This window comes from Bacillus sp. EB106-08-02-XG196, from assembly GCF_013396335.1.
GTDB lineage: Bacteria > Bacillota > Bacilli > Bacillales > Cytobacillaceae > Neobacillus.
Genome location: NZ_JABWSY010000016.1, coordinates 115,343 through 172,012, shown reverse-complemented (window position 1 = coordinate 172,012; position 56,670 = coordinate 115,343). Strand labels below are relative to the sequence as shown.

Here is a 56,670-nt window from a genome sequence, read left to right as displayed (position 1 = left end):
GCGAAGTGGCTAAACGCGGCGGACTGTAAATCCGCTCCCTCCGGGTTCGGCGGTTCGAATCCGTCCCCCTCCACCAAGTTTTTTCACAGAAGTGAAAATAACCAATGTTTTTTCACTTTAGTAAAAATAACTTTCCATTTTCCATTCTAGGGGTATAGTTTAAAGGTAGAACGAAGGTCTCCAAAACCTTTGGTGTGGGTTCAATTCCTACTACCCCTGCCAACGATTTGCCGGTGTGGCGGAATTGGCAGACGCGCACGACTCAAAATCGTGTTCCTCTGGAGTGTCGGTTCGACCCCGACCACCGGTATCTTAGAACAAATCGAATTTATAAAAAAAACACTCACGAATGTTGTTAAATCAACATTTGTGAGTGTTTTTTTTGTAGAAAATATTGGGGTTTGGCTTTGCTATATGATTAATTTTTCTTGTTTACTCAGGATTTTTTTATACGCCAGATTTGCAGAGGAGAGTACCACAAGACCTAATATGCTTACGCTGAAAAAGAATCCAATTCCAGATAAATAGGTAACGGCAAAGTATACGGCAGCAAATCCAAAAATAATAAATAGGCTAGGTATCGGATTGGAAATCGTAATGAGAAGTGCATTTTTTATATGAACTCCTAAAGGTTGATCAACTTCAACATAGGAAGCTAGTGTATAACAAATGATGAGAAAATAAATACAACTCATAATAATGCTTGAATAAAAAAGAAAAGAGGACATGTTATTGGATGTTGATTGTAAAAACCTGATATTCACAAATAAAATAAAACCGATTGCTGCGATAATTAGTCCTAATTTATTACTATTAAGGAATTCCTTTTTATAGTAGTGCCAAAAAGTTTGGAACACAGGTGGATGATTTTTTCGGATAAACTGTCTTAACGTAGCTAACATCGCAATTGTTGCTGGGAAAAATCCAAATACCACGAATCCACTTAAAGTAAAAAGAATCCATAATAGATTGATATATGCTAGTCTTGATACCCAATCACAAAAGGTATAAACCGCATTTGAAAATGAACCTAATTGCATGTTATCCCCCCTTATCCATAAATATATCATGCACAGAGGGAGTAATTTTCCTTTTTTGTAATGAAGTAAAAATTTTATCTAATAAGTAAAAATAAAGCATTAAATAGATAGAATGTATAGCCATATTGAACGTGAAATTAGAAATGTAAACAAAAGTAGTAAAAATTTTCTCAATTATGTAAAAATTCAACATTGTTGAAAGCGATTTCAAAAATTATACTAAAGCTACAATAAGGTCGAAGGAGTGAAAATTGTGAATAGCGATGTGAGGGTTGAAACAAAAGTTGTCCAAACAACAAAAAATAAAGTACGCAAAAGAACAAAAAAAAGTTCCCCTTTTAGTGGCTGGAAGGAAAATCTAGCAGGATATGCCTTTATAGGACCAATGTTTATTGGGACTTCTATATTAGTATTATTTCCTATTCTCTCCTCATTTGTTTTAAGTTTTACTGATTGGAATTTTGTATCTGGCTATGAAAATGCTAAATTTGTAGGATTTGAAAATTTCTCGAAATTACTTACCAATGCATTATTCCTTAAAGGATTATTAAATAATATTCTCTTAATTTTAGCGGTACCCATTACTTTACTTTTATCTCTTTCATTAGCTGTTATCATTAACAAATATGTTTATTTGAAAGATCTATTTAAAGTGATTTATTTTATGCCGTTTATTTCAAGTGTTGTAGCGGTTGCGGTTGTCTTTCAAGTGCTTTTTCATCCAACGAAAGGTCCTATAAACCAATTACTGTTAAAGCTTGGGGTTGATAATCCACCTGGTTGGATAGCCGATGTTACCTTTGCGTTACCATCTGTTATGTTAATTATGGTTTGGACCGGAATAGGCTTTAATTTAATCATTTACTTGGCGGGTTTGCAGAATATACCAAAGGAATTATATGAAGCAGCACAAATCGATGGTGCATCTGTCTGGTCTCAATTTACGAACATTACGATTCCGTTAGTGTCACCTACAACTTTCTTATTGTTTGTTACAGGTGTTATTTCAAGCTTTAAAGTATTTGATTTAATCATTGTTTTAACAAATGGTGGACCAGCAAATTCGACAATAACCCCAGTTGTTTATTTGTATCAGCAGGCATTTGTTGAATTAAAGACAGGCTATGCTTCTGCCATTTCGTTGGTTATGTTTGTTATTATTTTGATCATTACCTATATTCAATTTATTGGTCAGAAAAAATGGGTGAATTATTAAAAGGAAAGGAGCGGGACAGATGGTAGAAAAATTGGATATGAGAAAATTGATCATGACCGTCATAATGATTCTAATCGGAATTGCTTTTCTAATGCCATTCTTGTGGATGATATCTGCTTCTTTAAAAGTGGAAAAGGATGTATTAACTTTTCCAATTCAATGGATTCCTGAAACATGGAATGCGGTTGAAAATTATAAAGAGGTTTGGACAGGCTCTATGCCATTCCTTCTGTTATATTGGAATTCAATCAAGGTAACGGTTCTAACCACATTGGTATCATGTACAATTTCATGTTTAGCTGCCTATGGATTTGCGAAAATAAATTTTAAAGGTAGAGATTTCATCTTTCTAATCGTATTGGCAACATTCATGATTCCGCCTCAAACATTGTTAGTTACACAATTTCTACTCTATAGATGGCTAGGTCTTTATGACACACACACAGGTCTTATTCTGTTAAATAGCTTCAGTGTATTTGGAACTTTTATGCTGCGCCAATTCTATCTCGGAATTAGTAATGAAATCATAGAATCAGCGAGAATGGATGGAGCAGGTCATTTTAGAATTTTCACTTCGATTGCTCTGCCATTAGTAAGACCTGCGATCGCAACGTATGCAATATTGCGTTTTATTTGGACCTGGAATGACTTTCAAAATCCATTAATCTTCCTAAGATCAAAAGAATTATATACGATTCAACTTGGTGTTCAGAGTTTCTCGGATCAACATGGAAGCGTTTACTCATTAATGATGGCAGCATCTGTATCCGCCATTTTACCTTTACTGATCATCTTTATAATCGGACAGAAAAACGTTATTGAAGGTATACAACTTGGTGGAGTGAAAGGTTAAAAGTGGTATTTACTCTCAAAATTTATCCTTGAGAGAGTTAATATACAAACTATATATAAGGGGGAGAGTACTTGATTATGAAAAAATGGGGTTCATTGTTACTAGTTGGACTATTTGCAATGTTAATGTTAGCTGCCTGTTCTGGAAACGAAAAATCTTCATCTGATAAAGGTAAATCTGATTCATCTGATGAAGAAATTACCTTAAAATTTGTCCATTGGATCAATGAGGATGTTGGAAAATGGGAAAGTGTCATTGCAAAATATGAAGCAGAGAATCCTGGAATAAAAGTGGAATCCATCCCACTTGTAGAAAACATGAACTCTCAGGATTATTTCAAACAGTTAGATTTAATGGCCTCTGCAGGTGATGAGATGGATTTGATTATGTTCAGCAATGGTCAAGATTTAGCAAAACGAATCGATGCAGGACTGGTTGAACCAATCACTGAATTTACTGAAGCAGAAGGCATTGATATTAATGAGGTATATAATAATGGCTATCCAGCTTTTGATGGTGAATACTATGGATTGCCAATGAAAAATGTTACACCGCTTATTATGATAAATAAAGCACATCTTGACGAAGCTGGCTTAGATATTCCGACTGAATGGACCTGGGATGAATATACGGAATACGCTAAAAAGCTAACTACAGACGAACACTATGGTTCTTATTTACACACATGGCATAATTTCCATTCTGTATTAAAATTAGCAGGTAAGGCAGAAGATAATCTGATTCTAAATGAGGATGGGACATCTAATGCAGATGACCCTACGGTACGCGCTTCACTGGAACTACGAAATCAATTAGAAAATGTTGATAAATCATCTGTTCCATTTACTGAAATTTTATCGCAAAAAATGGATTATCGTCAGCAATTCTTTAGTCAATCCGCATCTATGGTTCCTACTGCTAGCTATATGATTTCAGAATGGGGTCAATTTACACCAGAATTTGAAATCGCTTGGGCACCATATCCGAAAAATAATGAAAATGATGAAGGACTTGTACAAATAAGTGGGGATTTGATTTCAATCGCAAAGAGCTCAAAACAAAAGGAAGAGGCTTATGATTTCATGCGTTGGTTGACTACAGAAGGTATTGTAGAACAAGGAATCTGGACACCGGCATGGAAGGAAGCTGATATGAACAAAGTATTAGATACAGTGGTTAATGGAACTCCAAAACCTGAGGCAGTTCATATGGACTCATTGAAGCATACACTTACCTCAGCTAAGGCTAGTAAAGTAATTGCACCACCTTCATATATTAATGAAGCATACACAGAATTTGGTGCTGAGGTAGAATTATATCTTCTTGGCGAGCAAAACCTTGATAAAACGATGAAAAATATCGAAGAAAAGGTCCAAGCGGTAGTAGATGCCAATAAGTAATAAGAATAATTAGAATATTTATGTTAAAATAGAGAGAAAACACATGTTTTCTCTCTATTTTTATTTCCTTATTTTTTCGAAGTGGTGATCATCATGAATTTTTTATGGGGGAAAATTACTCAAATGTCGCTAAGGATGAGATTAATCATTTCAGTCATTCTTTGTATTTTATTACCCTGGGTTAGTACATATATCGTCTCAAACTATTTCACAAAAGATGTATTAGAACAACGTGCAGCAAAGCAGTCAGATGATGATTTAAGGATGATTGAATTAGGAATAAAGAATATGTTCGATGATATTATGTATACCTCAAATTACATTCAATTTGATACAAACATGAATCAGTTACTAAAATCGCATAAGTTAATCGAAGCAGATTCACCCAACGTAAAACAAGAATTGGCGCTTAATTATAATAAAATATCGAATGAATTGTCTGGAATTACTGATTTATTAATGCCTCTGTATATTACCATCTTGTTTAATGATGACTTATATTATACCAATTATTCTCAAATAGAATTCCATCCGTTACACTTCAAACAAAAACCATGGTTTGAAAAATTAGATCACTTAAGTTTTTATGAATCCTATTGGCTTGGTGCACACCCCACCTACATTAAATCTGATAGAGAAACTTACCCATATCTCATTACCATTGGCAGAAGGATTCAAAGCGCTAATTCCTTAAATTCCTATTTAATTATTAGTCTAAAAGAAAATGAGATTAAGAAGCTTTTTAGTCAATTTCAAAGCGAAAAGAGAACAAAATTTTATTTGACCAATAAGACAGGGGAAATTTATTCAAGTTTGAAAACTGATGAGGTAGGAACGATTTTACCTTATGACGTAACAAAATCTGAATATCAAATTGTATACTTTGAAAAAGAAAAGCATTTATTGGTTTCCTATCCAGTGTCCTATTCGAATTGGAGATTGGTCAGCCTTGTGCCATATAACGACACAATTGGATCTATTAATAGGGTAACGAGAACGACTATTTTAATTCAAGGTGGTTTTTTAGTTTTATTTTTAATAGGACTGATCATGCTTGTGAGAGAATTTACGAAACCAATTTCGAGATTGCACCATGTTACAACAGCAATAAAACATGGTGACTTAACGGCTAGGATACATCTATCTGGAAGTAATGATGTCGCACAATTAGGCCACTCCTTTAATCATATGCTGGATACTATAGAGGAAATGATTGAAGAGATTAAAATTAAGGAAGAAGCAAAACGAAATGCAGAATTAGAAATGCTACAGGCACAAATTAATCCGCATTTTTTATTTAACGTATTAAATGCTATTCGCTTGAAAATTAAAATGGACGGTAATACTGGCAGTGCTTCACTTATCTATTCTTTGTCAGCACTCCTCCGAATGACAATCAATCGTAATAATGCATTTATTTCCTTAGAAGAAGAGTTAACGATTGTAAAGCATTACGTGGGTTTAATGAATTTTCGTCACCAACATGATGTAGAATTGGAGATTGATGTGAACGAAGCCGCATCTCGTTTCGAGGTACCTAGATTTTTCATGCAGCCAATAATTGAGAACGCTATCATTCATGGGATTAATAATAGAAAGCAAACCATTAAAATAACCGCATATGAAAAAATTAACACCTTCCTGAAATTGGGTATTATTGACAATGGTAAAGGTATGGACCAGCTCACATTAGAAAGATTGCAAGAGAAGGTTTTTCAGACAAATAGTAATGACTATGTAAAAAGTAACAAATCGTTTAACGGAATAGGAGTGCAAAATGTCTACCAAAGGATGAAATTAATTTATGGAGAAGCATTTCAAATGACGATAAACAGTATTGAAGGGGAAGGAACGACTATAACATTTCATATTCCAGTAGATAAGGGGGAGTAGGATGTATGATGTAGTTTTGGTAGATGATGATGTGATTGTTATTGAGTTTTTGAAGAAAGTGATTCCATGGCACGACTATGGATTCCAAGTAGTCGCAAACTTTCAAGATAGTGGTGATGCTTTAGTATTTATGCTAGAAAATCCTTATGATGTACTAATCACTGATATTGGAATGCCAAAACTAAATGGAATTGAATTAATTGAGAAACTGAAAAGCTCTAAAATCAATTCCTATAATGTTATCCTTTCCTGCCATGATGAGTTTACCTTTGCACAACAAGCTATTAAATTAGAAGCTTATGATTATATTTTAAAAGAATCGATGGAAGAAACAAGCATTATTGCTTTGCTTGAAAGATTGAAGATTAGGATAGACCAAGAACGATTTACAAGTAATCAGCACTTAAAAGTCACCAAATTTTTAGAAATGACGACAAGAAATGAAGATGTTATAAAGGCACAAAAGTATGTACTAGCCCATCTTGGCGAAAAGATTTCTTTGACAGAAGTAGCGGACCATTTACATTTAAATTCTAGTTACTTCAGCAGGATGTACAAGAAAGAAACAGGAGAAGGTTTTATTGAATATGTAACGAAAGTTAAAATGGAAAAAGCATTAGAATTACTAGAACAATCGATTCAGTCAGTAGAACAGATAGCATATGAGTTAGGATTCGAGAGTAAAAGTTATTTCTTAAAAACGTTTAAAAAGTATTATGGGTTATCCCCAAAATCGTTTAAATATAAAGATAAATTATCTTTATGAATGTTCACCTAAATATTTTTTAATTACATGAAGAACTTGATAGAGAAACTAGAAATAGTTTACAAAGGAGGAATACTCTACTATAATGGCTTTTATAACAAAAAAATGAATACTAGACAAATAGGTTTCTTAAATGATTAAAGCAAGTTTCATTTAAGACTAAGAGGGAAGTTGGTGAAAGTCCAACACGGTCCCGCCACTGTAAGCGAGAAGGAAGGTTATATTTATCCACTGTGTTTTTAACATGGGAAGGGATAACCAACCAGTGATTCGCAAGTCAGGAGACCTGCCTATTATGTTTTTTAAGCTTCCTCGAGGAAAGGAATGTTTAAAGTGCAGGTAATCGATTACGTAAATATTTATTATTTATTATGAAGATTGCAAGTTATTATGCTGTCTACAAGACTAAGTATAATAAATCTGCCTTTATACACGCTTTCCATAGGAAAAGCGTTTTTTTGTTGTCAAAAAAAGAAGGAGGAGAAAGTGATGAAAGATTTTATGAAAAAGTGGGGTCTATTCGGTGTTGTTCTTCTGTTAAGCATGGGTATTATTGCAGGTTGTGGTACACAGGGAGATAGCTCTCAAGATAAAGCCGTTGCTACTCAAAACGACAAGACTAAGGACAGTGGTGATCAATTTCCACTAACAATCACAGACGATGCGAATCAAGAGGTAACGATTGAGGAGGAACCTGAAACCATCGTTTCCATTCAGGCTAGTAATACAGAAATAGCCTTTGCACTTGGATTAGGAGAAAAAATCATTGGTGTATCGGATTACGATAACTATCCAAAGGAAGCACTTGAAATAGAGAAGGTGGGTGCACAGGATATCAATGCAGAACTAGTTCTTTCTCTTCTTCCAGATATTGCTCTTGTAACGGATTATCATTTCAAAACACACCCTGATGTTTTACAAAAGTTTGAAGAGGCTGGAATTGATGTCATTGTGGTTGGAGGAGCCACATCCTTTGAGGATACATATAGCAATATTGAAATGATTGGTGCGGCTACCGGAAGCAAGACGGAGGCAGAGGAAATCATTACAGATATGAAAGAGCGTCTTCAAGCGATTAAAGACAAAGCTGCAGCAGCGAAGGTGGATAAAAAGAAAGTTTGGGTGGAAGTTTCACCGGCTCCTGATATTTTTACGACAGGCCAAAACACTTTTATGCATGAGATGCTGGAGTCCATTCAAGCCACGAACGCTGCAGAAGGTCAAGATGGCTGGGTAAAGATGACTGAGGAAGAAATAGTAAAATTAAACCCAGATGTGATTATCACAACGTATGGCTACTATGTAGAAAATCCAACAGCTGGGGTGCTAAAACGCGAAGGATGGGCAGAAGTCCCAGCTATAAAAAGTGGAAACGTATTTGATGTGGATAGCGATACGGTTACTAGACCTGGTCCTCGTTTAATTGAAGGAGTCGAGACACTTGCGGAACTTATCTATCCTGAAGTTTTTAAACAATAGAATAGGTTGGTTGTATGTGATAAGCGGAGGGCTTTTACTTGGTATAAGCCTTCTGGGCTTATTTTATAGTAGTGTAACCGTTACTGTTCCTACAATTTTACACATCATACTGGATAAAACGTTAAATATGGGCTGGCTTACCGATGTAGCAAAAAATGAAGAAATGATTATATGGAATATCCGTCTGCCAAGAGTTCTATTAGCATTTTGCATTGGAGCATCACTAGCATTAGCAGGTGCTGCTTTTCAAGGACTATTACGAAATCCATTAGCAGACCCATATACCATAGGAGTATCCTCTGGTGCCTCTCTTGGCGCCGTTTTGGTATTGTTTTTCCAAGTAAGTATTGTAGGGTTGGGAAGTTTTACGCTTCCAGTTGTTGCCATTTTATTTGGTTTAATTTCTTTATTGATTGTTTTCGGACTCGTTCGATTAAGCAGCAAAAGTTTAGCGATTGAAACCATTATTCTGGCTGGGATTATTATAAGTGCCTTTATTGGTGCGCTTGTTTCTCTCATTATTTCATTAAGTGATAGAGAATCTATGACACAAATTATTTATTGGCTCTATGGAAGTGTTGGAATGAGAGGATGGAGTCATATTCAACTAATCCTTCCGTTTATGTTTATCGGTTCATTTATATTAATCTATCACTATCGTGAATTAAATGCTTTGGCACTGGGAGAGGATGCAGCAGATCATATTGGAGTTGATGTTAAAAAGGGAAAGACATTCGTTCTAATTGGTGCATCGTTATTAACGGGGGCTGCAGTAGCTGTTTCAGGGTCGATTGGATTTGTTGGACTTGTGATTCCTCACCTAGTCCGCCTTGTTACGGGTCCGAATCATCGCCATGTCCTTCCACTATCATTGTTTATTGGAGGAGCTTTTCTGATTTTAGCTGATTTAATGGCAAGAACGATCATTGCGCCCAAAGAACTGCCAATTGGTGTTATCACGGCCTTAATTGGTGCGCCAGTATTTGCCCTATTATTGATTAGAGAACGATTTGGGAAGGGGGGCAATAAATGATACGTGTTCAAAACTTAGTTGGCGGCTATGCCCATTCCCCCATTATTAAGGGGCTGGATTTAGAAGTGAAAAAAGGAGAGTTTTTTGCCCTTCTAGGACCAAATGGAAGTGGAAAGACAACCCTTTTTAAGCTCATTACAGGGCAGTTACCAATAAAGAGCGGGAAAGTTTCAATCTGTGGAAAAGAAATTTCAACTCTATCAAAACTAGATAAAGCAAAAAAAATGGCTGTTTTAACACAGGAAGTTCAAGTATCTTTCGATTATACTGTTGAAGAAATCATTAGCCTTGGGCGTTATCCTCATCAAAAGGGGATCTTAAAGCAACTATCGAAGAAGGACCGGAAAGTCATTGAAGAGGTTATGGAAATAACCCAAATAAGTGAGTTTCGGAAAACACAATTTCGACTGATTAGTGGTGGTGAAAAGCAAAGAGTCTTATTGGCCAAAGCCTTAGCACAGGAGCCTGAAATCTTACTTTTGGATGAGCCTACCAATCATCTGGATATTAAACATACATTTCAAATGCTAAATCTGCTGAAAGAACGACAACAAACTACAGGGCTAACCATTTTTGCGATTCTTCATGATTTGAATGTTGCTTCACTTTATGCAGATACAGTAGCCTTACTACATAATGGGAAATTTTTAGAAGTAGGAGATGTAGATATATTAAGGAAAGAAGATCAATTAAAGAAGGTTTACGAGGTGAAAGTGAAATCCCAATCACATCCAACTGTTCCTAAACCACAGCTCCTGATGACACCAAACCATTTTTCATCAAGTCGATTATTTAACTTTGAGGATTCCTATAAAATAAAACAAAGTGACGACTATCTTCATGTTCAATTTGATCAGCCACTGCGCACCATATCCAATACCGCCGTCGGTGCTGGTATCCAATGGGTAAAATATTTTTGTCAGTTTCAAGGTCCACATTCAGATATACTGCAGTTGATGGAAAAATACTCGATGCCACATGAACAATCAGCCGGAATCATGACAGCCGTAAAACTCGAGGATATGGCCATGGTTACGAAAGAAATAGAAGGTATTCACATGATGATAATCGTGACAGAAGGGACAGGAAAAACCATCAACATCATGTTATTTATAGATGCCCATTTTACGGATGGTGCCCTTGTTGATGGATATATGTCTGCTGTTGAAGCAAAAGTGAAAGCCATACATGATCTTCGTTTTTCCCAAATGAGTGGGAATGTTGCATCATCAGACACCATGCTGCTTGCCTTTACACAGCAAGGGGAAAAAATAGCCAGCGCCGGTTCAGGAACAGTTGTCGGCAAAGCAATCGGACAAATGGTTTATGGTTCCATAAAGGAAAGTTTCTGCAAATATCTAGAGAAGGTCCACTAAAATCTTAGATCCATTAAAAAGGGGAATGGCAGATGACAAAACGACGAATGGTAATTGCCGGTACTGGAAGCGGTGTGGGGAAAACAACATTAACTATTGGGTTAATGGCAGCTTTAATGAAAAAAGGTTTAACCGTCCAGGGTTTTAAATGTGGACCTGATTATATTGATCCTTCCTATCATACCGCTGTAACGAAACGCGAGTCACGAAATTTAGACAGCTGGATGCTCACAAAAGATCTTGTGCTGGATATTTTCACTCATGGCAGTAAGGGTTCAGATATTTCAATCATCGAAGGGGTTATGGGCTTTTTTGATGGGAAAAGTCCAGTAACCAATGAGGGAAGTACGGCTGAAATAAGTCTGATTACGAAAAGTCCAGTTCTTCTTGTTGTTAATTGTGAAAGTATGGCGAGAAGTGCTGCTGCGATTGTGAAAGGTTTTCAATTGTTTGCTGAAGGTCCTAATATTGCAGCCGTCATTGCAAATAAAGTGGGAAGTGAAGGTCACTTTCAGCTTGTCAAAAAAGCGATTGAGCAGGAATGTCACGTTCCTGTTATCGGTTATTTGAAACGAGAACTTGATATTGAAATTCCTGAGAGACATCTTGGACTCATTCCTTCTATGGAAAGAGGGGAACTGGATTCGTTTTTTGATAAATTAGGTACGCTAATCAGCGAAACTGTCGATATAGATAGATTTTTTGAATTAGCCGTTGCTGAACCGTTAGAAGAAAGCCGCGGGTCTTCCATTTTTGAAAAGCAGAGGGAATATCTAGTGAAAGTTGCGGTAGCAAAAGATAGCGCCTTTAATTTCTATTACCCTGAGAATTTAGAAATCATGGAAGCAAAAGGGATTGAAATTGTATATTTCTCGCCGCTTGCGGATGAGGAGGTACCTGATGATGTTGATGGACTTTATATAGGCGGCGGATTCCCTGAAGAGTTTGCACAAGACCTAGCTTGTAATCTAAATGCAAAGCGATCAGTAAAGCATGCGATTGAAAGTGGATTGCCTACACTTGCCGAATGTGGAGGTTTCATGTATTTAACTGAGTTCATAGAAACAACGGATAAGAAAAAAGTTGAAATGGCGGGTGTTATTCCAGGCAGTGTACATATGCAAACTAAATTAGCGGCATTAGGTTATCGAGAGATTAGTGGACAAAATAATAATTTTATACTTAACGATAGGAGTGCCAGGGGACATGAATTTCATTACTCGACCTTCCAAGCACTTGAAGAGGATGTACCTTATGCGTATGAAACGATAGGCATGAGAGGTGTAAGTAAAGAAGGGTATTTACTACATAATTTAGCAGCGGGGTACACTCATTTTCATTTTGCCTCTTGTCCAGAAATGGTAGAGAATTGGATAAGAAAATGTCTGGAGAATAGGGGGAAAGACAAATGAATAAATCAATCAATCGAAATGGGTTAACACTTGTTTATACAGGAAATGGAAAAGGAAAAACGACATCCTCTTTAGGGTTAGCCCTTCGAGGAATTGGTCGTGGATTTAGAGTGAAAATCTATCAGTTTATCAAATCACCTGAACGCACCTATGGTGAACAAATTGCACTGAAGAAGTTAGGAGTAGAGATGGTTCAACTGGGAATTGGGTTCACTTGGACAAAAACACCCGAGGAACATAGAGAAGCCTTAAAGCAAGGATGGCCGAAAGCAAAGGAAGCGGTAATGAGCGGTGAGTACGATTTGGTCATTTTAGACGAACTCAATAATGCATTAGCCATAAATAAGTTTCCAATTGATGATGTTTTGCCTCTACATGAAGTGATAGATGTAGTAAAAAATAAACCTTCACATGTTCATTTGGTGATTACCGGAAGAGATGCCAAGCAAGAAATTAAAGACATAGCTGATCTCGTTTCAGTTATTGATTCAGAAAAACATTATTACGATGAAGGCATCCCTGCTGTGAAGGGAATAGAATTTTAAATTCTTGAAGGGGGTTGTAACGGCTTAAATAAATCTATAAGAAACTACAAAATAGTATTAAAATCTGACAAAAGAAAAGGGACTAATTTTTGACTTTCTTCCAATAAAATCCTATAATTAATATAGAACATTTGTTCTTGTTAGGAGGGGTGGAATGAAGGTAACGAAAATTTGCCAAATAGCCGATGGTAGTGCCGCCGAGTTTGAAGAACTAAATCGATTAATGACAGTTTTTTGTTCTGCTTTGCGGTATTCCTTTAATCGCTTGGTAGAGGGTGAACAGTCAAACAATTTAATTAAATCGATAAGTGCTCTCTTTCATTTGAACAAAAGATATGCTGAAGATGCTGTCATGCAAGCCCAAACCACGATCTCAAGTCAAAAAAAACTATTACCCTTAAGAATCCAGGAAGTACAAGGGAAAATTAATAAGACCTCCATGAAATTAGAATATTATCAGACAGGTAGGAAAAGGCCGAAAAAAGTTCCTCTTGAGACCTGTTTAAAAGGGTTGAGTGCCCGCTTAGAAAAACTTCAAGTAAAGGAATCCATTTTATTAAAACACCAGGAAGACCAGACAATTCCAACCGTCATCTTTGGTGGAAAACAGAATTTTTATGAGCGTTTAAAAGGGAAAATATCAAGAAATGAATGGAAAGGTCTACGTTCTAATACCCTTTATTCTCGCGGTGATAAGTCAAAAATGGGTAATTTGAACATCCGAATCGTATTCGACGAGGTGGAACAGCAGTTTTTTATAGAAGTGGCCAATCCACTACTCGTTGAGGGTAGAAAAAGGAGTCCTAGATTACGATTCAAACTACATGTACCGGATAAATATTTCGATGATGTTGTTGGGGTAGTATTACCCAATGAAGTTGGTGTTACCTCAAAGAACAAACCTATGGAAGTATATATCCCCTATTCCATTGAGTTAAAACGGAAAAATAGTAAGATCTTTGTCCACATCACTTATGAAGAGGTTGTCCATGGTTCTATGCTGAATTGGACTGAAACGATTCAGTCTGATTTACTTGCGGGAATTGATGTGAACATTGATCGCATAGCGGTTTCTATTTTAACCAAACAAGGAAATTTAGTAGAATCTAAAACCCTTTATTGTCATGAAATGGAATATGTAAAAAGCAACCGCAGGTCCAATATTTCAGGAGAAATCGCAAAAGAAATCGTTCAGTATCTTTTGACTTGGAACGTGGGAGCTATCGTCATAGAAGATATCAAACTAAAACAAGATCATGATACGAATAAACGATTCAACCGTCTTGTCCATTCGTTTGCAAAAACAAAATTACAAAAGGCGATTATCACTAGGGGAATTAGATTTGGTTTTAAAATAAAAAAAGTAAATCCCGCTTATACAACCGTTATCGGACGGTTTAAATATAGTAAAAAGTACGGCTTATCCGTTCATGAAGCAGCTGCTTTTGTGATTGGGAGAAGAGGGATTGGTCGTGATGAAAAAATACCACAAGAAATCCTAAACCAGTTACGCACGCTAGTAAAGCCAAAGTTGATTTCTATTCTAGGGTCAATGGAAGAATCCGAGAAAAAGTCAAAAAACGGTAAGAAAAGGCGGAAGTATATGGGGATGTTGTTAAAAAATATAGAAATTTTCAAAGAAAACCATAGTTGGAAACTATGGAATGTGATTCATAAAACATTAATGAGTAAGAACCAGGAATTACAACTGAAGGAGGTGTAATCCTGGTACTAAAATCCATTCTTTGTGGTAGGCTGACCAATGGAAGGAATGGTCTGCTGCAAATCACCGGCTCTAACAGAGCAACGCGGGCTGTCTTGAACAATAGGTTCATGACAAGGGTGCAAATCCCTTCCTGATGGAATGACGTGGGAACCGTCACGGTATGTCTCCTTTTCTTGGTTCGGAGGCGAAATGTAGAATTTGATAGATTTTAGTAACCAGGTTTATTTATGAGATTAATATCTATATGTCCAAGTAATACAGAATTAGTAGCATACTTAGGATTAACATCTTCGTTAGTAGGAGTGGATAACTACTCGGATTGGCCGGAGTGTATTCAATCATTGCCAAGATTAGGTTCGGACTTGAATATTGATATGGACAAAGTGGAAGCATTACAGCCTGACTTAGTATTAGCCTCTCTTTCGGTACCTGGAATGGAACGCAATATTGAAGAGTTGAAAAAACGAAAGATCCCGTTTGTCATTGTCCCTAATCCTAAGACGTTGACGGAGGTAGGAGAAAGTATATTATTTGTTGGAGAAGTAACGAATACCTCTGACAAGGCAAATCAATTATTTAAAAAATACAATACGATACTCGAAAAATATCAATCTTTATCTAATTTAGTGCAAAAGCCTGCAACCCTTTATTGGGAATGGTGGGCAAAACCTATTTTTACTCCTGGAGCAACCAACTGGTTAACTGAAATTAGTAAACTTGCAGGGGGAAGAAATATATTTGAAGATATGGCACAGTCAAGTGTAAAAACGGAGTGGGAAGAGATCTTACAAAGAAATCCCGATGTTATATGCCTTATTTGGGTGGGGGTACAAAAAGAAAAAGTTAATCCAAAGGTTATCCTAAAACGTCCTGGGGTGGAACAGATGTCGGCTATTAAAAACAATCAATTGTATATATTGGATGAGCCATTATTTTGCAGACCATCCCCTAGATTGTTACTTGGTTTATTTAAAATAGCGAGTATCCTTCACCCTGCTATTTACCCGCCATTTAACGAAAATAACGATCCTTTATTAGATGAGGAAGTTTAATTTCTTTTATGATAGTTATCGAAAGACTCTGAATATATCCCTGTTAGAGCGATTTAAATATTTGCTAGTCATAAAAAAAGCACTCATTATGTTGTTAAATCAACATTTATGAGTGCTTTCTATTAAAAAGGGAGAAAATCATCCATTTTTAACAAATATCTTGAATAGCTGTTTTATTGTTAATGCGTAACATGCTTTTTATCTTTTCGAAAATAGCTTCTGGAGAAGTATTGAGTGAGATGGCTAATTCTTTAAACAAGATATTTTGTATGGTACTTAAAATTCTACTATCTTGTTCGTAAAACTTCCTACTAGCCATTTCAATTTCATGCTTTTTCCGCAGCAAGGTATTGGCAACTTTAGCAATATCCATTCGATTTCCAGTATACACAATATCTTTAAAAACTTGGCCACGCAATTGCGGTTTTTCAATCCAATTAATTCCAGCAGAATTAAAAGATTCTAAAATGTTTTCTGCTTCCTCTTTATTCATTAATTTCAATATTACGGTTTTATCATTATCTACAGGGGTACTAATCGTTAATTTCTGACTATTTTCAATGGGATGTATTACGTAGTAAGCTTTAGTAATCCCGGTATATGTCTTTTCAGAGATTTCATCTACTCTGCATATACCATGTCCTGAATAGACGATCAAATCACCAATCTTAAACACAGTGCTACCTCCTTAAAAACAAATAGTCAACCAGGTTGACTAAAATCATTTTACACTATTTCTGATTTAATTGTCAATCTAATTGACGATATTTATCTATGTAATACATAAGAGTGAAGTAAAATATATTAATTTTGCAATTAATAGAATGAACAGGATTATTGAATTATTTGGAGAATACATTTACAAGACTTAAGTTTTCGAAACATAGATCACCTTTAAAAAATTGGTGATAAGGCGTAATCCCTTAGACATCTATAAATTATGTTATACATATTAATTATTTTTTTAAAAGAGAGGTAGTTTCAGATGATGAACGGAAAAACCCTGTTTATTGCTGGGCATGCAAAGTTACCCCAAGGGATAGCAGCTAAAAGTGTATTTGAAACATTGACGATTACAGCAGAAATTGATAGAAAATATGGGGTCATACTCGAGGCATCCTGTACATTGGCAACGGAACATGCCCGTGAATTTGTTGGTCAGGTGTTAAGGGGGATCAGTTTAAACGATGGGATTGATGAAGCAATCGCAGCACTTCAAACCTATTATCGAGGTAAAGCTACGAATGCATTGGTGGCTGCATTAAAAGATCTAGATCTCCATTATCAACAAATAAAATCTACTGAAAAAAGTAAGTAATTGGTTTTCATAGAGTTAGAAGAAAAAAAAATATATTTCTTTACAATTATTATTGAAAAATTCTAACTATTGTTATATTATTTTATATAACAACTGGGTGACAGCAATACCCTTGCTGCACGACCGGATTGACAGTAAAGAAAAATGATTAAAATAAAATTGACTATATTCACTTGATCTTCCTTTGTCGGAAGACGAGCTAAGAGTAGGAGTCAGTAGAGCAATCAATGAGGAACTTCATTGTTTGTTTTGCTGGCTCCTTTTTGTATTTCAAATAGTCGGAAAGTGGTGATTAGCGTGAAGGGGGCACTTGATGGAATCCGCATTTTGGATGCTTCGCGGGTATTGGCGGGACCATTTTGCTCAATGATTCTAGGGGATCTGGGAGCAGAAGTAATAAAGATTGAACACTTTGAATCGGGCGATGAAACGAGAGGCTGGGGGCCACCTTTTGTAAATGGAGAAAGTGCTTACTATTTATGTGCAAATCGGAATAAACAGAGTATGACACTTAATCTTAAATCAGAAGAAGGAAAAGAGATTTTTTCCAAACTGGCAGCAACAAGTGATATCGTTGTTCAAAATTTTAAGTCTGGGACACTTGAAAAAATGGGTCTAGGCTATCCGCAGCTAAAAGCAAATAACCCTGGGTTGATTTTCGCTTCCATTACAGGTTTTGGGTCAACTGGCCCATATAAGGATTTACCTGGCTATGATTTTATCATTCAAGCAATGAGTGGTCTGATGAGTATCACTGGCGAGCCTGATGGGAATCCAGTAAAAGTGGGAGTGGCGATTGCGGATGTGTTAACAGGATTATATACCTGCATAGGAATATTAGGTGCCTTGCAGCATAGAAATACGACCGGGCAAGGACAGGAGATTGATATTTCCTTGATGGATTGTCAGGTTTCTTCATTAATTAACGTCGCGAGCAATTATTTATGCAGCGGAGTGGTTCCAAAACGAATGGGGAATCGGCACCCAAATATTACCCCGTATCAGGTGTTTAAGGTAAAGGACGGTGATCTTGTCATTGCCGTAGGAAACGATCAGCAGTTTAAGAGATTTGCTGCTGCTCTGGGTAGACCTGAATTAGCGGAAATGGAAGAATTTATTCATAATGAACAGCGTTTACAGAATACGGATATACTGATTGCCATTTGTGAAGAACTGCTTTCAAAAAAGACGAAAAAAGAATGGAAAGAAGTATTAGATGCAGCTGGGATACCGAATGGTCCAATCAATACAGTTGCTGAAATGTTTGAAGATCCACAGATAAAAGCTAGAGAGATGATTGTGGGGATGGAACATCCATTAATTGATAATCTTCAATTAACAGGTTCGCCGTTAAAGTTATCCGCAACGCCGGTAACCATGAGGCGTCATCCACCGTTGTTTGGCGAGCACACTGAAGCGCTGTTAGAGAGCATTGGATACAATTCCGATGAAATATCAAACTTAAAACAAAATAAAATTATATAGGGAGGAAAAATAATATGATGAATTTTGAATTAACAGATGAGCAGCAAAGTGTAAAGGATATGGTTAGAAAGTTTGTTGATAAGGAAATCATTCCAAACATTCAGGAGTGGGACCGTCAAGGTCATTTTGAACCAGCAATTTTGAAAAAATTGGCGGATTTGCAAGTTATGGGAGTCTGTATCCCTGAAGAGTATGGCGGGGCTGGCATGGATTATAATACACTGGCCATTGTATGTGAAGAATTAGAACGGGGAGATACTGCCTATCGTACAGCCGTTTCTGTTCATACAGGGCTAAATAGCATGACCATTTTGCAATGGGGAAATGAGGAACAAAAACAAAAGTATTTAGTTCCTCAAGCAGAGGGTCGTAAAATTGGTGCCTTCGGATTAACAGAACCCAATGCGGGATCTGACGTTGCTGCGATGAATACAACTGCTGCTAGACATGAAGATTACTATCTTCTGAATGGATCTAAAACATGGATTTCTCTTTGTGATGTTGCCGACCATTTCTTGATTTTTGCCAAGACAGATCATGATATTGGGCATAAAGGAATCACTGCATTTATAGTAGAACGCAGTTTTGCAGGAGTAGAAACGAAGGCTATCAAAGGAAAGTTGGGGATTCGCGCAGGAAATACTGGAGAAGTATTTTTAACGGATGTCAAAGTTCCTGTTGAGAACAGATTGGGTGAAGAAGGGGAAGGGTTTAAAATTGCCATGGCTGCCCTAGATAACGGCCGATTTACTGTTGCTGCAGGAGCAGTAGGCTTAATAGAAGCTAGCCTTGAAGCAAGTCTTAAGTATTGCCACGAACGGAAAACATTTGGCAAAGAGATTGGAAAACACCAGCTTGTTCAGCAAATGATTGCAAAGATGAGCGCCAACCTTGAAATTTCTAGACTGCTAGTTTTTAAAGCAGGCTGGTTAAAGAATCAGGGAAAACGAAATACGAAGGAGACGTCTCTTGCTAAATGGATTTCATGTAATGCTGCATTTGATGCTGCAAATGATGCTGTTCAAATCCATGGGGCTTATGGTTATTCCGATGAATATCCAGTAGAGCGCTTTTTGCGGAACTCGAAAGCTCCAGTAATCTATGAAGGTACGAGGGAAATCCATACGATTATGCAGGGTGAGTATGCTTTAGGATATAGGGAAGACAAGAATCTTCGTAAACAATTGCCTGCATGGCCATTTGAGCAGGTTTCCGTCACAAAATAATTGCGAGAATAATATAAAATAAGGAAAAATCGGTCATTTGATCGGTTTTTTTGTTTATTCTCTTACCTCCCTGCCTGCAACAAAACCAATTACCAATTTACTGAGTAGTGGGAATTTGTTAGAATGAAAAAGAAAAAAATGATGCAAAGTAATCATGGAATATTTTGATAATTCACAAAGAGGAGAAGAATGATCATAGTCCAATTTCCTGAGCTTTGTCCTCCTATTTATACTTTACATCTAGAAAATCATTTTAATAAGTAACATGGCTAGTAATCAAATTAGTAATTGAATCTAGTAGATAGGAGCTTATATGAGTTTAAAGATATATGATATTTTAAAATTAGATATTTTGAAGGACGCGAAGATCATAGCTGGAGAAAATTTAGTTATGGACAGAGTGGTTCAGTGGGTTTCAGCAATGGAAATGCCGGTTGAGAGCTTTGTCCGTAAGAATGAATTGGTTTTAACTACTGCTATTGGTTGTGGCCAAAACCTTAAGGAATTCGAGAAATTTGTTCAGGATGTTATGGATTCAGAGGCAACTGCTCTAGCAGTGGCACTAGGAAGTCATGTTTTTGAGATTCCGCATGAGATCATGGAACTGGCGAATAAGAATCAATTTATTCTTATTGAAATTCCATGGGAAGTTCGTTTTTCGGAAATCATTGAAGCGGTAATGCTGCAATTAAATGATATCAATCATAAAGAGAGTCGCAGGTCAGAAAAAGTGCAGCAGGAGCTTCTAAATTTAATTCTTAAAGAAACAGAGCTTACCTGTATTGCAAACTATTTATTTCAGAATGTTGGTTACCCCGTTATTATTACGGATCAAATGGGGGCTATTCAGGCTCAAAGTGAAGAGATCCCTAATTTTCTAGATAACTGGCGGGAATATGCAGTAAAAGGAATAATCCCAGCTAGAAAACAAATATCATTATCTTCACATGACCCAATGATCCAAAAAATACAAACCATTAAAATCGAAGGTTATTGTATCATGCAGCTTCCTGTTATTCAGGTTTCAGGGAATACTCAAGACTATTTATTTGTTATCCTTCCTTCTGATATATCGTTGGATCAGTTTTTAACACAGTATACCGTCAATGTATTAGAACACTCAGTGACAACAATAGCACTTTGGTTTTCAAGGAAAAATGCGGTTGAAGAGGCAAAGTTACTGCTTCACGCTTCATTTATAAGAGAGCTGATAAATGGGGAATTTACTTCCTTGGAGCAGGCAGATTCAAGGGCCGAAATCGTGGGTTATAATCTTAAATTACCGTATATTTGCATTATTGGTGCACCTGAAAACTTGAAAACGCTTTTTCAAACAAGAAATATAGATGAAGGCGCTTATCAGCAATGGACGGAAAGCATGATTCATTATCTAAAGGAAGAAATCTACTATGCCGCAAAGTCACTAAATAAAGAAGTGATGATTACATATCAGGAACAGCAGTTGTTGGTTTTTCTTGAAATTTCATTAGAAAATAAAAAAGAAGGCGTAACCAACTTTTTAGATCTTGTTGACCGTCGTTTGCGAAGTTTACTGCCGAAAGTTGTCATTTCTTGGGGGATAGGAAATTATAATGAGGATATTTTAGGTTTTAAGGAAAGCTATCAAAATGCCAAAGTTGCCTTAAATATATGCAGGAATAAAAAAGGGATTGGAAATCGGGTAATGTATGAAAATACCCGAGTTGACCGTGTGCTTTTAAATCTTTTTCAAAACCCAGAGATGAAAGAAATTATTATGACTACAGTTGAGCCGCTATTAGAATATAATAATCAACGGAATCTTGATTTAATCGAGACAATCAGTACATATAATCATTATCAAGGAAATGTAAGTAAGACAGCAAAAGCATTGTTTCTGCATCGGCAATCCCTACTTTACCGTTTAAGAAAAATTGAAGAATTAACAGGGCTTTCACTAGTAGATCCCGATGATTTGTTCTTATTAGATTTAAGTATCAAAACTTGGAAAATGGGAAATTAACACAATACTTTACACTATGAACTAAATAGAATGAAACCAGCTAAAGGGATATCGTTTATCTTCTAAGCTGGTTTTTTTTGTAGATTGAGATAAATATCATCAAATTATAAAAAAAATGTATGAAAAGAAACGTTTCTTATCGTCAATTTTGACAATTGATATCTCAGATAGAAGAGCTTAGTATTTATAAACATATAGTAACTATCAAGGAGGGGAAAGTTCCATGACTTCTACTAAAGTGAAAAAGAATTTGAAAATAAACGATGTATGGGATGCAAGAAAACGAATTAGTCAGATTATCAATCGGACACCACTCATTCAATCAACTATCTTATCAGAAAAAGTCAATCGTAATGTCTATCTAAAACTAGAAAATGTTCATGAAGTGGGAGCATTTAAGGTAAGAGGGGCGGCTAATAAAATTCTGAGCTTAAGTCAAGAAGAAAGAAAACGAGGAGTGGCAACGTACTCAACAGGAAACCATGGCATGGCGGTTGCCTATGTTGCTAAAAAGCTTGGGATTGATGCCGTTGTCTGTATTTCTAATCGAGTGCCAAAAGCAAAAGTGGACTCATTAAAAAGGCTCGGGGCTCAAATTGAGATTGTTGGTGACAGCCAAGATGAAGCGGGTGTTCGCTGTTATGAGCTTGAAAATGAGAAAGGGTTAACCGTGATTGAGCCGTTTGATGATCCACATGTTATTGCTGGACAAGGTACGATTGGATTGGAATTATTGGAGGATCTTCCTTATATAAAAGATGTGATTGTTCCGCTTTCAGGGGGGGGACTGCTTTCAGGAATCGGTTTGGCATTGAAATCCAATAATCGTGATATAAGAGTAACTGGTGTTTCTATGGAACGTTCGGCAGTCATGTATGAAAGTTTAAAAGCTGGGAAACCAATTATTTTAGAGGAAAGTGAGACACTCGCTGATAGTTTACTAGGCGGAATAGGACTTGATAATCAATACACTTTTCAAATGGTCCAGCAATATATGGACAATGTAGTTCTTATTCCTGAAGAGGAAATTGCTTATAGTATGGCGTTTATGATGGACAAACATAGGATGATTATGGAAGGTGCAGCAGCGACAGGGATTGCTGCTGTTTTAGGCAGCAAAATCCCGCATCAAGAGGGTGATATAGCTGTAATTATTAGCGGTCAGAATGTCGATCTATCCATCCTGCTTACGTTAATTCAAACTTACACTGGTAAACTAAAATGAAAGACCGTCAAAAGAATCCGCCACTTAAGGATTTTTATGGCGGTTTTTTTATGCAAGAAACAGTTTATTTGAGCTGATAAATTTGACTAGAAATCTCGAAAATCTTTCATACAAAATGTCAGATGAAATAATGGAATCCATTTTCGTATAATACAAACAAATAGAAATATTCAAAAAAATCAAACACAAACCTTAGGAGAACGGAGTGCAGAGAAAATATGTCTTTCTTAATAGCGGAATATAAAGAGAGAATTCGCAAAACAAAAGAACGGATGATGCAAAAAGGAATCGACGTTTTGCTTATCACAGACCCTGCTAACCTTAATTATCTATCCGGTTATGATGGCTGGTCATTTTATGTACATCAGATGCTCGTTTTAATGATTGATGAAGAACAGCCAAAATGGATTGGGCGCGGGCAGGATGCCAATGGGGCAAAAGCAACCACATGGCTCTCCCATGAAAATATCATTTCTTACCCAGATGATTATGTTCAATCAGAGGTCAAGCATCCGATGGATTTTGTCGCTGATCGATTAAAAGAATTTGGCAAAGCACACGGCACTATTGGAGTAGAAATGGAAAACTATTATTTTACAGCCCAATGCTATGAGCAGCTAAAAAAAGGACTGCAAAATGCCAGCTTCCAAGATGCTAGTTTGCTAGTTAATTGGGTACGGTTGATAAAGTCAGATGCAGAAATTGGGTACATGAAACGTGCTGCTAAGATAGTAGAAAAGGCGATGCAGGCAGGAATTGATTTAATTGAAGCCGGAGTCAGGGAATGTGATGTAGCGGCAAAGATTTTTTACACTCAGATTACTGGAACTGAAGAATTTGGCGGAGATTACCCATCCATTGTTCCATTGCTGCCATCCGGAGAAAAAACTTCTACACCACATTTAACCTGGACAGATGACCGCTATAAAGATGGAGACGCCGTTATTTTAGAAGTGGCAGGCTGCTATAAAAGATATCATTCACCACTGGCAAGGACGGTACAGATAGGAAAACCAAAAGATGAAATGAAAACCCTTTCAGGTGTAGCTGTAGAAGGCATTAATGCCTGCTTGGATATGATTCGTCCAGGCATTGCTTGTGAAGAGATTGAAGAAACATGGAGAAAAACAATTGAAAAAAGTGGATTTGTAAAAGAATCTCGGTTGGGCTACTCAATGGGATGTAATTATCCGCCGGATTGGGGAGAGCACACTGTGAGCATAAGAAAAGGCGACAAAACAATCCTGCAGCCTAACATGACCTTCCACCTCATTCCGGGATTGTGGCTTGACGATTATGGCTTTGAGGTGAGCGAGTCCATTCGAATTACGGACACAGGTTGTGAAACCTTTGCTAGGCTCCCAAGGGACCTAACTTTAAAGGGATTTCAGTATTCAAATTAGACATAGATTGGTGGTGAAATAAACATTGCTTATTTTTACAGAACAAGATTTAAAGGAATATGTGCAACTGAATTCTGAGGCTGTGAAGCTAGTAGAAGATGCATTTACGAAGCTATCAAATAATGAGGCATCGATGCCGCCGATTATGAGAGTGGATATTGAGGATCGAGACGGTGAAGTAGATGTAAAAACAGCTTATATCAAGGGAAAAGATATGTTTGCCATCAAAATTTCTTCCGGTTTTTTTAATAATTATCAGCTTGGACTGACAACTGGAAATGGAATGATGGTCTTAATCAGCACTCAAACTGGAGTTCCGGAAGCAATACTCTTAGATAATGGATATCTAACGGATGTTCGTACTGCTGCTGCAGGTGCGGTTGCGGCTGCCTTTCTTTCGAAGAAATCGATTGAAACCGTTGGTGTTATTGGAGCGGGCAGCCAGGCAAAATATCAGCTTAGGGCACTAAATATTGTGAGAAGTTTTAATAAAGTCCTTGTATATGCCAGGTCATTGGAAAGGGCCCAAAAATTTGCTGAAGAAATGACAGCTGAATTAGGGGTAGAAGTGATTGCGGTCGGAAGTGCAGAAGAAGTGGTAAGAAACAGTGAAACAGTGATTTCGACCACCCCTGCAAAAGAGCCGATTATAAAAGCAGATTGGCTGCATCCAGGTCTTCATATTACTGCGATGGGATCGGATGCAGAGCATAAACAAGAATTAGAGCCGGAAGTATTGGCGAAAGCAGACATCCTTGTCTGTGATACAAAAGCCCAATGTGCTCGTTTAGGAGAACTCCACCATGCCCTTACAGCTGGTGTACTCACTGAGGAGTCACAGGTTGTTGAATTAGGTGACCTGACATCCTTAAAAGCTGCAGGACGGGTAAATGAAGAACAAATTACCGTTTGTGATTTAACAGGTACGGGTGTACAGGATACAGCCATTGCCCTGTTTGCATATCAAGAAATGACCAAGAGGAATAAAGGGATAAGAATTGAAAACAAAAAAATCTTACTAAAAAATTAAAGAGGAGTGGTTTTAATGAAAAACGCAAAAATGGGAACGAAAGCAGTATGGGCAGGAGAAAAGGATTATTTAGTACATGGAGCAACACAAGTACCAGTAGTGTTAAGTGTAGCTTACGGTTATGACGATATGGATGAATGGTATGATGTAGCAATTGGAAAAAAGAAAGGACATATCTATGGACGTAATACAAATCCAACAGTTCAGGCTTTTGAAGATAAAATCAAAATCCTTGAAGGAGCAGAAGCAGCAACAAGCTTTTCAACAGGGATGGCAGCAATCAGTAATACACTTTCTACCTTCTTAGTACCTGGTGACCGAATTGTTTCTATTAAAGATACATATGGCGGAACAAATAAAATCTTTACTGAGTTCTTGCCTCGTCAGGAAATTGAAGTAGCATTATGTGAAACTGGAAATCATGAACAAATTGAACGTGAAGTGGAAAAAGGCTGCAAAATTTTATACTTAGAAACACCAACAAACCCGACTGTTAAAATTACCGATATCGAACGTATGGCAAAAGCAGGTAAAGCTGCAGGTGCACTCGTCATCGTTGATAATACATTTGCTACTCCAATGAATCAAAATCCACTTTCATTAGGTGTTGATTTAGTTATCCATAGTGCAACAAAGTTTTTGGGTGGACACGCAGATGCATTAGGCGGCGTGGTTTGTGGTTCTGAAGAACTGGTTGAAAAGATTTATCACTTCCGTGAAATTAATGGAGCTACAATGGATCCAATGGCTGCTTACCTTATTTTACGCGGGATGAAAACTCTTTATTTACGAGTTCGTCAGCAATGTGAAAGTGCAATGACTCTAGCAAAATATTTGCAGACAAAAGAAATGGTAGAAGCTGTTTATTACCCTGGTCTTGAAACACATCCGCACCATGATATTGCGAAAAAACAAATGAAGGACTTTGGCGGCATGCTCAGCTTTGCGGTTAAGGGCGGTGTTGATACAGTACGTGATCTTCTTCCTAAACTGCAATATGCAAACCGTGCAGCTAACTTAGGTGCAGTCGAAACAACAGTTGGACCAGCTCGTACAACAAGTCATGTGGAATGTACACCAGAAGAACGTGCTGCAGTGGGAATTCCAGAAGGACTTATCCGAATCTCATGCGGAATTGAAGAAATCGAAGATATCATTGCTGATTTTGAACAAGCATTCAACCATGTTGAAAGTATGTTAAAAGTAAAATAATCTTCCATTCAAATACCAGGGGGAAATGAACAGATGGCAGATCATGCTAATCATCCTTTAGTCATTCAGGCAAATGGATTATCAGATCAACTTATTGAATGGAGACGTAAATTTCATCAGCATCCCGAACTCAGTTTTCAAGAGTTCGGGACCTCCCAATTCGTTGCTGAAGTCCTTAAAAAGATTAAGGGTTTTCATGTTGAAACAGGAATAGGAGTAGAAACAAGTGTAGTCGGTACATTAACTTCAGGAGAAGGACCTGTAATTGCAATTCGGGCTGATATGGATGCACTGCCGATCAAGGAAGAAAATACATTCGAATATAAATCAAAAAATGAAGGGGTTATGCATGCCTGCGGACACGATGCCCATACGACAATCTTACTTGGAGCAGCCCATCTTCTTGCTCAAAAGTTTGAAAGAGAAGAGCTGAAGGGAACAGTCAAATTTATTTTCCAGCCAGCAGAAGAGAGTACAGATGAAAAGGGACTTTCAGGTTCGCCATACATGGTACAAGCTGGTGCGTATGATGGTGTTGATGCTGCCATTGCCCTTCATATGTGCCCATGGCTTCCTGTAGGAGCAGCTCAAGTGAATGATGGGTACAGTATGGCAAATGTTGATGTGTTTACTGCTAAAATTTTCGGAATCGGCGGCCATGGTGCATATCCTGAACTTGGGACGGACCCGATTTGGATGCTTGGAGTTGTCATGCAGGCCTTACATGGGATTGTTGCCCGAAAATTACCGGCTTTAGAAGCGGGTGTGATTAGTATAGGTCAGATTCATGCCGGAACCGCAAGCAATATTATTCCAAATGAAGTAGTGATAAACGGCACGATTCGCAGCTATACTCCTGAAGCCCGTGATTTATTGAGTTCGGAGTTAATGAAGGCTCTGTCAATAGTCGAACCAATGGGAGGCAGCTATTCGCTCGATGTAGAAAGAGGAGAACCGGCTTTATATAATGATGCTCATATTAACAACTTATTTTTAAAGTCGATTGAAGAATTGTATCCGGATTTTGAGATTGTCAAACGTCCTTTTGGTATGGGCGGAGAAGATTTTGGATATGTGACTCAAAAAATACCAGGTGCTTTATTTTTCCTTGGAAGTGGAACGCAGGATGGAATTCAAAGGGATTTGCACACCCCTGTCTATGATCTAGATGAGAGCAGCTTGGCAAAAGGTGCTGCGATTCTTACACAGACAGCCTTGAATTTTTTGAAAGAAGAATCCCATTCTCCCATTAACATAAAAACGGAGGTTCAGATACATGTCTCATAAATTAGCTTTTATCGGATTCGGTGTAGTTGGTCAGGGGTTAGCAGAAATATTGCTGGAGAAAAAAGAAGAATTAAAGCTAAAAGAGGGATTTGAGGCAAAAGTTGTTGCAATTTCTGATTTTATCAAAGGTTCTATCTATAATCCAATCGGTCTTGATATAGAAATAGTTTTAAAGACATTAAAAGAAACAGGGAATTTAGAAAATTATCCACAAACACCTGGATTAATTAAAGGATGGGATAGTTTTAAAACCATTGTTGACACAAATGCTGATACGATAATTGAAGTGTCCTATACGGATGTAAAAACAGGGCAGCCTGCGATTGACCATTGTAAAGCAGCATTTGAAAGCGGAAAAAACGTGGTGATGACGAATAAAGGTCCCGTTGCCCTTGCCTATAAAGAGCTATCAGATATGGCTAAAAAGCACGGTGTTTCATGGGGCTTTGAAGGTACTGTCATGAGTGGTACTCCATCATTAAGAATGCCGATTGTTACATTAGCAGGGAATGAAATAAAGGAAATTCGCGGAATATTGAATGGAACAACCAATTACATTTTAACGAAAATGGAACAGGAAGGCGTCTCCTATGAAGCTGCATTAAAGGAAGCACAGGAGCTTGGGTATGCTGAGGCAGATCCTGCTAGTGATGTAGAGGGCTATGATGCAAGATATAAGATTGTTATTCTTGCAAATTATATTATGGGCATTCCATTAAAAGTAGAAGACGTTTCCTGCAAAGGGATTACAGATATTTCGCTAACAGACATTGAAACCGCTAAGTCTGAAGGAAAACGTTGGAAGTTACTTGCTAAGGTTAACAAGGAAAACGGCAATGTGACTGCCTCAATTGCACCTGAAAAAGTAGACATTATGGATTCTTTGGCTTCTATCGGAGGCGCTGTCAATGCGATTACCTATGAATGTGATTTACTAGGTCCAGTCACATTAAGCGGGGCAGGAGCAGGTAAAACTGAAACAGGATTTTCTCTTTTAATAGACTTGATTAATATCAACCGTGAACGTAAACCGGTGATGGTTTAAGTAAGAAAGGGAAGGGTGGGAATTTGATGACAGTTCAAATTAGAGGTCAGAAGATGTTGATTGGTGGATCATGGGTAGGACGTAACGAGATCATTGAAGTTCGTGACCCTCAAGATAATAGTATAATTGATACTGTACCTGCTGCCAGTAATGAAGACATGATTCAATGTATTGAAGACGCAAAAGAAGGTGCGAAGATTGCTGCCGCCATGCCTGTGCATGAAAGAATCAGAGTAATCAATGCCGCTGCTGATTATATTGAAGAACATAAACAAAGATTTGCTTTTATCATTAGTAAAGAAGGCAGTAAAACCATTAGGGAAGCGCTGAAAGAGGCAGCGAGATGCGTTCAAACGTTACGCATTAGTGCCGAAGAAGCAAGAAGAATCACGGGCGAAACACTATCCTTTGACCAAATGCCTGGGAGTGAGAATCGGGTTGGTTATTATTACCGTTTCCCGATTGGCATTATTGCAGCGATTACCCCATTTAATGATCCGTTAAACCTTGTCGCCCACAAAGTAGGACCAGCCATTGCGTCTGGAAATGCGATTATTGTGAAACCAGCAAGTGTTACACCCCTAAGTGCACTTTTGCTTGCTGAGGCTTTCTCACATGCAGGACTCGCGCCTAAAGTGTTATCTGTTATAACAGGCCATGGTCGTGAAATTGGAGATATCCTTGTCACCCATCCAGCTATACGAATGATTAGTTTCACAGGAGGCTTGGAAGCGGGAGAAGATATTGTTCGTAAAGCAGGTTTAAAAAAGATAAGTATGGAACTTGGTTCGAATTCTCCGGTTATTGTGCTAGAAGATGCAGATATGTTGGAAGCGGTTGAATCATCTGTATCAGGTGCATTTTGGGCAGCGGGTCAAAATTGTTTAGGTGTACAGCGAGTGTATATCCAAGAGAGCATTATGACAGCATTCCAACAAGCATTTATTTCCCGTACCGAGCTATACAATGTAGGGGATAAACAATCTACCTTAACGGATATGGGACCACTGATTACGGAAAAAGAAGCAATCCGGGTTGAAAAAATGGTTGAGGAAGCAATTGAAAAAGGTGCTCAATTGCTCACTGGCGGACAGCGAAACGGAGCATTTTATTCTCCGACTGTTCTGACAAATGTTCCGGAGAATTGTAAAATTGCAAAGGAAGAAATTTTTGGTCCAGTTGTTCTCCTTTACCCTGTAGCGGATTTGGATGAGGCAATCCAAAAATCAAACAGTGTGGACTATGGTTTGCAGGCCGGTATTTTTACAAAAGACATTGAAAAAGCTCATAAGGCGATTGCTCAATTGGACGTTGGCGGAATTATGATTAATGACAGCAGCGACTATCGAATTGATGCAATGCCATTTGGCGGGGTTAAAAAATCCGGATTAGGCAGAGAAGGGATCAAGTTCACCCTTCAAGAAATGACCGAACCAAAAGTGGTGTGCTTTAAATTAAATTAGACTAATGGGAATTCCAGTCATAGGAGGGAACTTGGCATGTCATTTGCAACGTATGAGTATAAAGAGAGAATTCGCAAAACAAAAGAACGAATGCAGCAAAAAGGAATCGATGTTCTGCTGATTACCGATCCGGCTAATATAAATTATCTATCCGGTTACGATGGCTGGTCGTTTTACGTGCATCAGATGTTAGTCGTCATTATTGACGAAGATCAGCCGATGTGGATTGGCAGAGAAATGGATGCCAATGCTGCAAAGGTCACCACATGGCTTTATCGCGATAACATTATTCCTTATCCAGATGATTATATTCATTCCGACATCAAGCACCCGATGGATTTCGTGGCCGGGATTTTAAAGGAAATAGGTCAGGATAACCGTTCGATAGGTGTGGAAATGGAAAACTATTATTTCACAGCCAAGAGTTATATGCAGCTAAATAAAGGATTACCGAATGCGTCCTTTCACGATGCAACCTTATTAGTAAACTGGGTACGGTTAATCAAATCTGATGCCGAAATCGAGTATATGAAACGCGCAGCAATCATCGCCGAAAAAGCGATGAAGGCGGGGATTGAATTAATTCAAGAAGGCGTCAGAGAATGTGACGTTGCTGCCAAGATATTTCACACGCAAATCACAGGAACAGAGGAATTTGGCGGAGATTACCCGGCAATTGTACCGCTCTTGCCATCTGGTGAAAAAACCTCCACTCCGCATTTAACTTGGACAGATGATCGTTATAAGGACGGAGATGCCGTAATTATCGAATTAGCGGGCTGCTATAAAAGATATCATTCACCTTTAGCACGAACCGTTCAAATTGGTAAGCCAAACGAAAACTTGAAAACCCTTTCAGAGGTGGCGGTAGAGGGCATAAATGCTTGTTTGGAAATGGTGAGACCTGGAATTGCCTGTGAGGAAATTGAAGAAACATGGAGAAAAACTATCGAAAAAAGTGGGTTTGTAAAAGAATCACGACTCGGCTACTCCATGGGATTGAACTACCCGCCGGATTGGGGTGAGCACACGGTAAGCATTAGAAAAGGCGATAAAACGATTTTGCAGCCGAATATGACCTTCCATTTGATTCCGGGATTGTGGCTTGACAATTATGGCTTTGAGGTCAGTGAGTCGATTCGAATCACAGAAAACGGTTGTGAAACATTCGCTAAAATGCCAAGAAACCTAGCGTTGAAGGAATTTGTATAACGGTATTTAAATTTTAATATCGTTGTAAAATAAAAGGGGATGATGCATGAATGAAGAAAGCTACAACTGCTACTGCAATAGGAAATCTAGTCGAATGGTATGAATACGGTATCTATAGTTATACTGCTGCAATTATCGGAGCACAGTTTTTTCCAGAAGAAAGTAGTTCAGTAGCTTTATTATATGGTTTTGCGGTGTTTGCGATTTCGTTCTTCTTTAGACCGCTTGGAGGTATCATTTTTGGCTCGATTGGAGACCGGCTGGGACGAAAAAAGATATTAGTTGTAACGATTATGATGATGTCATTGGCTACAGCAATCATCGGGGTGATTCCAAATTATGAGTCTATAGGATTTATTGCTCCACTTTTATTAATTATCATGCGGATGATTCAGGGATTAGCAGCTGGAGGAGAATATACAGGTGCATCTGTATTTATGAATGAATCAGCACCGAATTCCCGCAGAGGTTTATTTACTAGTTTACTTGAATCAGGTTCATTGCTCGGCTACATTCTTGGTTCTGTGTTTGTAGCGATTTTAACTACTGCACTAAGTTCAGACCAAATGGCAGCATGGGGATGGAGAATTCCATTTATTTGTTCCTTGCCTTTAGCTTTAGTGGGAATGTACGTCAGAACGAAAATTGATGATACGCCAACCTTTATCAAGATGAAAGAAGAGAACGATTTGGCCAAATCTCCGCTGAAAGAGATGTTCTCAACTGCAAGAAAACCGTTAGCGATTTCTTTTTTAGTTGTGGCGTTTGCCAATGGTGCCTATTATACCTTACTGACTTATCTTCCCTCCTATTTTGAGACGCAAGTGGGATTATCGACAATGGAATCTCTCACAGTCACAACAAGTGGAATGGTTTTAATGATGATTCTTTTCCCAATCTTTGGAATGCTGGCCGATCGCTACGGCAGAATTAAGTTCCTGCTATTGTCGGCATTACTGGCAATCTTTACAGCGATTCCAATCATGGCCTTTGTCTCTGGTGGTTCGTCGGCAGGTCCACTGGTCGGTTTCTTTGCCTTAGGAGTGATAGTAGCGATCTTTATTGGTGTATTCCCATCAACACTTCCTATGTTGTTTCCGAATCGAGTAAGAAACAGTGCCTATGGTATTTCTTATAATGTTTCCACGGCGATTTTTGGAGGCGGTGCACCATTTATCATTACATCCTTGCAGACAGCTTCAGGAAATAAACTCATGCCGGCTTTCTATTTAATCGCAACCGCTTTATTAGCAATCGTGGCAATGTTCTTCTTGCCAAAGTCCATGAAAGCAGCAAATGCAAATAGGGACATTACAGATATAAAAGATGCAATGTAGAAAATCAGGGTCTTTTACTTTAATAAAGTGAAGGACTTTGATTTGCTGTAAGTATGATGATTGAATTAAAGAAATGGAACCTAATAACTTAATAAGAAGGCTGTTTCAAAGTTCCATAATGGCGACTATTAAACAGTCTTCCTTTTTGATTCTTGTTATTATTGGTAAGCTAGTAAAGGCTTTAAAGGATATATGTATTTCGTAATACCGTTAATTACGTTTTTTATCTGTGTTGATCCACTAGAATCTGATTACCATCTGGATCTTCAATCGTAAAATGTGCTGGTCCTTCGGTTGATTCATCTGCTTCAGAATGCATTGTTATTCCTTTTTCTTTAAGCTGCTTTTGAATTTCACGAATGTCCGTATATGATTCGAGATTTTCAGTATTTTGATTCCACCCTGGATTAAAAGTCAAAATGTTCTTTTCGAACATACCTTGGAATAGTCCAATGATGCAATTTTCATTTTTCATAATAAGCCAATTTTGATTAATATCTCCACCAAAGGCTTGAAATCCTAGGTTTTCGTAAAACTCTTTTGATACATGAATGTCTTTCACAGTTAGACTTACAGAAAATGCACCTAGTTTCATCATTCTACCTCTCTCAAAATAATAATTTTTAAATATAAGTTTAAGTATAATCGATTAACTTTAATTACACAATATTCCCATATTTGGTTAATTGATACATGATAAATGCCAGTCTATTTTATTATCTTAAAACATTTAATTTTATTGAATTTTTATTAATGGTAAACTGGAATTATTATTAAAAACGATATTCCCGGATTTTTGGAAGCACGTTAATAAAATGATATGAATCAGGTGAATTTGATGAAATCTGCCGGTATAACGTTAAGTGAAATTCTTTGCCTACCAATATTAAAAGATGCTAGGGTAATTGGCGGAGAAAAGGGTCTAACTCGTGTTGTTAAATATATTGATATAATGGAAGTTCCGGATGTTACTGGGTGGTTGAGAGAAGGGGAATTACTGCTAACGACAGCCTATGCTATACGTCATGATCCGAGATTGCTGCCCAAATTAGTGGAACAATTAGCGCAGGCTGAAGCAGCTGCGTTAGCAATCAAAACTGAAAGATTCTTGAATGATATGCCTATTGAAATGATTCAAATGAGTCAGAAATATAATTTGCCAATTATTCAACTTCCGAACAATGTACCTTATATGGATATTACTCATGCGGTTATGGAGCAAATTATTGACAAACAAGCTTCTTTACTTAGAAGGTCTGAAGAGATTTACAAAACACTTACCACGCTTGTAGTAGAAAATAGGGGGATTCAGGTTGTAGCTGACAGAGTTTCTGGATTGCTAAAGTCGTCCTTATGGTTAGTCGATAAGGCAGGAAAAATGATTGTATCATCACCACAAATGTCCCCCGATTTCCCTTCAAATGGTACACTATCCTGGAATATAAGAGTGGATAACCAATTAGAAGGAAAATTGATTATTGACAAAAAACATTTAGATGATTTAGAGCTTATTTGTGTGGAGCAAGCTAGGCTTGTATTTTCTTTAGAATTAATGAGAAGGAAAACTGCATTAGATACTGAGCACAAGTTACGTGGTGACTTTATTGAAGAACTTTTGACAGGATTACCGCTGTCAAAACAAGTGATTATAGATAAGGCAAACCAATTTGGGTTTAAGACGGAAGGAATCTGGGAGATTGCGATCGTTGAATTAGAAAACGAAGAGAATGATGTATTTTTTGAAAAAATCAGTTTATTGATCGAACAAACTGCACAAGTATATAAGGTGAACTCACATATTCTTGTGAAGGGAAATCGTTTAGTTTTGTTACTTGCCTCGCATAGTGGTGAACAAATTAAACAGATTACAATTGAAGATAACCTAAATTGGAAATCGGTTCTGACACCGTTTATCTATGAGTGGCAAGGGATTCGAGTAGGTTTTGGCGGGAAAGCACAGTTGTGGGATATTCAAGGTAGCTTTTTAGAGGCAAAGAGAGCTATTTTGATCGGATCTAGAATATATCATCATTATAGAGTGTTTGCTTTCGAGGACTTGGAATTGTATCAATTATTACTAGATGCCTCTGAATTTGTAGACATGGACAAATTAGTGAAAAAAAAGATTGGTAAGATTTATAAATATGACCAGGAACATGGAACTGATTTCATCACAACATTTTATTTTTATTTGGCCTCAGGTGGAAGTTTAATGGAAACAGCTAAAGAACTCTTTATTCATCGAAATTCAGTTAAATACAGGATGGATAGGATCCGTGAGATAGCGGATATCGATACTGAAAATTTCAGAGAACGATTTGTTTATTACATATGTATTATATATTATAAATTAAAAATGGAAACTTAATCATAGGGTCGATTGTGCTGAGCGCACAATTGGCCCTATTTATTTTTGGTTTCGAAGGACATTGTCGAATATTATAGGTTTATTTAGAATTATAAACATTCAATACTTTCTCTCTTTTCAGAAAATATATTGGATAAACTTTTTAGGAAAGGTATGAATTAGATGATTGGCATTATTCGTGTTTTTACGACAAACCAAGAAGAGGTACTTCAACAGCACGGAAAGGTGATAGCACAATCCTTTGATGTACCAACCGTAACAAAATGTATTCCTGATCAACCTTTAGGAATATTTAATAATGAGACAGAAGCAATCGCTGTTCCTAAAATCGTTGAGTTAGGCAAGCAAATGGAAAAAGAGGGATGTAAAGTCCTTGTTATCAGCTGTGCAGCTGACCCTGCTATTAGTGAATTGCGTAAAGAAGTATCGATTCCAGTCATTGGTGCTGGAAGTGCGGCGGCGCTTACCGCATTGGCGATTGGAGAACCTGTTGGTGTTCTAGGAATTACTGAAACTCCACCAGCTGTTATCGAGCAACTTCTAGGTAACTTACTTGTTGGTAATAATAAACCAGAAGGTGTGTCAAACACGACTGATTTAATGACACCAGCTGGACGCCAAAATGCTATAGATGCTGCTAAAAAGTTAATTGATCGAGGGGCAAAAGTATTAGTTTTTGCATGTACTGGATTTTCAACGATTGGACTAGCTGATCTATTAAGAGAAGAAATAAAAGTTCCTATTATTGATGCTGTTGAGGCAGAGGGAATGTTTGCGGCTACGTTGTATCAGCATGTACAAGCATCAGTGATAAAATAATTGCTTACTAGTGGTCCAATTGAAATGGATAGGATAAAACTAGTAGGATTTGTTTGAAAGAAGGTTTTTCATTGGTCAGATCCTATCTTTTGCTCTTAATATGTGTCTTTATATGGGCGGGAAACTACCTAGCGCGTCAATTTTTATTAAAAGAATTTTCTCCCTTTTTTCTATCAGCCTTTAGCCTTACAGTCATATCGATTTTCTTTTGTTTGTTGGCTTCTTTTACTAAATCTTTCGTTCAAATTCAGCGAAGGGAACTAGTGTTATTTTGTTTTGCTGGTTTAATTGGGTTAGTTGCAAATCAAATCTTTTTGTTTATGGGACTAAAGTATTCAACTGCTACAAATGCTTCTTTGATTTTTAGTTTATCCCCTTTACTTACAGCTGGTTTAGCTGCTGTGTTTCTAAAGGAGAAGGTAACACGGCAAATGGTAATTGGAAGTTTGATTGCAATCTTTGGAATTTATTTAGTCCTATCTGTACGAGGTCAATTCGTATTTAATATAGGTGATGTCCTGCTCTTTGGAGGAACAGCTACATTTGCCTGTAACCTTATTTTTGTTCGATTGCTTTCTAAAAGGCTGTCACCTATTATCATTACAACCTATAGTTTTATGATGGGTGCAATCCTTTTTGACCCGTTCCTCATGATTGGTACTAACATCGATTGGAATCATTCAATGGCAATTTGGAGTTTTGCGATATGCTCTGTAATTATCGGACAGGGACTCACTACTTTAATGTGGAATGAGGCCATGAATGATATTGGAGCAGCAAGAGCTGCTGTTGTGTTAAATTTACAACCTTTAATGACAATGTTATTGGACTTTTTGATTTATAAAAACACAGTGACGGTACAGCAAATGATCGGGGCCGCACTTGTATTTACCGGAATCCTATTTAGCATTTTACAAAAAAGTACTGTTAGAAAAGGTCCATCGGAATTGATGGCTAACCAATTAGCTGAAGCCAATGCGATTAAGAACAAATTGGAGGGCAAAGTTAAAAACTTGCAAAGATAGCTTTCAAAGCATATAGAGATTGCGAGTTAACTGAATAACCAACATAAATTATAGGGGGAATTTCTATGAAACATGAAACTCATGACGAAAAGCATCCACGTTTATTCGAACCATTTACATTTATTTTAACGCTCGTCACTTCAGTCTTTGGTGCCATTATTGGGATGCAGATTATTGTAAGTTTAGGGGTAACGCCAAATACTTCTATAATTGGTGCCCTAATAGCGATGTTAATTGCTAGGATTCCGATTACGATCTTCAGCCGATACAAATCTGTTCATCGTCAAAATCTTGTGCAAACAGCTATATCTGCTGCAACCTTTGGTGCAGCTAATAGTCTATTAATTCCAATCGGTATTCCATTTTTAATGGGTGCACCAGAACTAATTATTCCAATGTTAATTGGTGCTGCGTTAGCGATGTTTGTCGATGCAGCTATTCTTTATAAGCTATTTGATTCTAAACTATTTCCAGCAAAAGGAACGTGGGCGCCTGGAGTTGCAACGGCTCAAGCAATCCTGGCAGGTGATAAAGGTGGTAAGAGGGCTGGTTTACTTGGAGTAGGTACTGTTATTGGTATCATAGGTTCCTTCCTTCATATTCCGATGTCAGCATTTGGTGTTGCTTTTATCGGGAATATTTGGGCCCTTTCAATGTTTGGGATTGGTCTATTATTCCGTCAGTACTCCATTCCTGTGTTTGGCGTAGATGTAAACGCACTTTATATCCCTCATGGAATTATGATTGGTGCGGGGATTGTTGCATTAGTTCAGGTTTCGATATTGATTTTTGCTAAGAAGAAAAATTCCGGACAACCATCTACTAAAGATGAAGTGGCAGCAACTATAGAAATTGCTGACGAAGAAGAGTTTACTCGCCCGATAGAAAAAGCAAGAAAAGCGTTAGGATTAGGTTTCGGTGCCTATCTTACGGTGGCATTAATCCTTGCGATTACTGGTGGCCTTATCACTGATATGTCTCCAGGTATGTTTATCGGATTCTTATTCTTTGCTGCTTTTGCGGCATTCGTTCATGAAATGATCGTAGGTATCGCGGCAATGCATTCTGGTTGGTTCCCAGCGTTTGCGGTAGCATTTATTACTCTTCTTATTGGGATGATGATTGGGTTCCCGCCATTAGCGCTTGCATTGCTAGCAGGATTTAGTGCAGCTACAGGACCCGCGTTTGCTGATATGGGCTATGATTTTAAAACAGGTCATATCTTACGCGGCGAAGGTAAGAACAGAGAATATGAAATTGCTGGCCGAAAACAACAATACTTTACATCAATGATTGCCTTTGGTGTGGCTTTATTAACTGTGCTTGTTACTTACAAAGGATATTTTGCACAAAATTTAGTACCGCCGATTGATGCTGTTTATGTTTCAACGATTGAAGCAGGAACTTCTGCAGATGTTGCAAAACAATTATTACTCTGGGCAATACCTGGTGCCATTCTTCAGCTGATTGGTGGTCCAAGTCGTCAATTAGGGGTATTGTTTGCAACAGGTTTATTGATCTTAACACCATATGCAGGCTTTGCCGTACTTACTGGTATTGCGATTCGCTTAATTTGGGTAAAAGCAAAGGGTAAAGAAGCGGAAGCACCAATGAGTATTTTAGCAGCTGGATTTATCGCTGGTGATGCATTATTTAGCTTCTTCAATTCTGTATTCAAAATAGGTAAATAAGGGAGAGTAAAATGGCGAAAATTCAATTAGACAAAAAAATTGTAGAGTATGCAGTATATGGCGGTGCGGTCCTCGGCGGCGGCGGGGGAGGCTGGATTGAAGATGGTCTGCAAATTGGCAGGCTCGCTCTTGACATTGGTCAGCCTGAACTATTGACCGTAGATGAGCTTTCAGATGAAGATTTGGTTGTAACAGCTTCATTGGTTGGGGCACCTGCTGCAAAAGATAAATTTGTTAAACCGATTCATTATTCAAGGGCTTTAGATCTTCTTTCACAAAAAATCGGAAAACCGTTTAAAGGAATTATTACAAACGAAAATGGAGCAGGTACTACGGTTAACGGCTGGTTCCAATCAGCCGTAACAGGTATCCCCGTAATCGATATTCCTTGTAATGGACGAGCACATCCAACAGGATCAATGGGATCAATGAACCTTTCAGAGCAAGAGGACTATGTTTCTCATCAGGCAGCAGTTGGAGGCAAAGGCTCTAACTATTTAGAATTTAGTGTTTCTGGATCGCTTGACAAGGCATCTACATTAATTCGAAAGGCTTCTATTGAAGCTGGGGGTTTATTAGCGGTGGCTAGAAACCCTATAACCGTTGCTTATGCCAAGGCTCATGGTGCAGCTGGTGCGATTCAGCAAGCGATTCAGGTAGGAGAAGCATTGTTAAGCCATGTCGGTGAAGCGGCCATCGATGCTGTTGTCGGGACGTTGGGAGGAAGAGTGGTTACAGAAGGAACAGTAACGGATTTTTCACTCGAAACAACAGGCGGTTTTGATGTAGGCACAGTCACCATAAATGATTCCTATGAATTAACCTTTTGGAATGAATACATGACGATTGAAAAAAATGGTGAGAGATTTGGAACCTTTCCAGACCTTATTATGACACTTGACGCAAGAACAGCTGAGCCGATTGTTTCTGCTGCTATACAAAAAGGTCAGCAAATCGCTGTTATAGCAGTTCCAAAGGAAAAGTTAATTTTAAGCAGTACGATGAGAAATGAAAAGTTACTGAAACCGGTAGAGGATATTATTAATCGCTCAATTCTTGAATATAACATCTAAGCAAAGGGAGAGGAAAAAAGTGGTACTTAAACAAACGTTAACTGCAATCGATATATTAGACAATGCTTATGTTTCAGGGGAAAAGGTGAAGGAGTTATTTAGTACTTATGCTAACGTAACTGTAACGGTTCAAACTGTTGAAGGTGATAAGGGCAGTACTGATTTCATAAAAATTGTAATTCCGGGTTCAAATGGAAAAAGCAATGGTGGAGACGCACCAACTTTTGGTATTGTGGGCAGATTAGGTGGAATAGGGGCCCGACCAAGTCGTATTGGAATTGTTTCTGATGCTGATGGAGCCGTTGCAGCCGTTGCTTCCGCATTAAAACTAGCTGATATGCAAACTAAAGGTGATACGCTTGTTGGGGACGTTATTGTAACTACCCATATTTGTCCAGATGCACCGACACGCCCGCATGAACCAGTAGATTTTATGGATTCGCCGGTAGATATTCTTACAATGAATAAATATGAAGTGGTCCCAGAAATGGAATCTATTTTATCGATTGATACGACAAAAGGAAATCGTGTTATCAATCATAAAGGAATTGCTATTTCTCCAACTGTGAAGGAAGGGTATATTCTCCGTGTAAGCGATGATTTACTGAGGATTATGGAGATGGCAACAGGTCAATTCGCAGTAACCTTCCCAATTACTACTCAAGACATTACACCATACGGGAATGATTTGTATCATATAAACTCCATCCTACAGCCTGCAGTTGCTACATCAGCTCCTGTAGTCGGGGTAGCCATTACAGCTCAATCCGTTGTTCCAGGCTGTGGAACTGGTGCGAGTCATGAAACCGATATCGCAGATGCCGTCCGTTTTGCCGTAGAAGTGGCTAAGGAAGCAACAAACGGAACATGTGAATTATATAGTAAAGATGAGTTTAATAGAATCACAGAATTATATGGTTCTATGGAAAGATTCCAAACGATGGGGCAAAAAGCTCCTCAGCTGTAATTAGGGGAGGGCGCGTCTGCTCTCCTTTTATTTTCATATTATAAAGGGGTGTAAGGATGGAAAGGTTAGGAATGATTACTATTGGTCAAGCACCAAGAAACGATGTCGCACCTATTATTGAGAAATACTTGGATGGGCGTGCTCAGTTGGTTCAAGTTGGGGTATTGGACGGTATGTCAAAGGAATATATAGTAGAAAATTTGTATCCAGACGAGGGAGATTATGTTTTAACATCGCGATTGGTATCAAATGAATCAGTTATCATGTCGCGTGAGAAAATTAAACTGATTGTACAAGAAAAAATTAATGATCTTGAGAAAATGGGGATTAAACAAATCCTGCTGCTTTGTACAGGTGTATTTCCCGGACTTTCTACTGAGAGCGCCTATTTAATAGAACCTGATCATGTTATTCCACCAGCCGTTAAGGCAATGGTTGGCAGCAGAAGATTTGGAGTCATTGTCCCGCTAGATGAGCAAAAAGAATCATTAATATCGAAGTTTTTACCATTTGGGTTATCACCTACTTTTGGTGTTGCATCGCCTTATCATATTGATCCAAAAAGCTTTGAAGCAGCTGCAAACGAACTGAAAGATAAAGTAGATATTATTTTACTCGATTGCATGGGTTACACAGAAGAAGCAAGGGAAATGGTTTCACAAGCAACAGGTGTGCCAGTTATACTTTCTAATGCCATTATGGCAAAATTAACATCAGAAATGATATAAAAGGGTGATTAAAATGAATCAACAGTTAATCGAAATTAGCAAAAATGTATTGGTGAAATGTTTAGGACTCAAAGAGAACGAATTGTTCCTTGTTGTAACCGATGATGTTAAAAAGGAGTTAGGTGAATCCTTATTCGAAGCAGGAAAATTACTTGGTGCCGAAAGCATGTTAATGGTGATGAAGGAACGAAAAAAATCAGGTGAAGAACCGCCCGCTTCCGTAACAGCAGCGATGATTGAGGCAGATGTGGTAGTATGTATTACTGAACACTCATTAACACATACAAAAGCAAGAAAGAAGGCTGCCGCCGCAGGGACACGATTGGCAACAATGCCTGGTATTACCGAAGATATGTTTTTGGAAGGAGCGATTTCTGCTGATTATACGCAAGTGAAATTTTTAACGGATGTCGTTACTGATATTCTAACTGAAGGAAAAGAGGTCAGGATCGAAAAGGGAGGGTATACACTCACCTTTTCCATAGATGGCAGGGATGGAATTCCAAGTACAGGAATGTATCTAAATGCTGGAGAATCAGGTAATCTGCCCTCAGGTGAAGCCTATGTCGCACCATTTGAGGGAACAGCAAATGGACAAATCTTAATTGACGGCTCGATTGCAGGGATTGGCCGACTAGAAACTCCTGTGCTTTTAACAATTGAAAATGGTCGGATTGTCTCTGCCGAAGGAGAGGCAGGAGTTAGACTCTTAGAAATTCTTGGTGATGGCGACGGTAGACTGCTAGGCGAATTTGGAATAGGTACAAACGATAAGGCAAGAATCACAGGCGTTGTATTAGAAGATGAAAAAGTATATGGGACGATTCATGTTGCTTTTGGAAGCAATAACACTTTTGGTGGGACAATCTCTGCCGGTGTACACATCGATGGGGTCGTTACCATACCGGATGTTTATATTGATGATGAATGTTTGATGGAAAAAGGAAGTTTTAAACAATAAAAGAAACACCAAGTTTGCTATAGGGAAAAAGGTGGTTAGTATGACGAAACTTATTACCGGCAGGTTAGAACTAGAAGGGATTGACCTACCTAGTAATTTCCATAATCAAACGATAAATGTGCTTACTGCTCATGAATCCGTCCGCGGATTTGAACCAAAACGAATTCCTGAAGAAATGCTGCAGGCTATTATCACTGCTTCCCGTAGTGCTCCAACATCATCCAATCTACAGGCTTACAGTATCATCGTTGTAAAAAATGAACAGCGAAAAGATAAACTTGCCCGTTTGTCTGGAAATCAAAAGTTTATCCATGAGGCACCTGTTTTTCTATTATTTTGTGCGGATATTTTTCGGTTGAAATATGTTACCGCTAGACAAGAGTATGGATTTGCAGCAGATACACTTGAGATGTTTTTACTTGCCGCAATGGATGCTTCGTTGGCCTTACAAAACGCAATTGTCGCAGCAGAATCTCTAGGCCTTGGATGTTGTCCGGTAGGTTCCATTAGGAATGATCCTATGGCGGTTGCCAAGGAGCTTAAACTGCCAAAGGGTGTATTTGCTGTCTCAGGTTTAGCGATTGGATTTGAGAGGGAGGGAGTGAGGCGAGGTGTTAAACCACGGCTTCCTGCCAAAGTGACTGTACATGAAGAAACCTATTCCAGTGAAGAATTGGATAAGTATTTGAATGAATATGATCAAACAATGATTTCACGAAGAACATATGATGGACGGCGCGTTTCTTTAGCTGGTGAACCAGAAAAAGAGGGAATAGAGTATGGGTGGTGTGAGCATACTGCCCGCCGCTGCACTCGTCCTGAAACCATAGCTGTATCTGCAAGCTTAAGAGAAAATCTTAAACATATTCTGAAAGAGTATGGTTTTTTATTAAAATAAGGAAGGGTGTGGAATGAAGTGGAAGTAATGGAGGCTGTGAAATCAAGGCGTAGTACAAGGTCCTTTGAACCTAGTAAATTACCGCCTGAATTTATACAAGATATTGAAAGTGCCATACTAAATAGTCCGTCTGGGAGTAACGCACAAGAATCGCACTTTGTCATTGTTCAGGATGAAAGACAATTAAGACTAATTAAACGTTTTGCTCCAGGATTATCAGGAGATCCTGCTGCTGTTGTAGTATTTTGCTCCAATGCAACGGAATCAATAAATCGTGGAGGAGTGGATACAGCTGAAGTCCTTCGCTTTGTAAATCTTGGTATCGCAGCAGCATATGTCCTTTTATCTGCACATTCAAATGGTGTTGGAAATTGTCCTGTCCGTTCCTTTCATCGCCAATCTATTAAAAGGATTCTAAGGCTTCCAGAAGATGTAGAACCAGAATTATTAATTAGTCTTGGCTATACAAGCACGCCTCCCCGTTCTAAAACGAGCAAACAGGCAGTGGAGGTGATTTCACATGACCAATATGGAAACTAGTAAGTCAGAGGAACAAATCATCGAAAAGCTACGCGATTATGTTGCATACACACTTACAAGCGCAAAAGGTCTATATCGGGAGCCGCATAGTTATGGAGCAATGAGAATGATAGATTCAATGGAAAGGGCTATTTCTCTTCTTCATGAAGCTGGGATAATGGATAAAGCGCTCGAAGAGGGGTTATCGAATGTAAGGAAAGAAAGATGGCGTGCGATGACAGATCCAAAAGAATTCGGCAGAGCAATAGATGAATCCGTTCTTGAAATTGTTAATCTTTCGATGAACATTGATAAATAATTTTATGATGCGGGGAATTATCCACTAACTGGATTTTCTAGTTATGTTCATGATTTAGGTAATTCTCTTTTTTTATAATGTTCTGATAAAATAAAAAAGTTCAAAAAGTTGTAATATTTCTGCTGATTTTAAGCTTTTTACTTTTAGTATAATAAAAACATAAGAAAGGTGGAGAAACAATTGAGAAAACGCAGTATAAGCTTTAAGAAATTAGTGGATGATAATAAACAGGAACTAAAAAGTGATGTAAAAGCAATGGAGAGAATTGAGGCGAAAATTGATAAAAAACATTCAAAAAGATAAAAATTTCATATATTGCTATAAAAAAAGAGCAACCCTACTAGAAATGGTTGCTCTTTATCATTTATTTTGGGAGAATTATTTATAATAAATTGATATACTAAATGTAAATGCCTAGCAGTGGAGATGTGCAGCGTATGAACTTTATTACAAGACTTTTTACGAAAGAAAAAAAATTAAAAGTTGACTTCTGTGAAAAAAATTTAGACCGTTTTTTACCTGTTGAGCTTCAAAATGAATACAGTGCTTTTTTGGGTAAAAAAAATATCGAATATAAAGAGTACCATTGTCAAAGTAGATGTGAGGAATGCAAAATATCTCCTTATGCGATTGTAAATGGTGAATTTATTGCAGCTAAAGACTCAAAGCAATTATTGGAAAAACTTAAACATCTAGAGGTTGATAAAAAGTAGTTTACAACTTATTTGCAGGGTGTTATAATATTTCATGTACTATTTGTTGGGTGCTATAGATGCGGGTGTAGTTTAGTGGTAAAACCTCAGCCTTCCAAGCTGATGTTGTGAGTTCGATTCTCATCACCCGCTCCAATTCATCTAAATGGGCCTATAGCTCAGCTGGTTAGAGCGCACGCCTGATAAGCGTGAGGTCGATGGTTCGAGTCCATTTAGGCCCACTTAATAAATTATCGATATAAAAACCGAACTTTAATTAGTTCGGTTTTTTTGCGTTTATGAGGAAAAGATATGAAAAAGCCTTAAAGGGGAGCAGATAGATGCCTGAACTTCCGGAGATGGAAAATTACCGAATATTATTAACTCAAAAAATAGCAGGTCAAATCATTACACAGGTACAAATCAATCGTGAGAAATCGGTTAATGTGAACACTAAGCTCTTTATTAATAGTGTCACAAGTCAGAAGCTTATGACCGTCAACCGAAGAGGTAAGCATTTATTATTTCACTTAGAAAATGGTCAGGTCCTCCTGTTGCATTTGATGCTTGGCGGCTGGATGTATTTTGGGAGAGAGGAAGATAAACCGGAAAGAACCATACAGGTTCGATTATCATTTGGAAATCACCATCTTTATTTTATTGGATTGCGGCTGGGTTATTTGCATTTATATAGTGAACTGGATGTTCAAAAAGAATTATCTTCATTGGGGCCGGAGCCATTGGACCCTCAGTTCACTTTGCCGGCATTTTTAAAAATACTTGATGATAGACGTGGGAAAATAAAAACAAAACTTCTTGATCAGGAGTTTATTGCAGGGATTGGGTATTGTTACTCTGATGAAATTTGTTATCATGCTGGAATTAAAACGAAACGAAGTATAGAAGACATGGGTGAGCCTGAACGAAATCAACTTTACCAATCGATGAAGCATGTGCTCCTAGATGCTTTAAAGCATGGTGGATACATGGAAAATCCACTTTTCCAAGGGGACAAATTAACGGGGGGCTATAATAATCTCTGTCTTGTGTATGACCGTGAAGGAGAGAAGTGCAAAAGATGTGGCAGCACCATTATTAAAGAAATGATTTCTTCTCGTAAAACCTATTTCTGTCCCAACTGTCAAAAATAGCAAGAATTCTATCTCTTCGGTAGGATTCTTTTTTTTGAAGAGTTTCATAATTTGTCAAAAATATGTTGAACAAATTGTTCCTTATATTGTATAAATGTAATATACTATATATTAATAAGTATAACACATTTGTATTTTTGTTAAAAAATATAACTTAATTAAATTGAAAAGGGGGTCAATGTGATTAAACTGACGAAACGCCAAGATGAGATTCTAAAGATTGTAAAGGAAAGTGGACCTATTACGGGTCAGCAAATTGCAGAAAAGCTTTCCTTAACAAGAGCAGCGTTAAGACCAGACTTAGCTATTTTAACCATGGCTGGTAATTTGGATGCTAGACCTCGAGTTGGCTATTTTTTTAATAATAACCAAGAGGTAAAGCATCAGGCAGAGAAATTTCTTCACAAAAAAGTGGCAGATTATAAAGCTCATCCAATCGTAGTAGAAAAATCTACTTCTGTATACGATGCGATTGTTCAACTATTTTTAGAAGATGTCGGTACTCTATATGCGGTAGATAGCAACGGTTATTTAGCTGGTGTCATTTCTAGAAAAGATTTACTAAGAACAGCTATCGGCAATAAAGATTTGCAGGAATTACCCTGCAGTGTCATTATGACCAGAATGCCTAACATTATCACAATCACACCTGAGGAAACAATGTTAGAAGCTGCTAAAAAAATGATTACGAATCACATTGACTCCTTACCTGTAGTGAAAGAAATCAATCCGGGAAACCATACATATTTACTTGTCGGTCGGATTACAAAAACAACCATCACACGAGCATACCTAGAAATAATGGAACAAAAATCGGTATAAAGGGGAGTGGCAGTAATTTTGGTAGAGAAGGAAGTAGTCTATGTGGTTTCGGACTCTGTTGGGGAAACAGCAGAGTTTGTTGTAAAAGCGGTTGCAACACAATTTAACGGGGGAAATGTAGAGATTCGACGCAATTCCTATGTGGATGATCTAGAAGACATTGAAGATGTCCTTATACTAGCAAAAAAAGGAAAGTCAATCATTGCCTATACGATTGTCATTCCAGTATTAAAGGAGTATTTAGATCGTCGTGCGGCAGAAGAAAACATTAGGGCAGTGGATTTGCTTAGTCCATTGATGAATGCATTCACCACAAGTTTTAATAAAACGCCTCATCATCAGCCAGGCTTAATGAGAAAACTAGATGAAGAGTATTTTAGAAAAATAGAAGCCATCGAATTTGCGGTTAAATACGATGATGGGCGTGATCCTCGAGGAATTCTCAAGGCAGATATTGTCTTAATCGGTGTTTCAAGAACCTCGAAGACACCATTATCGATGTATTTGGCTCATAAACGCTTTAAGGTTGCCAATGTTCCGTTAGTTCCGGAGGTACCAGCACCAGAGGAATTGTTCGAGATTCCGAGGAAGAATTGTATTGGATTAATTATTTCACCCAATAAATTAAACGAAATTCGTATTGAAAGGCTTAAAGCTTTAGGGTTAGGCTCTAAAGCAAGTTACGCAAGCTTCGAAAGAATTCTTGATGAACTGGATTATGCTGAAAAAATTATGAAGCGAGTAGGCTGTCCTATTATCAATGTTTCAAATAAAGCAATCGAAGAAACCGCTGGACTAATTTTAGAAGTGTTGAAAAAAGAGAGGAGCTTATGATGATGGATAAATTCGTTTACTTGTTTCATGAAGGAAATGGAGATATGAAGGAAACGCTTGGAGGAAAAGGAGCAAATCTAGCGGAAATGACGCGGATTGGTCTGCCAGTTCCTTATGGTTTTACGATTTCAACACAAGCATGTAATGCCTATTATGATGCAGGAAAAATGATTCCATCGCTCGTTGAAAGCCAAGTATTGGGAGCACTAAACACCCTAGAGGAAAAAATGGGGAAAAAACTAGGCGATGCACATAATCCGTTACTTGTTTCTGTCCGTTCAGGTTCTGTATTTTCAATGCCAGGGATGATGGATACGGTCTTAAACCTTGGAATGAACGATGAAACAGTTATTGGAATGGGGAAGTTAACGAATAATCCTCGTTTTGCCTATGATTCTTACCGCCGTTTCATCCAAATGTTCAGCAATGTTGTCCTTGATATCAATACGTATTATTTTGAACAATTATTAGAAGAAACACGGGAAGAAAAGGGTTATAGCGCTGACCCAGAAATGACTGCTGACGACTGGAAAGAGGTCATTGAAGGGTATAAAGGAATTGTTAAAAAGCATACAAGAAAAGACTTCCCTCAGGATCCGAAGGAACAGCTATTTCTTGCCATTAACGCGGTGTTTGATTCTTGGAATAATCAGCGTGCTATCGTCTACCGCCGCTTAAACAAAATTCCGGATCACCTTGGAACGGCTGTCAATATTCAAAGCATGGTATTCGGTAATATGGGCAATGATTCAGGGACTGGCGTTGCCTTTACTCGAAATCCATCTACTGGTGAGCACGTTCTTTATGGTGAATACTTAATTAATGCACAGGGTGAAGATGTGGTAGCAGGAATTCGTACACCACAGCCAATTCAAACCTTAAAAGATGAGATGCCTGCGGTTTTTAAACAATTCTCAGAAACATGTAAACGTTTGGAGCAGCATTATCAAGAAATGCAGGATATTGAATTTACAGTAGAACGCGGGAATTTATTTATTCTTCAAACGCGAAATGGTAAGCGGACAGCACAAGCTGCTATTCGGATTGCGGTTGAAATGGTTGAAGAAGGAATTATTGATAAGAAGACAGCCTTGCTTCGTGTCGACCCAGATCAATTAAATCAGCTGCTTCATCGCCGAATAGATGATAAGTATGAGCGTACTTTATTAGCAAAAGGTCTTCCAGCATCACCAGGTGCGGCTACTGGTCAGGTTGTATTTGATGCAGATGAAGCAGAGGAATTAGGAAATGCTGGTAAAAAGGTTATTCTTGTTCGTCCAGAAACAACACCTGATGATATTCACGGAATTGTTGCAGCTCAAGCAATCCTTACCAGCCGTGGCGGAATGACAAGTCACGCTGCAGTTGTTGCGCGCGGTATGGGTAAAGCATGTATCTGCGGATGTGACGCCCTAAAAATTGATGTAAAAGCAAAACAATTTAAAGTGGACGAGAAGGTTATCAACTACGGTGATGTAATCACGATTGATGGTTCAACAGGAGAAATCATGCTGGGAGAAATTCCAATGATTGAACCAGAACTTTCAGATGAATTCCAGCTTTTACTTGCTTGGGCTGACCAAGAGCGAAAAATTGGGGTACGTGCAAATGCTGATAATCCTGAAGATGCACAAAAAGCCTTTGAATTTGGTGCCGGCGGTATTGGATTGTGCCGTACAGAGCATATGTTTATGGACTTGAAACGTATTCCAATCGTTCAAAAAATGATTTTAGCTGAAACATTCGGCGAGCGTAAGGATGCACTTGCTGAGTTGCTTCCAATGCAGCAAGGCGATTTTGAAGGAATCTTTGAAGCGATGCAGGGGTACCCGGTAACGATTCGTTTATTGGATCCGCCTTTACATGAGTTCTTACCAGATAAAGAAGAGCTGTTAGTCGAAGTGACAAAGCTGCAAATTCTTGATCCTTCCTCTCCTGAGCTGAAGAAGAAAGAATTACTATTGAAAAAGGTTCGCCAATTAGATGAATATAACCCAATGCTCGGACACCGCGGCTGCCGTCTCGGTATGGTGTATCCAGAAATTTATGAAATGCAGGCAAAGGCAATTTTCTATGCTGCGGCTAAGCTTGCAGACAAAGGGATGGAAGTTCAGCCAGAAATCATGATTCCACTTGTTGGTCATGTTAATGAGTTGAAACAAATGCGCCAGCTTGTGATCGATGCTGCTGTAAAAGTACAGGAAGAAACAGGAAAGCAATTTGAGTACACAATTGGAACGATGATTGAAATTCCACGAGCGGCGATTACCGCTGATCAAATTGCACAAGAAGCAGATTTCTTCTCGTTTGGTACGAACGATTTAACACAAACAACATTCGGTTACAGCCGTGATGATGCAGAAGGGAAATTCCTTCAAAATTATATTGAAAATAAGGTTTTGCCAGAAAATCCGTTTGCTGTCCTTGATCAAGACGGTGTTGGCAGATTAGTAGAAATGGGAGTTAGACTCGGCCGTGGAGCTAAACCTACATTAAAAACCGGAATTTGTGGTGAGCATGGCGGCGAGAAAACGTCCATTGATTTCTGCTACAAAACTGGACTTGATTATGTAAGCTGCTCACCTTACCGTGTGCCGCTGGCAAGATTAGCGGCTGCACAAGCAACGATTCGTCATGAATCAAATAAAAAAGAAGTTTATACAACTGCATAAATTTTGTATGAGGACGTGTACTACGTACCGTTTTTCTTGAGAAACATATAGTTAGCATATCAATTCGCTAAGAATTGGTATGCTTTTTTCTGTTACAATAAATGCGCCTACTTGGGGATATAATTTGTAGATGTTTTCATTTTTTTAATTTTTATTTTCGAAAATTTTAAGAATTGTATGATATGGTTTTCTTAAGTTTTTATAAAGATTAGCGTGGGATGAATCGGAGGTGATTATATGTCCATTAAAATGAGATTTCTGTTGTCTTACGTGGGGGTAATACTGTTTTCTATCACTTTATTCTTAGCTGCTGGTTATTTACTTATTTTTACAATAACGGGCGATGTAAATTCTATAGCGAACTTTTATAAAAAATCTTATCTTCAAAAACCTTTGACTCCTATAGAGGAAAGTGTGTTTCTTGATTTAAAGCTATTGGCAAAAAATAACTCTGAGCAGCTATTAAATATTGAACAACTGAAGAAGATTGAACATCAAGATATCAAAATTGTTGTTAGAAAAGATAAGGACATTGAGTACGCTACTTCCACGTTAGATCAGCAGGCATTGGATACATCACTTCCTAAGTTTGAAGAAACGAATATTAATACGAGGGATTCCATTAAAATAAATGACTTCTTTTTTACGTATGTAAAGTTTGATTTTTACTTTTCAGATAAAAGTAAAGGAAGTATTTTTGTATTGAGGAAGGTAAGCTCGAATGCTCAGTTGATTAGAGAAATGTTTCCCATTTTATTAGGTCTATTGCTGCTTCTGTTTATCATGATTATTGGGTTATTAAACTATATAGTGTCAAGGAGCATTATCAAGCCAATCTCCGTTCTAAAAGAAGGTGCAGAACGGATTAAGTCTGGAGATTTAAATTTTGAAATCAAAACTGCTTCAAGTGACGAAATCGGCCAATTAAATAAAACCTTTGAAGAAATGAGAGTTAAACTTAAGGAGTCGATAACTCTCCAGATTCAATATGAGGAAAATCGAAAAGAACTTCTTTCAAATATTTCCCATGATTTAAAGACACCGATTACTTCCATAATTGGCTATGTGGAGGGGATAAAAGACGGTGTGGCAAACACCCGAGAGAAAATGGAGAAGTATTTAACCACCATTCACATAAAAGCAAGAGATATGGATTCATTGATTGATGAGCTGTTTTTATTCTCAAAACTTGATTTAAAGAAAGAATCATTCACTTTTGAAATAATCGAACTAGTTGAATACATGCGGGATTTTGTAGAAAAACTTCATTTAGATTTAGTTCAAAAAGGGATACAGATTACCTATCATACAATGAATCAACCTATGTACGTGACAGCTGACCGAGAGAAGTTAAAACGTGTTTTAGTAAATCTAATAAACAATTGTGTTAAGTATATGAATAAAGATGATAAATACATTTCTATTACTTTGCATGAAGGACCATTTGATGTAGTCGTAGAAGTGACGGATAACGGTTATGGAATTGACCCTTCAGCGTTACCATACATTTTTAATCGTTTTTATCGAGCTGAAATATCAAGAAATTCCCAGACTGGCGGAAGTGGGTTAGGGCTAGCCATTTCTAAACACATTATTGAAGAGCATGAAGGGGAGATTTGGGCAGCGAGTGAGAAAGGCAAAGGTACAAGTGTTTTCTTTTCTTTGAAGAAAGGTGTGTAAGGATGAAAAAGATATTATTGATTGAAGATGAAGTGAGCATAGCAGAATTGCAAAGAGATTATTTAGAAATTAATCAGTTTCATGTTGATGTAGAACATAATGGTGATTCAGGACTACTACTGGCACTTCAAAATGATTATGATTTGATTATATTGGACATCATGCTCCCAGGAGTAAATGGTTTTGAAATATGTAAACAAGTACGCCAAGTTAAAAATATTCCGATTTTGTTTGTTTCCGCGAAAAAAGAGGATATCGATAAAATTCGAGGTCTTGGTTTAGGGGCTGATGATTATATTACCAAACCTTTTAGTCCAAGCGAGTTGGTAGCTAGGGTGAAAGCACATTTAGATCGCTACGAAAGATTAGCAGGGAATCAAGCAAAATCAAATAGTATTAAGGTTAAAGAGATTACGATTGATAAGTCAGCACGCAAAGTTTATCTAAACGGAGTGGACACAGCCTTCACAACAAAGGAATTTGATCTGTTGGTATTTCTTGTGAATCACCCGAATCAAGTATTGAACAAAGAACAGCTTTATGAAAATATTTGGGGCTATGAAATGGCAGCGGATGTTTCAACTGTGACAGTTCATATCAGAAAAATCCGAGGGAAAATTGAAAAAGATCCTGCCCAGCCGAAATATTTAGAAACGGTTTGGGGTGCAGGTTATCGATTCAATGTTTAACCAGTCCGTCACAAAAAGTGGCGGATTTTTTTATAAATATGAACAAATTTTCAGATAAAGTTTATCTTTTTTTAAGAAATTTTTTCGATGGAGTTTAAGATTTGATATTAACATAAAGATAAATTCAAATTTAGTAGGGAGGGTTGCAAGAATGTGAAAAAAACTTACAGGGGTGAAAAATATGTGGAAGTGCCTGACACTAGTCTTAGGCAGTATATTGGTACTGCAGGGTTGTAACTTAAATAACGATAGAGAACCAAATAAACAGGAGATGATTGAGGTGGATATGGAAGAACAACTGATTCAAGCTGCAGAACGTAAAGACGTAGATACTATATTAAGATTAATTGAGGAAGGTGTCGATATTAATACCCAGGATTCAGATGGGCGAACGTCCACAATGATTGCGACTTACAACAATGATACAGAGTCGGCAAAAATACTTATTGATGCGGGGGCAGACGTCAACATCCAGGATGACATGAAAAATAACCCCTTCTTATATGCTGGTGCAGAAGGGTATCTCGACATACTAAAACTTACGATAAAAGCCGGTGTTGACCCATCTATAACAAACAGATATGGCGGAACTGCTTTAATCCCGGCTTCAGAACATGGATATGTAGATGTTATTAAAGAACTCCTTACTAAAACGGATATGGATATTAATCATGTAAATGATCTCGGCTGGACAGCGATGCTTGAAGCTATCATTTTAAATAATGGTGATGGAAAACAGCAGCAAACAGTGCAATTATTAATCGATCATGGAGCAGATGTCAACATTCCGGATAAAAATAATGTGACCCCTTTACAGCATGCACGCGAGAAAGGATTTAAAGAGATTGAACATATTTTGGTAAAAGCCGGAGCAAAATAATCAGGTCGAAGTCCATTCCAATAAGAAACAAAATAAGAGGAGACGATAAAATGAATAAAAAAACAAAAGCAGTACCAGCTATACTACTTGGATTAACCCTAGTGCTGGCAGGATTCGGCACAACCACACTTGTAAAATCGAGTGAAGTGAAGGCAGAGCAAACAGAAAATATGAATAAGAAGCAAGACAAGGCGACAAAAGGTCAGGAATTCGCTAAAATACTTAGTAACACAAATTGGCAGGGTACAAAAGTTTATGATAAAGATAAAAATGATTTAACGAAAGAGAACGTAAACTTTATTGGTCTAGCGAAATATGATGATAAAACAGCGAGATACGAATTTTTTGATAAAACGACAAAAAACAGCCGTGGCGATAAAGGAACTTTCTTTATCACCAACGATGGAAAGAGTAGAGTATTAATTTCGGAATCAATGGGCTACCAAGCAGTCGTTGAAATAACAGAACTCAATAAAGATATGTTTACTTATAAAAGAATGGGAAAAGATGCGCAAGGGAACGAAGTAGAGGTATTTGTTGATCATATTCCATATAAAGAAACAGAACTTACCTTTACGGAACCCGATAAGACATTGGAAACAAAAACTGGAGAAATTGTTACAGACAAAGATGGAGATAAAATTTTATCTGACACCCTTTGGCAAGGGACAGTGGCATTAGATGAAAACGGCAATGATGTATCAGCTTATAACCAAAATTATTTGGGTCTTGCTAAATATGATTTTAAGACAAATAAATATGAATTTTTTGATGCGAAAACAGGAAAAAGCCGCGGTGATTACGGCTATTATGATGTTGTGCATGGGAATAAGATAAGAGCCCATGTTTCACTGGGGATGAAGTATGGTGCAGTTCTTGAACTTACAGAGCTGAATGAAAATAAATTCACCTATAAACGAAATGGTAAAGATAAAGATGGTAAAGACATAACGATAACTGTTGAACATATTCCATATAAAGGTGATTTCAAACTGAAATTCACTAAATTTTAAACACAATTTGACATCCGTGAAGGAAATAGTAAAAAACAAACAAGGGAGCGTTTATTGCTCTCTTGTTTGTTTTATCATGGAACAATTTCAAAAACAGTACCTTGGTTAAGATCAGTCACCTTCATAGATCCATAAACTCCTAAATATAGTCTGGTTTGATCCAGATTACTTCCCAAATTAACATAATAAGCGGATTGAGACCCAAAATCATAATTGGGTGTAATGACACTAAAATCATTATATTTACCATCTGGTTTTACAGTAGTGAAAGCTATAGCCCCTCTAACCTGAGGTTGGGATTCTTTCCGGGCAAGATCAGTAAACACAACGCTTCCGGTTAAACCAGGTATACTATTCCCCATATAAGCTTGCACTCCTGTAAGTGCCGTTCCACTAAACTTATTGGGTCGTGGATCCTTATGAAAATAACTAGTTAAAGGTGGAAGACGTCTTGCTGAAGTTTTTATAGCTTCATTGTAAAAAACAATGGTTTTCTCATCTAAACTTGGATTTGCGGAGCAGCCCCTCATCATCGAGGTTGGAAAAGCACCTTCCCACCCTCGCCAGCCAAAGTTAATAAATCCTTCTTGGGCAGGTTCGGAATTCATGAATGAAGCTTGAATAAGCTGAGTCACAGGTATTGGTTTATACTGTATGAATGAAAAAATTGCCTCTTCCAAATCCTGTCCGACATTTCCCACATATTTGATATATTGATGATAAAACCTTTGATAGGAAATGCCTGGTATATTGCGAACACCTTTAGCGATTACCGTAAGCATTTCCTGTATAGGTACTGGAAGTTCATTAAAGCGTGTGACCACGGGTGGATTAGCTATTAAGGCATCCTTAGCCACGTCAATTTCAATTATTTTACCGGCAATTTCCATATCGTCCTGACTTAAATTAAAGGGATCGTAGCCTGATCCACCATCACCAGTTGTTAAAACAAGTTTTCCTGTTTCAGGGGAAAAGTTTAAGCTATTGACACCATTATGATTCATAAATGGTCTTCTTAAGTTAAGCAATGTCCGGCGTTTTTGAGGCTGGCCATTTGTTTGTAAAATCCATTCTTCAACAGTATCAATATGATCAAATTGAGTTTCTCTATTTGTCCATCTTAGGTTTAAGGTTTTAGGATCACATGGGTTAGGCATAAAATCTTCAGAAAGAGCACCTAGACCTTGTGATCCAGCAATTGAATAGTGAAGATAAAATAGACCGTTAAAATTAAATTGAGGATGAAATGCCAGTCCTAGCAATCCCCGTTCATCATAACCACCAGAAGCACCTAGTTTAATGATCCGCGGACGAATATCTAAAAATGTCTTTAAACTTGAGTTTCCTATGTAAAAGATCTCTCCTAGCTGGGTTGCAATAAATAATCTTTCCATTGAGTCACCAGGCAGTATGGCTGTTTTTAAAACAGTGGGTAAATTTATCTTACTTACAACGGGCCGCAAACGAACGTTAACCACCTATTTTTTCACCCCTTCTAAATGCATTTTTCCTAAAAGAATATGACTAAAACTTTTCTATTAGTACCAAATATGGATTGTGGAGATTCTTTTTGGAGATTAACGACTGGATAATAGTAAATACTAAAAAAAACTCAAAAAAGGAGATTATTATGGGAGCCATTGAACTAAACGGATTTCGCTTTGTACCTGAATATAGTGTCAGCCATCAAAATGGGGCGATTCATGTCTATAACAAGGATCGTTTAATAGAAGAAATCAAATTTCAGTTTTCAGGGGATTTTCCTGAACTAGATCAAATAGAGGACTTGGTGGATCAATACTGCGACCGCCGTCAAATTTAGAAATCGAATAC

At 37.7% G+C, this 56,670-nt stretch carries 51 protein-coding genes, 4 tRNA genes and 1 riboswitch; of the genes, 51 read left to right on the top strand and 4 right to left on the bottom strand.

The window, feature by feature from the left end; genetic code table 11:
- Positions 1 to 148: 148 nt before the first annotated feature.
- Positions 149 to 222 (top strand) — tRNA-Trp (locus MLOOGBEN_RS22925).
- Between the two features lie 7 nt (positions 223 to 229).
- Positions 230 to 310: transfer RNA gene (locus MLOOGBEN_RS22920), tRNA-Leu, on the top strand.
- A gap of 100 nt (positions 311 to 410) precedes the next feature.
- Here the strand turns inward: MLOOGBEN_RS22920 and MLOOGBEN_RS22915 are convergent.
- The gene (locus tag MLOOGBEN_RS22915; protein ID WP_179160595.1) at positions 411 to 1,040 is read right to left on the bottom strand and encodes a YesL family protein; all 630 of its coding nucleotides are present in this window, start codon (positions 1,038 to 1,040) and stop codon (positions 411 to 413) included.
- Positions 1,041 to 1,293: 253 nt separating this feature from the next.
- Between MLOOGBEN_RS22915 and MLOOGBEN_RS22910 the strand changes: the two genes are divergently transcribed.
- The 12 genes from MLOOGBEN_RS22910 (at position 1,294) to MLOOGBEN_RS22855 (ending at position 15,791) form a co-directional block, all read left to right on the top strand.
- Positions 1,294 to 2,256, top strand: coding sequence for a carbohydrate ABC transporter permease (locus MLOOGBEN_RS22910; RefSeq protein WP_179160594.1), 963 nt, complete (start codon positions 1,294 to 1,296; stop codon positions 2,254 to 2,256).
- Positions 2,257 to 2,275: 19 nt separating this feature from the next.
- A complete protein-coding gene (locus MLOOGBEN_RS22905) occupies positions 2,276 to 3,109 on the top strand; it encodes a carbohydrate ABC transporter permease (RefSeq protein WP_179160593.1) in 834 nt (277 codons plus the stop codon).
- Between the two features lie 77 nt (positions 3,110 to 3,186).
- On the top strand, positions 3,187 to 4,509 hold the full coding sequence (locus tag MLOOGBEN_RS22900; RefSeq protein WP_256989232.1) for an ABC transporter substrate-binding protein: 1,323 nt from the start codon (positions 3,187 to 3,189) through the stop codon (positions 4,507 to 4,509).
- A 135-nt stretch (positions 4,510 to 4,644) separates the two neighbouring features.
- Positions 4,645 to 6,402: a sensor histidine kinase gene (locus MLOOGBEN_RS22895; protein ID WP_218781296.1), complete on the top strand. Its 1,758-nt coding sequence runs from the start codon at positions 4,645 to 4,647 to the stop codon at positions 6,400 to 6,402.
- A gap of 1 nt (position 6,403) precedes the next feature.
- A complete protein-coding gene (locus MLOOGBEN_RS22890) occupies positions 6,404 to 7,168 on the top strand; it encodes a response regulator transcription factor (RefSeq protein ID WP_179160590.1) in 765 nt (254 codons plus the stop codon).
- A 106-nt stretch (positions 7,169 to 7,274) separates the two neighbouring features.
- Positions 7,275 to 7,476: riboswitch (cobalamin riboswitch) on the top strand.
- Positions 7,477 to 7,669: 193 nt separating this feature from the next.
- Entirely contained in the window at positions 7,670 to 8,647 is a 978-nt protein-coding gene (locus MLOOGBEN_RS22885; protein ID WP_179160604.1) for an ABC transporter substrate-binding protein, read from the top strand.
- Positions 8,610 to 9,680, top strand: coding sequence for a FecCD family ABC transporter permease (locus tag MLOOGBEN_RS22880; RefSeq protein ID WP_179160589.1), 1,071 nt, complete (start codon positions 8,610 to 8,612; stop codon positions 9,678 to 9,680). Before MLOOGBEN_RS22885 ends, MLOOGBEN_RS22880 begins: the two co-directional genes overlap by 38 nt.
- On the top strand, positions 9,677 to 11,056 hold the full coding sequence (locus tag MLOOGBEN_RS22875; protein WP_179160588.1) for an ATP-binding cassette domain-containing protein: 1,380 nt from the start codon (positions 9,677 to 9,679) through the stop codon (positions 11,054 to 11,056). The genes MLOOGBEN_RS22880 and MLOOGBEN_RS22875 overlap by 4 nt, the downstream gene beginning before the upstream one ends.
- Positions 11,057 to 11,088: 32 nt before the next feature.
- A complete protein-coding gene (locus MLOOGBEN_RS22870; RefSeq protein ID WP_179160587.1) occupies positions 11,089 to 12,468 on the top strand; it encodes a cobyrinic acid a,c-diamide synthase CobB in 1,380 nt (459 codons plus the stop codon).
- Positions 12,465 to 13,013 carry a cob(I)yrinic acid a,c-diamide adenosyltransferase gene (locus tag MLOOGBEN_RS22865; RefSeq protein WP_179160586.1) on the top strand — a complete coding sequence of 183 codons (549 nt, stop codon included), beginning with the start codon at positions 12,465 to 12,467 and terminating at the stop codon, positions 13,011 to 13,013. The genes MLOOGBEN_RS22870 and MLOOGBEN_RS22865 overlap by 4 nt, the downstream gene beginning before the upstream one ends.
- A 154-nt stretch (positions 13,014 to 13,167) precedes the next feature.
- A complete protein-coding gene (locus MLOOGBEN_RS22860) occupies positions 13,168 to 14,736 on the top strand; it encodes an IS200/IS605 family accessory protein TnpB-related protein (protein ID WP_179160585.1) in 1,569 nt (522 codons plus the stop codon).
- Between the two features lie 230 nt (positions 14,737 to 14,966).
- Entirely contained in the window at positions 14,967 to 15,791 is an 825-nt protein-coding gene (locus tag MLOOGBEN_RS22855) for a cobalamin-binding protein (protein WP_179160584.1), read from the top strand.
- 148 nt (positions 15,792 to 15,939) lie between these two features.
- Here the strand turns inward: MLOOGBEN_RS22855 and MLOOGBEN_RS22850 are convergent, their stop codons facing one another.
- A complete protein-coding gene (locus MLOOGBEN_RS22850) occupies positions 15,940 to 16,467 on the bottom strand; it encodes a CarD family transcriptional regulator (RefSeq protein WP_179160583.1) in 528 nt (175 codons plus the stop codon).
- A gap of 309 nt (positions 16,468 to 16,776) precedes the next feature.
- Here MLOOGBEN_RS22850 and MLOOGBEN_RS22845 point away from each other — a divergent pair, with 309 nt between their 5' ends.
- The 13 genes from MLOOGBEN_RS22845 (at position 16,777) to MLOOGBEN_RS22785 (ending at position 33,036) form a co-directional block, all read left to right on the top strand.
- Positions 16,777 to 17,109 carry a DUF3870 domain-containing protein gene (locus MLOOGBEN_RS22845; protein WP_464870539.1) on the top strand — a complete coding sequence of 111 codons (333 nt, stop codon included), beginning with the start codon at positions 16,777 to 16,779 and terminating at the stop codon, positions 17,107 to 17,109.
- A gap of 297 nt (positions 17,110 to 17,406) precedes the next feature.
- The gene (locus MLOOGBEN_RS22840) at positions 17,407 to 18,594 is read left to right on the top strand and encodes a CaiB/BaiF CoA transferase family protein (RefSeq protein ID WP_179160602.1); all 1,188 of its coding nucleotides are present in this window, start codon (positions 17,407 to 17,409) and stop codon (positions 18,592 to 18,594) included.
- Positions 18,595 to 18,611: 17 nt separating this feature from the next.
- Positions 18,612 to 19,820 carry an acyl-CoA dehydrogenase family protein gene (locus tag MLOOGBEN_RS22835; protein WP_179160601.1) on the top strand — a complete coding sequence of 403 codons (1,209 nt, stop codon included), beginning with the start codon at positions 18,612 to 18,614 and terminating at the stop codon, positions 19,818 to 19,820.
- Positions 19,821 to 20,133: 313 nt separating this feature from the next.
- Complete coding sequence (locus MLOOGBEN_RS22830) at positions 20,134 to 21,822, top strand: PucR family transcriptional regulator (RefSeq protein WP_179160582.1); 1,689 nt, start codon at positions 20,134 to 20,136, stop codon at positions 21,820 to 21,822.
- A gap of 223 nt (positions 21,823 to 22,045) precedes the next feature.
- Entirely contained in the window at positions 22,046 to 23,047 is a 1,002-nt protein-coding gene (eutB, locus tag MLOOGBEN_RS22825; protein WP_179160581.1) for a hydroxyectoine utilization dehydratase EutB, read from the top strand.
- Between the two features lie 218 nt (positions 23,048 to 23,265).
- Positions 23,266 to 24,450: a M24 family metallopeptidase gene (locus MLOOGBEN_RS22820; RefSeq protein WP_179160580.1), complete on the top strand. Its 1,185-nt coding sequence runs from the start codon at positions 23,266 to 23,268 to the stop codon at positions 24,448 to 24,450.
- Between the two features lie 25 nt (positions 24,451 to 24,475).
- The gene (locus MLOOGBEN_RS22815; protein WP_179160579.1) at positions 24,476 to 25,480 is read left to right on the top strand and encodes a cyclodeaminase; all 1,005 of its coding nucleotides are present in this window, start codon (positions 24,476 to 24,478) and stop codon (positions 25,478 to 25,480) included.
- 15 nt (positions 25,481 to 25,495) lie between these two features.
- Positions 25,496 to 26,692, top strand: coding sequence for a cystathionine gamma-synthase family protein (locus MLOOGBEN_RS22810; protein WP_179160578.1), 1,197 nt, complete (start codon positions 25,496 to 25,498; stop codon positions 26,690 to 26,692).
- Positions 26,693 to 26,725: 33 nt separating this feature from the next.
- Positions 26,726 to 27,979 carry a M20 metallopeptidase family protein gene (locus MLOOGBEN_RS22805; RefSeq protein WP_179160577.1) on the top strand — a complete coding sequence of 418 codons (1,254 nt, stop codon included), beginning with the start codon at positions 26,726 to 26,728 and terminating at the stop codon, positions 27,977 to 27,979.
- Positions 27,969 to 29,024, top strand: a complete 1,056-nt coding sequence (locus MLOOGBEN_RS22800) for a homoserine dehydrogenase (protein WP_179160576.1) — start codon at positions 27,969 to 27,971, stop codon at positions 29,022 to 29,024. The genes MLOOGBEN_RS22805 and MLOOGBEN_RS22800 overlap by 11 nt, the downstream gene beginning before the upstream one ends.
- 26 nt (positions 29,025 to 29,050) lie before the next feature.
- Positions 29,051 to 30,487, top strand: a complete 1,437-nt coding sequence (locus MLOOGBEN_RS22795) for an aldehyde dehydrogenase family protein (RefSeq protein WP_179160575.1) — start codon at positions 29,051 to 29,053, stop codon at positions 30,485 to 30,487.
- A gap of 36 nt (positions 30,488 to 30,523) precedes the next feature.
- Entirely contained in the window at positions 30,524 to 31,699 is a 1,176-nt protein-coding gene (locus MLOOGBEN_RS22790; RefSeq protein ID WP_179160574.1) for a M24 family metallopeptidase, read from the top strand.
- Positions 31,700 to 31,749: 50 nt separating this feature from the next.
- Positions 31,750 to 33,036 (top strand): MFS transporter, encoded by a 1,287-nt coding sequence (locus tag MLOOGBEN_RS22785; protein ID WP_179160573.1) that lies wholly within the window; start codon positions 31,750 to 31,752, stop codon positions 33,034 to 33,036.
- Positions 33,037 to 33,259: 223 nt separating this feature from the next.
- On the opposite strand, the gene MLOOGBEN_RS22780 is transcribed toward MLOOGBEN_RS22785, so the two are convergent.
- The gene (locus MLOOGBEN_RS22780) at positions 33,260 to 33,631 is read right to left on the bottom strand and encodes a VOC family protein (RefSeq protein ID WP_179160572.1); all 372 of its coding nucleotides are present in this window, start codon (positions 33,629 to 33,631) and stop codon (positions 33,260 to 33,262) included.
- A 225-nt stretch (positions 33,632 to 33,856) separates the two neighbouring features.
- Here MLOOGBEN_RS22780 and MLOOGBEN_RS22775 point away from each other — a divergent pair, with 225 nt between their 5' ends.
- From MLOOGBEN_RS22775 to MLOOGBEN_RS22665, 23 genes are all read left to right on the top strand, one after another.
- Positions 33,857 to 35,404: a PucR family transcriptional regulator gene (locus tag MLOOGBEN_RS22775; RefSeq protein ID WP_256989225.1), complete on the top strand. Its 1,548-nt coding sequence runs from the start codon at positions 33,857 to 33,859 to the stop codon at positions 35,402 to 35,404.
- A gap of 162 nt (positions 35,405 to 35,566) precedes the next feature.
- Positions 35,567 to 36,223, top strand: a complete 657-nt coding sequence (locus MLOOGBEN_RS22770) for an aspartate/glutamate racemase family protein (RefSeq protein ID WP_179160570.1) — start codon at positions 35,567 to 35,569, stop codon at positions 36,221 to 36,223.
- A 53-nt stretch (positions 36,224 to 36,276) separates the two neighbouring features.
- Positions 36,277 to 37,248, top strand: a complete 972-nt coding sequence (locus tag MLOOGBEN_RS22765; protein ID WP_306430764.1) for a DMT family transporter — start codon at positions 36,277 to 36,279, stop codon at positions 37,246 to 37,248.
- A gap of 65 nt (positions 37,249 to 37,313) precedes the next feature.
- Entirely contained in the window at positions 37,314 to 38,939 is a 1,626-nt protein-coding gene (locus tag MLOOGBEN_RS22760) for an OPT/YSL family transporter (protein ID WP_179160568.1), read from the top strand.
- An 11-nt stretch (positions 38,940 to 38,950) separates the two neighbouring features.
- The gene (locus MLOOGBEN_RS22755) at positions 38,951 to 40,012 is read left to right on the top strand and encodes an S-methyl thiohydantoin desulfurase family protein (protein ID WP_179160567.1); all 1,062 of its coding nucleotides are present in this window, start codon (positions 38,951 to 38,953) and stop codon (positions 40,010 to 40,012) included.
- A 19-nt stretch (positions 40,013 to 40,031) separates the two neighbouring features.
- Positions 40,032 to 40,979: a DUF1177 domain-containing protein gene (locus MLOOGBEN_RS22750; RefSeq protein ID WP_179160566.1), complete on the top strand. Its 948-nt coding sequence runs from the start codon at positions 40,032 to 40,034 to the stop codon at positions 40,977 to 40,979.
- Between the two features lie 56 nt (positions 40,980 to 41,035).
- Positions 41,036 to 41,707 (top strand): AroM family protein, encoded by a 672-nt coding sequence (locus MLOOGBEN_RS22745; protein WP_179160565.1) that lies wholly within the window; start codon positions 41,036 to 41,038, stop codon positions 41,705 to 41,707.
- Positions 41,708 to 41,720: 13 nt separating this feature from the next.
- Complete coding sequence (locus tag MLOOGBEN_RS22740) at positions 41,721 to 42,668, top strand: aminopeptidase (RefSeq protein ID WP_179160564.1); 948 nt, start codon at positions 41,721 to 41,723, stop codon at positions 42,666 to 42,668.
- Between the two features lie 40 nt (positions 42,669 to 42,708).
- A complete protein-coding gene (locus MLOOGBEN_RS22735; protein WP_218781294.1) occupies positions 42,709 to 43,566 on the top strand; it encodes an NADPH-dependent oxidoreductase in 858 nt (285 codons plus the stop codon).
- Between the two features lie 27 nt (positions 43,567 to 43,593).
- Positions 43,594 to 44,106 carry a nitroreductase family protein gene (locus MLOOGBEN_RS22730; RefSeq protein WP_218781300.1) on the top strand — a complete coding sequence of 171 codons (513 nt, stop codon included), beginning with the start codon at positions 43,594 to 43,596 and terminating at the stop codon, positions 44,104 to 44,106.
- On the top strand, positions 44,096 to 44,404 hold the full coding sequence (locus MLOOGBEN_RS22725; protein ID WP_256989224.1) for a DUF6092 family protein: 309 nt from the start codon (positions 44,096 to 44,098) through the stop codon (positions 44,402 to 44,404). Before MLOOGBEN_RS22730 ends, MLOOGBEN_RS22725 begins: the two co-directional genes overlap by 11 nt.
- A 180-nt stretch (positions 44,405 to 44,584) precedes the next feature.
- A complete protein-coding gene (locus MLOOGBEN_RS22720; protein WP_179160560.1) occupies positions 44,585 to 44,707 on the top strand; it encodes an FbpB family small basic protein in 123 nt (40 codons plus the stop codon).
- 107 nt (positions 44,708 to 44,814) lie between these two features.
- Positions 44,815 to 45,117 carry a YuzB family protein gene (locus MLOOGBEN_RS22715; protein ID WP_256989223.1) on the top strand — a complete coding sequence of 101 codons (303 nt, stop codon included), beginning with the start codon at positions 44,815 to 44,817 and terminating at the stop codon, positions 45,115 to 45,117.
- Positions 45,118 to 45,178: 61 nt separating this feature from the next.
- Positions 45,179 to 45,252: transfer RNA gene (locus MLOOGBEN_RS22710), tRNA-Gly, on the top strand.
- A gap of 12 nt (positions 45,253 to 45,264) precedes the next feature.
- A tRNA-Ile gene (locus MLOOGBEN_RS22705) sits at positions 45,265 to 45,338 on the top strand.
- A 99-nt stretch (positions 45,339 to 45,437) separates the two neighbouring features.
- Positions 45,438 to 46,247 (top strand): Fpg/Nei family DNA glycosylase, encoded by an 810-nt coding sequence (locus tag MLOOGBEN_RS22700; RefSeq protein WP_179160558.1) that lies wholly within the window; start codon positions 45,438 to 45,440, stop codon positions 46,245 to 46,247.
- Positions 46,248 to 46,427: 180 nt separating this feature from the next.
- On the top strand, positions 46,428 to 47,069 hold the full coding sequence (gene ccpN, locus MLOOGBEN_RS22695) for a transcriptional regulator CcpN (protein ID WP_179160557.1): 642 nt from the start codon (positions 46,428 to 46,430) through the stop codon (positions 47,067 to 47,069).
- A gap of 18 nt (positions 47,070 to 47,087) precedes the next feature.
- Positions 47,088 to 47,903 carry a pyruvate, water dikinase regulatory protein gene (locus tag MLOOGBEN_RS22690; RefSeq protein WP_179160600.1) on the top strand — a complete coding sequence of 272 codons (816 nt, stop codon included), beginning with the start codon at positions 47,088 to 47,090 and terminating at the stop codon, positions 47,901 to 47,903.
- 2 nt (positions 47,904 to 47,905) lie between these two features.
- Positions 47,906 to 50,575 (top strand): pyruvate, phosphate dikinase, encoded by a 2,670-nt coding sequence (gene ppdK / locus MLOOGBEN_RS22685; protein ID WP_179160556.1) that lies wholly within the window; start codon positions 47,906 to 47,908, stop codon positions 50,573 to 50,575.
- Between the two features lie 237 nt (positions 50,576 to 50,812).
- On the top strand, positions 50,813 to 52,255 hold the full coding sequence (locus tag MLOOGBEN_RS22680; RefSeq protein WP_179160555.1) for a sensor histidine kinase: 1,443 nt from the start codon (positions 50,813 to 50,815) through the stop codon (positions 52,253 to 52,255).
- Between the two features lie 2 nt (positions 52,256 to 52,257).
- Positions 52,258 to 52,944, top strand: a complete 687-nt coding sequence (locus MLOOGBEN_RS22675; RefSeq protein ID WP_179160554.1) for a response regulator transcription factor — start codon at positions 52,258 to 52,260, stop codon at positions 52,942 to 52,944.
- Positions 52,945 to 53,125: 181 nt separating this feature from the next.
- Positions 53,126 to 53,824 (top strand): ankyrin repeat domain-containing protein, encoded by a 699-nt coding sequence (locus MLOOGBEN_RS22670; protein WP_179160553.1) that lies wholly within the window; start codon positions 53,126 to 53,128, stop codon positions 53,822 to 53,824.
- 50 nt (positions 53,825 to 53,874) lie between these two features.
- Entirely contained in the window at positions 53,875 to 54,837 is a 963-nt protein-coding gene (locus MLOOGBEN_RS22665; RefSeq protein WP_179160552.1) for a DUF4822 domain-containing protein, read from the top strand.
- A gap of 74 nt (positions 54,838 to 54,911) precedes the next feature.
- On the opposite strand, the gene MLOOGBEN_RS22660 is transcribed toward MLOOGBEN_RS22665, so the two are convergent.
- Positions 54,912 to 56,315 carry a PQQ-dependent sugar dehydrogenase gene (locus MLOOGBEN_RS22660; protein WP_179160551.1) on the bottom strand — a complete coding sequence of 468 codons (1,404 nt, stop codon included), beginning with the start codon at positions 56,313 to 56,315 and terminating at the stop codon, positions 54,912 to 54,914.
- A 152-nt stretch (positions 56,316 to 56,467) separates the two neighbouring features.
- Between MLOOGBEN_RS22660 and MLOOGBEN_RS22655 the strand changes: the two genes are divergently transcribed.
- A complete protein-coding gene (locus MLOOGBEN_RS22655) occupies positions 56,468 to 56,659 on the top strand; it encodes a YbxH family protein (RefSeq protein ID WP_179160550.1) in 192 nt (63 codons plus the stop codon).
- Positions 56,660 to 56,670 lie beyond the last annotated feature (11 nt).

Excerpts from the sequence above, each read along its gene's own strand:
- MLOOGBEN_RS22755 (WP_179160567.1), top strand. The coding sequence starts at position 38,951 with ATGGCGAAAATTCAATTAGACAAAAAAATTGTAGAGTATGCAGTATAT.
- MLOOGBEN_RS22780 (WP_179160572.1), bottom strand. The coding sequence starts at position 33,631 with ATGAAACTAGGTGCATTTTCTGTAAGTCTAACTGTGAAAGACATTCAT.
- MLOOGBEN_RS22900 (WP_256989232.1), top strand. The coding sequence starts at position 3,187 with ATGAAAAAATGGGGTTCATTGTTACTAGTTGGACTATTTGCAATGTTA.
- MLOOGBEN_RS22715 (WP_256989223.1), top strand. The coding sequence starts at position 44,815 with ATGCCTAGCAGTGGAGATGTGCAGCGTATGAACTTTATTACAAGACTT.
- MLOOGBEN_RS22855 (WP_179160584.1), top strand. The coding sequence starts at position 14,967 with ATGAGATTAATATCTATATGTCCAAGTAATACAGAATTAGTAGCATAC.
- MLOOGBEN_RS22895 (WP_218781296.1), top strand. The coding sequence starts at position 4,645 with ATGAGATTAATCATTTCAGTCATTCTTTGTATTTTATTACCCTGGGTT.
- MLOOGBEN_RS22745 (WP_179160565.1), top strand. The coding sequence starts at position 41,036 with ATGGAAAGGTTAGGAATGATTACTATTGGTCAAGCACCAAGAAACGAT.
- MLOOGBEN_RS22675 (WP_179160554.1), top strand. The coding sequence starts at position 52,258 with ATGAAAAAGATATTATTGATTGAAGATGAAGTGAGCATAGCAGAATTG.
- MLOOGBEN_RS22785 (WP_179160573.1), top strand. The coding sequence starts at position 31,750 with ATGAAGAAAGCTACAACTGCTACTGCAATAGGAAATCTAGTCGAATGG.
- MLOOGBEN_RS22670 (WP_179160553.1), top strand. The coding sequence starts at position 53,126 with ATGTGGAAGTGCCTGACACTAGTCTTAGGCAGTATATTGGTACTGCAG.
- MLOOGBEN_RS22730 (WP_218781300.1), top strand. The coding sequence starts at position 43,594 with ATGGAGGCTGTGAAATCAAGGCGTAGTACAAGGTCCTTTGAACCTAGT.
- MLOOGBEN_RS22830 (WP_179160582.1), top strand. The coding sequence starts at position 20,134 with ATGAGTTTAAAGATATATGATATTTTAAAATTAGATATTTTGAAGGAC.
- MLOOGBEN_RS22655 (WP_179160550.1), top strand. The coding sequence starts at position 56,468 with ATGGGAGCCATTGAACTAAACGGATTTCGCTTTGTACCTGAATATAGT.
- MLOOGBEN_RS22680 (WP_179160555.1), top strand. The coding sequence starts at position 50,813 with ATGTCCATTAAAATGAGATTTCTGTTGTCTTACGTGGGGGTAATACTG.
- MLOOGBEN_RS22835 (WP_179160601.1), top strand. The coding sequence starts at position 18,612 with ATGAATTTTGAATTAACAGATGAGCAGCAAAGTGTAAAGGATATGGTT.
- MLOOGBEN_RS22800 (WP_179160576.1), top strand. The coding sequence starts at position 27,969 with ATGTCTCATAAATTAGCTTTTATCGGATTCGGTGTAGTTGGTCAGGGG.
- MLOOGBEN_RS22735 (WP_218781294.1), top strand. The coding sequence starts at position 42,709 with ATGACGAAACTTATTACCGGCAGGTTAGAACTAGAAGGGATTGACCTA.
- MLOOGBEN_RS22790 (WP_179160574.1), top strand. The coding sequence starts at position 30,524 with ATGTCATTTGCAACGTATGAGTATAAAGAGAGAATTCGCAAAACAAAA.
- MLOOGBEN_RS22905 (WP_179160593.1), top strand. The coding sequence starts at position 2,276 with ATGGTAGAAAAATTGGATATGAGAAAATTGATCATGACCGTCATAATG.
- MLOOGBEN_RS22845 (WP_464870539.1), top strand. The coding sequence starts at position 16,777 with ATGATGAACGGAAAAACCCTGTTTATTGCTGGGCATGCAAAGTTACCC.
- MLOOGBEN_RS22775 (WP_256989225.1), top strand. The coding sequence starts at position 33,857 with ATGAATCAGGTGAATTTGATGAAATCTGCCGGTATAACGTTAAGTGAA.
- MLOOGBEN_RS22885 (WP_179160604.1), top strand. The coding sequence starts at position 7,670 with ATGAAAAAGTGGGGTCTATTCGGTGTTGTTCTTCTGTTAAGCATGGGT.
- MLOOGBEN_RS22890 (WP_179160590.1), top strand. The coding sequence starts at position 6,404 with ATGTATGATGTAGTTTTGGTAGATGATGATGTGATTGTTATTGAGTTT.
- MLOOGBEN_RS22810 (WP_179160578.1), top strand. The coding sequence starts at position 25,496 with ATGAAAAACGCAAAAATGGGAACGAAAGCAGTATGGGCAGGAGAAAAG.
- MLOOGBEN_RS22665 (WP_179160552.1), top strand. The coding sequence starts at position 53,875 with ATGAATAAAAAAACAAAAGCAGTACCAGCTATACTACTTGGATTAACC.
- MLOOGBEN_RS22870 (WP_179160587.1), top strand. The coding sequence starts at position 11,089 with ATGACAAAACGACGAATGGTAATTGCCGGTACTGGAAGCGGTGTGGGG.
- MLOOGBEN_RS22795 (WP_179160575.1), top strand. The coding sequence starts at position 29,051 with ATGACAGTTCAAATTAGAGGTCAGAAGATGTTGATTGGTGGATCATGG.
- ppdK (WP_179160556.1), top strand. The coding sequence starts at position 47,906 with ATGGATAAATTCGTTTACTTGTTTCATGAAGGAAATGGAGATATGAAG.
- MLOOGBEN_RS22860 (WP_179160585.1), top strand. The coding sequence starts at position 13,168 with ATGAAGGTAACGAAAATTTGCCAAATAGCCGATGGTAGTGCCGCCGAG.
- eutB (WP_179160581.1), top strand. The coding sequence starts at position 22,046 with ATGACTTCTACTAAAGTGAAAAAGAATTTGAAAATAAACGATGTATGG.
- MLOOGBEN_RS22820 (WP_179160580.1), top strand. The coding sequence starts at position 23,266 with ATGTCTTTCTTAATAGCGGAATATAAAGAGAGAATTCGCAAAACAAAA.
- MLOOGBEN_RS22725 (WP_256989224.1), top strand. The coding sequence starts at position 44,096 with ATGGAAACTAGTAAGTCAGAGGAACAAATCATCGAAAAGCTACGCGAT.
- MLOOGBEN_RS22740 (WP_179160564.1), top strand. The coding sequence starts at position 41,721 with ATGAATCAACAGTTAATCGAAATTAGCAAAAATGTATTGGTGAAATGT.
- MLOOGBEN_RS22760 (WP_179160568.1), top strand. The coding sequence starts at position 37,314 with ATGAAACATGAAACTCATGACGAAAAGCATCCACGTTTATTCGAACCA.
- MLOOGBEN_RS22700 (WP_179160558.1), top strand. The coding sequence starts at position 45,438 with ATGCCTGAACTTCCGGAGATGGAAAATTACCGAATATTATTAACTCAA.
- MLOOGBEN_RS22875 (WP_179160588.1), top strand. The coding sequence starts at position 9,677 with ATGATACGTGTTCAAAACTTAGTTGGCGGCTATGCCCATTCCCCCATT.
- MLOOGBEN_RS22805 (WP_179160577.1), top strand. The coding sequence starts at position 26,726 with ATGGCAGATCATGCTAATCATCCTTTAGTCATTCAGGCAAATGGATTA.
- MLOOGBEN_RS22915 (WP_179160595.1), bottom strand. The coding sequence starts at position 1,040 with ATGCAATTAGGTTCATTTTCAAATGCGGTTTATACCTTTTGTGATTGG.
- MLOOGBEN_RS22865 (WP_179160586.1), top strand. The coding sequence starts at position 12,465 with ATGAATAAATCAATCAATCGAAATGGGTTAACACTTGTTTATACAGGA.
- MLOOGBEN_RS22770 (WP_179160570.1), top strand. The coding sequence starts at position 35,567 with ATGATTGGCATTATTCGTGTTTTTACGACAAACCAAGAAGAGGTACTT.